The 57,216-nt window shown below is 70.8% G+C and carries 48 protein-coding genes (2 of these 48 running past the window's edge); 25 read left to right on the top strand and 23 right to left on the bottom strand.

Annotated features, from left to right (window positions below):
• From ACIRC0_RS14215 to ACIRC0_RS14230, 4 genes are all read right to left on the bottom strand, one after another.
• Window positions 1-855 carry the 5' portion of a glycoside hydrolase family 13 protein gene (locus tag ACIRC0_RS14215; RefSeq protein ID WP_403615662.1) on the bottom strand. 822 nt of this gene lie to the left of the window's left edge, so 855 of the gene's 1,677 nt are visible here — the first part of the coding sequence; it begins with the start codon at window positions 853-855; its stop codon lies beyond the left edge, outside the window.
• 156 nt (window positions 856-1,011) lie between these two features.
• The gene (locus ACIRC0_RS14220; protein WP_403615665.1) at window positions 1,012-1,932 is read right to left on the bottom strand and encodes a sugar ABC transporter permease; all 921 of its coding nucleotides are present in this window, start codon (window positions 1,930-1,932) and stop codon (window positions 1,012-1,014) included.
• Between the two features lie 13 nt (window positions 1,933-1,945).
• The gene (locus ACIRC0_RS14225) at window positions 1,946-2,950 is read right to left on the bottom strand and encodes a carbohydrate ABC transporter permease (RefSeq protein WP_403615668.1); all 1,005 of its coding nucleotides are present in this window, start codon (window positions 2,948-2,950) and stop codon (window positions 1,946-1,948) included.
• A gap of 163 nt (window positions 2,951-3,113) precedes the next feature.
• Window positions 3,114-4,388 carry an extracellular solute-binding protein gene (locus ACIRC0_RS14230; protein WP_403615671.1) on the bottom strand — a complete coding sequence of 425 codons (1,275 nt, stop codon included), beginning with the start codon at window positions 4,386-4,388 and terminating at the stop codon, window positions 3,114-3,116.
• A 426-nt stretch (window positions 4,389-4,814) separates the two neighbouring features.
• Between ACIRC0_RS14230 and ACIRC0_RS14235 the strand changes: the two genes are divergently transcribed.
• Both ACIRC0_RS14235 and ACIRC0_RS14240 read left to right on the top strand, forming a co-directional pair.
• Window positions 4,815-5,849, top strand: coding sequence for a LacI family DNA-binding transcriptional regulator (locus tag ACIRC0_RS14235; RefSeq protein ID WP_103843642.1), 1,035 nt, complete (start codon window positions 4,815-4,817; stop codon window positions 5,847-5,849).
• A 108-nt stretch (window positions 5,850-5,957) separates the two neighbouring features.
• On the top strand, window positions 5,958-6,827 hold the full coding sequence (locus tag ACIRC0_RS14240; protein WP_403615675.1) for a phosphatase PAP2 family protein: 870 nt from the start codon (window positions 5,958-5,960) through the stop codon (window positions 6,825-6,827).
• Between the two features lie 18 nt (window positions 6,828-6,845).
• Here ACIRC0_RS14240 and ACIRC0_RS14245 read toward each other — a convergent pair whose 3' ends face one another.
• From ACIRC0_RS14245 to ACIRC0_RS14260, 4 genes are all read right to left on the bottom strand, one after another.
• Window positions 6,846-9,845, bottom strand: coding sequence for a bifunctional [glutamine synthetase] adenylyltransferase/[glutamine synthetase]-adenylyl-L-tyrosine phosphorylase (locus tag ACIRC0_RS14245; protein ID WP_403615678.1), 3,000 nt, complete (start codon window positions 9,843-9,845; stop codon window positions 6,846-6,848).
• 415 nt (window positions 9,846-10,260) lie between these two features.
• Complete coding sequence (locus ACIRC0_RS14250) at window positions 10,261-11,196, bottom strand: DUF72 domain-containing protein (RefSeq protein WP_403615680.1); 936 nt, start codon at window positions 11,194-11,196, stop codon at window positions 10,261-10,263.
• A gap of 78 nt (window positions 11,197-11,274) precedes the next feature.
• On the bottom strand, window positions 11,275-11,730 hold the full coding sequence (locus ACIRC0_RS14255) for a nucleoside deaminase (protein ID WP_403615682.1): 456 nt from the start codon (window positions 11,728-11,730) through the stop codon (window positions 11,275-11,277).
• A 58-nt stretch (window positions 11,731-11,788) separates the two neighbouring features.
• Window positions 11,789-12,268: a hypothetical protein gene (locus ACIRC0_RS14260; protein WP_403615684.1), complete on the bottom strand. Its 480-nt coding sequence runs from the start codon at window positions 12,266-12,268 to the stop codon at window positions 11,789-11,791.
• 310 nt (window positions 12,269-12,578) lie between these two features.
• On the opposite strand from ACIRC0_RS14260, the gene ACIRC0_RS14265 reads away from it, so the two are divergent.
• The 3 genes from ACIRC0_RS14265 to ACIRC0_RS14275 are packed head-to-tail and all read left to right on the top strand — an operon-like array spanning window position 12,579 to window position 15,812.
• Window positions 12,579-13,466, top strand: coding sequence for an alkaline phosphatase family protein (locus tag ACIRC0_RS14265; protein ID WP_403615687.1), 888 nt, complete (start codon window positions 12,579-12,581; stop codon window positions 13,464-13,466).
• Between the two features lies 1 nt (window position 13,467).
• The gene (locus tag ACIRC0_RS14270; RefSeq protein ID WP_403615690.1) at window positions 13,468-14,778 is read left to right on the top strand and encodes an MFS transporter; all 1,311 of its coding nucleotides are present in this window, start codon (window positions 13,468-13,470) and stop codon (window positions 14,776-14,778) included.
• On the top strand, window positions 14,775-15,812 hold the full coding sequence (locus tag ACIRC0_RS14275) for a TolB family protein (protein WP_403615693.1): 1,038 nt from the start codon (window positions 14,775-14,777) through the stop codon (window positions 15,810-15,812). The genes ACIRC0_RS14270 and ACIRC0_RS14275 overlap by 4 nt, the downstream gene beginning before the upstream one ends.
• 3 nt (window positions 15,813-15,815) lie before the next feature.
• On the opposite strand, the gene ACIRC0_RS14280 is transcribed toward ACIRC0_RS14275, so the two are convergent.
• Both ACIRC0_RS14280 and glnA read right to left on the bottom strand, forming a co-directional pair.
• Window positions 15,816-16,532: a DUF899 family protein gene (locus ACIRC0_RS14280; RefSeq protein WP_403615696.1), complete on the bottom strand. Its 717-nt coding sequence runs from the start codon at window positions 16,530-16,532 to the stop codon at window positions 15,816-15,818.
• 98 nt (window positions 16,533-16,630) lie between these two features.
• On the bottom strand, window positions 16,631-17,992 hold the full coding sequence (gene glnA, locus ACIRC0_RS14285) for a type I glutamate--ammonia ligase (RefSeq protein WP_403615699.1): 1,362 nt from the start codon (window positions 17,990-17,992) through the stop codon (window positions 16,631-16,633).
• 317 nt (window positions 17,993-18,309) lie between these two features.
• Between glnA and ACIRC0_RS14290 the strand changes: the two genes are divergently transcribed.
• Window positions 18,310-19,491, top strand: coding sequence for a globin domain-containing protein (locus ACIRC0_RS14290; RefSeq protein ID WP_403615702.1), 1,182 nt, complete (start codon window positions 18,310-18,312; stop codon window positions 19,489-19,491).
• A 131-nt stretch (window positions 19,492-19,622) separates the two neighbouring features.
• Window positions 19,623-20,192 carry a DUF4232 domain-containing protein gene (locus ACIRC0_RS14295; protein WP_403615704.1) on the top strand — a complete coding sequence of 190 codons (570 nt, stop codon included), beginning with the start codon at window positions 19,623-19,625 and terminating at the stop codon, window positions 20,190-20,192.
• A 349-nt stretch (window positions 20,193-20,541) separates the two neighbouring features.
• Here the strand turns inward: ACIRC0_RS14295 and ACIRC0_RS14300 are convergent, their stop codons facing one another.
• On the bottom strand, window positions 20,542-20,976 hold the full coding sequence (locus ACIRC0_RS14300; protein ID WP_403615707.1) for an RrF2 family transcriptional regulator: 435 nt from the start codon (window positions 20,974-20,976) through the stop codon (window positions 20,542-20,544).
• A gap of 155 nt (window positions 20,977-21,131) precedes the next feature.
• Between ACIRC0_RS14300 and ACIRC0_RS14305 the strand changes: the two genes are divergently transcribed.
• From ACIRC0_RS14305 to ACIRC0_RS14320, 4 genes are all read left to right on the top strand, one after another.
• Window positions 21,132-21,860: a DUF3105 domain-containing protein gene (locus ACIRC0_RS14305; RefSeq protein WP_403615709.1), complete on the top strand. Its 729-nt coding sequence runs from the start codon at window positions 21,132-21,134 to the stop codon at window positions 21,858-21,860.
• The gene (locus ACIRC0_RS14310; RefSeq protein WP_403615711.1) at window positions 21,857-22,486 is read left to right on the top strand and encodes a DUF305 domain-containing protein; all 630 of its coding nucleotides are present in this window, start codon (window positions 21,857-21,859) and stop codon (window positions 22,484-22,486) included. Before ACIRC0_RS14305 ends, ACIRC0_RS14310 begins: the two co-directional genes overlap by 4 nt.
• 299 nt (window positions 22,487-22,785) lie before the next feature.
• Window positions 22,786-24,726, top strand: coding sequence for a protease pro-enzyme activation domain-containing protein (locus ACIRC0_RS14315; protein ID WP_403615714.1), 1,941 nt, complete (start codon window positions 22,786-22,788; stop codon window positions 24,724-24,726).
• A gap of 125 nt (window positions 24,727-24,851) precedes the next feature.
• Window positions 24,852-26,900, top strand: a complete 2,049-nt coding sequence (locus ACIRC0_RS14320; protein WP_403615717.1) for an NAD(+) synthase — start codon at window positions 24,852-24,854, stop codon at window positions 26,898-26,900.
• Between the two features lie 24 nt (window positions 26,901-26,924).
• On the opposite strand, the gene ACIRC0_RS14325 is transcribed toward ACIRC0_RS14320, so the two are convergent.
• A complete protein-coding gene (locus ACIRC0_RS14325; protein WP_403615720.1) occupies window positions 26,925-27,203 on the bottom strand; it encodes a DUF397 domain-containing protein in 279 nt (92 codons plus the stop codon).
• The gene (locus ACIRC0_RS14330; protein WP_403615723.1) at window positions 27,175-28,062 is read right to left on the bottom strand and encodes a Scr1 family TA system antitoxin-like transcriptional regulator; all 888 of its coding nucleotides are present in this window, start codon (window positions 28,060-28,062) and stop codon (window positions 27,175-27,177) included. The genes ACIRC0_RS14325 and ACIRC0_RS14330 overlap by 29 nt, the downstream gene beginning before the upstream one ends.
• A gap of 109 nt (window positions 28,063-28,171) precedes the next feature.
• On the opposite strand from ACIRC0_RS14330, the gene ACIRC0_RS14335 reads away from it, so the two are divergent.
• Together ACIRC0_RS14335 and ACIRC0_RS14340 are read left to right on the top strand one after the other, a co-directional pair.
• The gene (locus ACIRC0_RS14335) at window positions 28,172-28,396 is read left to right on the top strand and encodes a hypothetical protein (protein ID WP_403615726.1); all 225 of its coding nucleotides are present in this window, start codon (window positions 28,172-28,174) and stop codon (window positions 28,394-28,396) included.
• Window positions 28,393-28,806, top strand: a complete 414-nt coding sequence (locus ACIRC0_RS14340; protein WP_403615728.1) for an ATP-binding protein — start codon at window positions 28,393-28,395, stop codon at window positions 28,804-28,806. Before ACIRC0_RS14335 ends, ACIRC0_RS14340 begins: the two co-directional genes overlap by 4 nt.
• Here ACIRC0_RS14340 and ACIRC0_RS14345 read toward each other — a convergent pair.
• Window positions 28,757-29,194: a glutaredoxin domain-containing protein gene (locus ACIRC0_RS14345; protein WP_403616489.1), complete on the bottom strand. Its 438-nt coding sequence runs from the start codon at window positions 29,192-29,194 to the stop codon at window positions 28,757-28,759. The genes ACIRC0_RS14340 and ACIRC0_RS14345 overlap by 50 nt on opposite strands.
• 466 nt (window positions 29,195-29,660) lie before the next feature.
• Between ACIRC0_RS14345 and ACIRC0_RS14350 the strand changes: the two genes are divergently transcribed.
• Together ACIRC0_RS14350 and ACIRC0_RS14355 are read left to right on the top strand one after the other, a co-directional pair.
• On the top strand, window positions 29,661-34,658 hold the full coding sequence (locus ACIRC0_RS14350; protein ID WP_403615731.1) for an RICIN domain-containing protein: 4,998 nt from the start codon (window positions 29,661-29,663) through the stop codon (window positions 34,656-34,658).
• Between the two features lie 111 nt (window positions 34,659-34,769).
• Complete coding sequence (locus ACIRC0_RS14355; RefSeq protein WP_403615734.1) at window positions 34,770-36,104, top strand: hypothetical protein; 1,335 nt, start codon at window positions 34,770-34,772, stop codon at window positions 36,102-36,104.
• Between the two features lie 488 nt (window positions 36,105-36,592).
• On the opposite strand, the gene ACIRC0_RS14360 is transcribed toward ACIRC0_RS14355, so the two are convergent.
• The 4 genes from ACIRC0_RS14360 to ACIRC0_RS14375 form a co-directional block, all read right to left on the bottom strand.
• The gene (locus ACIRC0_RS14360) at window positions 36,593-37,810 is read right to left on the bottom strand and encodes an MFS transporter (RefSeq protein ID WP_403615737.1); all 1,218 of its coding nucleotides are present in this window, start codon (window positions 37,808-37,810) and stop codon (window positions 36,593-36,595) included.
• Window positions 37,811-37,908: 98 nt separating this feature from the next.
• Entirely contained in the window at window positions 37,909-38,943 is a 1,035-nt protein-coding gene (locus tag ACIRC0_RS14365; protein ID WP_403615740.1) for an endonuclease/exonuclease/phosphatase family protein, read from the bottom strand.
• A 205-nt stretch (window positions 38,944-39,148) separates the two neighbouring features.
• Window positions 39,149-39,778, bottom strand: a complete 630-nt coding sequence (locus tag ACIRC0_RS14370; RefSeq protein WP_403615743.1) for a TetR/AcrR family transcriptional regulator — start codon at window positions 39,776-39,778, stop codon at window positions 39,149-39,151.
• A 92-nt stretch (window positions 39,779-39,870) separates the two neighbouring features.
• Window positions 39,871-41,460, bottom strand: a complete 1,590-nt coding sequence (locus tag ACIRC0_RS14375; protein ID WP_403615746.1) for an MFS transporter — start codon at window positions 41,458-41,460, stop codon at window positions 39,871-39,873.
• Window positions 41,461-41,723: 263 nt separating this feature from the next.
• On the opposite strand from ACIRC0_RS14375, the gene panB reads away from it, so the two are divergent.
• From panB to ACIRC0_RS14390, 3 genes are all read left to right on the top strand, one after another.
• A complete protein-coding gene (panB, locus tag ACIRC0_RS14380) occupies window positions 41,724-42,611 on the top strand; it encodes a 3-methyl-2-oxobutanoate hydroxymethyltransferase (RefSeq protein WP_366029862.1) in 888 nt (295 codons plus the stop codon).
• Window positions 42,612-42,959: 348 nt separating this feature from the next.
• Window positions 42,960-43,985, top strand: coding sequence for an ATP-binding cassette domain-containing protein (locus ACIRC0_RS14385; protein ID WP_403615749.1), 1,026 nt, complete (start codon window positions 42,960-42,962; stop codon window positions 43,983-43,985).
• A complete protein-coding gene (locus ACIRC0_RS14390; protein ID WP_403615752.1) occupies window positions 43,982-44,842 on the top strand; it encodes an ABC transporter permease in 861 nt (286 codons plus the stop codon). Before ACIRC0_RS14385 ends, ACIRC0_RS14390 begins: the two co-directional genes overlap by 4 nt.
• A 28-nt stretch (window positions 44,843-44,870) precedes the next feature.
• On the opposite strand, the gene ACIRC0_RS14395 is transcribed toward ACIRC0_RS14390, so the two are convergent.
• Complete coding sequence (locus ACIRC0_RS14395; protein WP_403615755.1) at window positions 44,871-48,155, bottom strand: BTAD domain-containing putative transcriptional regulator; 3,285 nt, start codon at window positions 48,153-48,155, stop codon at window positions 44,871-44,873.
• Window positions 48,156-48,300: 145 nt separating this feature from the next.
• Between ACIRC0_RS14395 and ACIRC0_RS14400 the strand changes: the two genes are divergently transcribed.
• A complete protein-coding gene (locus ACIRC0_RS14400; RefSeq protein WP_403615758.1) occupies window positions 48,301-49,101 on the top strand; it encodes a site-2 protease family protein in 801 nt (266 codons plus the stop codon).
• On the opposite strand, the gene ACIRC0_RS14405 is transcribed toward ACIRC0_RS14400, so the two are convergent.
• Window positions 49,091-49,285: a hypothetical protein gene (locus ACIRC0_RS14405; RefSeq protein WP_403615762.1), complete on the bottom strand. Its 195-nt coding sequence runs from the start codon at window positions 49,283-49,285 to the stop codon at window positions 49,091-49,093. The genes ACIRC0_RS14400 and ACIRC0_RS14405 overlap by 11 nt on opposite strands.
• 84 nt (window positions 49,286-49,369) lie before the next feature.
• Window positions 49,370-50,074, bottom strand: a complete 705-nt coding sequence (gene npdG / locus ACIRC0_RS14410; RefSeq protein ID WP_403615765.1) for an NADPH-dependent F420 reductase — start codon at window positions 50,072-50,074, stop codon at window positions 49,370-49,372.
• A 202-nt stretch (window positions 50,075-50,276) separates the two neighbouring features.
• Between npdG and ACIRC0_RS14415 the strand changes: the two genes are divergently transcribed.
• Window positions 50,277-50,879 carry a hypothetical protein gene (locus tag ACIRC0_RS14415; RefSeq protein ID WP_403615768.1) on the top strand — a complete coding sequence of 201 codons (603 nt, stop codon included), beginning with the start codon at window positions 50,277-50,279 and terminating at the stop codon, window positions 50,877-50,879.
• A gap of 99 nt (window positions 50,880-50,978) precedes the next feature.
• A complete protein-coding gene (locus ACIRC0_RS14420) occupies window positions 50,979-52,307 on the top strand; it encodes an MFS transporter (RefSeq protein WP_403615771.1) in 1,329 nt (442 codons plus the stop codon).
• 240 nt (window positions 52,308-52,547) lie between these two features.
• Here the strand turns inward: ACIRC0_RS14420 and ACIRC0_RS14425 are convergent, their stop codons facing one another.
• On the bottom strand, window positions 52,548-52,778 hold the full coding sequence (locus tag ACIRC0_RS14425) for a hypothetical protein (protein ID WP_200417093.1): 231 nt from the start codon (window positions 52,776-52,778) through the stop codon (window positions 52,548-52,550).
• Between the two features lie 60 nt (window positions 52,779-52,838).
• Between ACIRC0_RS14425 and map the strand changes: the two genes are divergently transcribed.
• Entirely contained in the window at window positions 52,839-53,696 is an 858-nt protein-coding gene (gene map, locus ACIRC0_RS14430) for a type I methionyl aminopeptidase (protein WP_403615773.1), read from the top strand.
• A 116-nt stretch (window positions 53,697-53,812) separates the two neighbouring features.
• Window positions 53,813-54,481, top strand: coding sequence for a heme oxygenase (biliverdin-producing) (locus ACIRC0_RS14435; RefSeq protein WP_403615776.1), 669 nt, complete (start codon window positions 53,813-53,815; stop codon window positions 54,479-54,481).
• A gap of 7 nt (window positions 54,482-54,488) precedes the next feature.
• On the opposite strand, the gene ACIRC0_RS14440 is transcribed toward ACIRC0_RS14435, so the two are convergent.
• Entirely contained in the window at window positions 54,489-55,178 is a 690-nt protein-coding gene (locus ACIRC0_RS14440) for a PhzF family phenazine biosynthesis protein (protein ID WP_403615778.1), read from the bottom strand.
• 145 nt (window positions 55,179-55,323) lie between these two features.
• Between ACIRC0_RS14440 and efeO the strand changes: the two genes are divergently transcribed.
• Both efeO and efeB read left to right on the top strand, forming a co-directional pair.
• Window positions 55,324-56,466, top strand: a complete 1,143-nt coding sequence (efeO, locus tag ACIRC0_RS14445; RefSeq protein WP_403615781.1) for an iron uptake system protein EfeO — start codon at window positions 55,324-55,326, stop codon at window positions 56,464-56,466.
• Window positions 56,467-56,482: 16 nt separating this feature from the next.
• Window positions 56,483-57,216 carry the 5' portion of an iron uptake transporter deferrochelatase/peroxidase subunit gene (gene efeB, locus ACIRC0_RS14450; protein ID WP_403615784.1) on the top strand. 517 nt of this gene lie beyond the right edge of the window, so the window shows 734 of its 1,251 coding nt (coding positions 1-734); it begins with the start codon at window positions 56,483-56,485; its stop codon lies beyond the right edge, outside the window.

Genomic DNA, 57,216 nt, shown 5'->3' on the forward strand with positions numbered 1-57,216 from the left:
CCAGGCCTCGGCGACGAAAATGCGGTCGCCCGTGTATTCGTCGAGGATCGTGCGCCACTCGCGGTAGATCTCGTGCACGCCGTCCTGGTCGAAGAACGGCATGACATCGTTGCCCAGCAGCTTGAGCTGGTCGTGGGTGCCGAGGTCGGGCAGGCCGTCGGCCTTCACCAGACCGTGGGCGACGTCGATGCGGAAGCCGTCGACGCCCATGTCCAGCCAGAAGCGGAGGATCGAGCGGAACTCGTCGCCGACGGCCGGGTGGTTCCAGTTGAAGTCGGGCTGTTCGGGGGCGAAGAGGTGCAGGTACCACTCGCCGTCCGGGACCCTGGTCCAGGCCGGGCCGCCGAAGATGGACTCCCAGTCGTTGGGCGGGAGTTCGCCGTTCTCCCCCTTGCCGGGGCGGAAGTGGTAGCGGTCCCGCAGCGGCGAGCCGGGGCCCTCGGCGACCGCCCGCTTGAACCACTCGTGCTGGTCGGAGGAGTGGTTGGGGACCAGGTCGACGATGACGCGCAGGCCCAGTTCGTGGGCGTCGCGGATCAGCGCGTCCGCGTCCAGCAGGTTGCCGAACATGGGGTCGACGGCACGGTAGTCCGCCACGTCGTAGCCGGCGTCGGCCTGCGGCGAGGCGTAGAAGGGGCTGAGCCACACGGCGTCCACGCCGAGGTCGCGCAGGTACGGAAGTCGGGAACGTACGCCCTCCAGGTCACCCATGCCGTCGCCGTTGCTGTCGGCGAAGCTGCGCGGATAGACCTGGTAGATCACCGCGTCCCGCCACCAGTCGCGGCGCTTGGCGACGGTGGCGACGGCCGCTGCGGAGGTGGGGGTCGGGGCCGGGTCGGCGGAGTGCTGGCTCATGGCGTCCTTGGTACGTAACGGAGTGCTTCGGGTCATGGGCATGGGTACGGCGGAGGGGCTGACGAGGCGGCCGCGGTGCCGGCGGGGTCGGATAGGCACCGCGGCCGCCACCCGCGCGGACAGGCGCGCGGGAGCCGTTGTTCCAGAAAGTGGGACTCAGCCCTTCGTGCCGCCCGCGGTGAGGCCGGTCACCAGGTTCTTCTGCACCAGGTAGAAGAACGCCGACACGGGTATCGCGATCAGCACCGCGGTGGCGGCCATCAGGTTGCGCTGGGCGTCGTGCTCGCTGACGAAGCTCTGGAGGCCGACGGCGAAGGTGTACTTGGTGTCGTCCAGCATGAACGTCGAGGCGAACGCCACTTCGCCGAAGGCGGTGATGAAGTTGTAGAAGGCGGCGACCGCCAGGCCCGGCTTGGCCAGCGGCAGGATCAGGCGCGTGAAGGTGCCGAACGGCGTCAGGCCGTCGACGCGCCCCGCCTCGTCGATCTCGAACGGGATCGTGTCGAAGTAGCCCTTGAGGAGCCAGGCGCTGTACGGCACCGCGGTCGAGCAGTAGACGAGGATCAGGCCGAGGTAGCTGTCGATGAGCCCGAGGTCCGAAAGGATCTGGTACATCGGCACGATGAGCACCGCGATCGGGAACATCTGAGTGACCAGCAGCACCCACATCAGCTTCCTGTAGCCCGGGAAGCGCATGCGGGAGACGGCGTAGCCGGTGGTCGCCGCGACGAGGACACCGATCACGGTGGTGCCGAGCGAGACGATCAGCGAGCTTTTCAGCCAGTCGAAGAAGTTCGTGTGCTGCAGGACGAACGAGTAGTTGTCGAACGTCATCTTGTGCCAGATCTGCCCCGGATGCAGATAGTCGTCCTTGTCCGGGCCGAGGGACAGGAAGACCAGCCAGGCCACCGGGAACAGCGCGATCAGGCTCGCGACGATCAGGATGCCGTGGGAGGCGAGGGAACCGGCGAGGCTGCGCTCACCGCGGCGGCGGGCGGGGCCACGCGACAGGGAAGCCAGAGCCTGCGGGGTCACCGGGCGGTCGCCCTTGAGCGGAGCGGGTGTGGTCGTGCTCATGGGAACTCCTGCCTCAGATCGCGAGCTGCTGCTCGTTGCGGTTCAGCCAGCGGCGGTAGAACGAGGTGAAGACGATCAGGATGGCCAGCAGCAGGATGCCGTAGGCCGCCGACTGCGCGAAGTCACGCGGCTGCTGTCCGAAGCCCAGGTAGTACGCCCAGGTGACGAGGATCTGGGCGTCGGGGGCGGTGTTGCCGAACAGCAGGAAGATGACGGCGAACTGGTTGAAGGTCCAGATGATGCCGAGCAGGACGACGGTGGAGCTGACGGACTTCAGACCCGGAAGGGTGACGTACCGGAACCGCTGCCATGCGTTCGCGCCGTCCATCTCGGCGGCCTCGTACAGGGAGGCGTCGATGGACTGCAGGCCGCCGAGCAGCGAGACCATCATGAACGGCACACCACACCAGGTGTTGACCATGATCGCGGCGAACCGTTGCCAGAAGGTGTCCTCGAGCCAGGACGGCGTCGGCAGGTGCAGGGCGTGCAGTGCCGAGTTGATGATGCCGCCGTCCGCGAGCATGAAGCGCCAGCCGAAGACGGTGACGAAGGTGGGCACGGCCCACGGCAGGATCAGGATCAGCCGGTAGAAGGTCTGCCCCCGAAGCTTCTGGTTGAGCAGCAGGGCCAGTCCGAGCCCGATCGTGTAGTGGAGTGCCACGCACAGCGCGGTCCACACGATGGTCCAGATGAAGTGCGACCAGAAGCGGTCGTAGGAGGTCGGGCCGAACAGGATGTCCTTGTAGTTGTCGAGCCCGATGAACTTGTATGTGGCGTCGATGTGGTTGACGCCGATCGTGCGGGCGGTGTTGAGGCTGTTGGCGTCGGTGAGCGTCAGGTAGAGGCCGTACACCAGGGGGTACAGCACGAGGACGCCGAGCACGACCGCCACCGGTGCGATCATCGCGTAGGCGTACCAGTGTTTCTGGTAGCCGTGTCTGATGCGCCGGCCCAGGCCGGGTCGCGGTCCCGGCTCACCGCGCCGCTTGCCGGTCGCTCGGTCGATGGCGACTGTCATGGTTCGACAACCTTCTCGGAGGTCTGCGGATCGAGGGGGGCCCAAGGTCTTTCGTTTGGATCAGGCCGGATCAGCCAGCCCGGCATGATCCGAACGAGAGGCCCTGGCACAGGCCGGAGGCCGCCGGATCCCTCCCCCAGGGGGATCCGGCGGCCACGGCGGCTCACTTGCTGAAGTCGGGGACCAGCTTGGCGATCGCGAGTTCCACGTTGCTCAGGCCCTTGTCCAGCGGTTCCTTACCGCCCGCGATCTTGGGCAGCTCGGTGTCGAGCGGGCCCCACAGCGAGCTGTACTCGGGCAGCGCCGGGCGCGGCTGGGCGGCGGACAGGACCGACTGGTAGCCGGCGATGCCGGGGTCGGCCTTGACCTGCGCGGTGTAGGCGTCGTCGCGCGTGGGCAGCGTGGAGTTCTTCAGGGCGATGGTCTCCTGGGACTTCGCCGAGGTCATGAAGCCCAGGAACTTCAGCGCCGCTTCCTGGTGGGCCTTGTCGGAGCCGGCGTAGACGGAGAGGTTGTGGCCGCCGGTCGGGGCGCCCGCCTTGCCGGTGGAGCCGGCCGGGACGGTGGCGATGCCGAGGTTGGACTTGTCGCCGAAGGCGGAGCCCTTGTAGAAGTTCGTGATCTCCCAGGGGCCCTGGATGATCGCGGCGACCTTGCCGCTGACGAACGCGTCCTGGATGTGGGCGTAGGCGTCGGCGGTGGTGTCGGCCTTGTGCAGGCCCTTGCCGGAGAACGTGCTCAGCCAGGTGCCGTACGCCTTCTTCGCGGCGGCCGAGTTCACGGTGATCTTCTTGGCGCCGGCGTCGACGGTGTCGGTGCCCTCGCCGTAGAGGAAGGTCTGGGCGTAGTAGGCCTGGGTGGAGCCCCAGTAGCCGTCGGCGCCGGTCTTGTCCTTGACCTTCGCGGCGTCGGACTTCAGCTCGTCCCAGGTCTTGGGGGCCTCGGTGATGCCGGCCTTCTTGAACAGGGCCTTGTTGTACACCAGGGCGAGGGTGTCGGTGACCAGCGGCACGCCGTAGGTCTTGCCGTCGTACTGGGCCTGCTTGATCAGGCTGGGCTGGAACTTGCTCTGGTCGGCGAGGGCCGCGGTGCCGTCCAGCGGCAGGAAGTAGCCCTTCTTGGCGAAGGCGGGGGTCCAGCCGACCTCGGAGCGCAGCACATCGGGGGCGCCCTTGGAGCCTGCGGCGGTGTCGAACTTGTTCTGCGCCTGGTCGAAGGGGACGTTGACGTACTTGACCTTGATGGTCGGGTTGGCCTTCTCGAAGTCCTTGACCAGCGCCTGGTACGTGGGCGCCTCATTGGTGGCGTTGGAGGTGTCCCACCAGGTGATGGTGACCGGGCCGTCGGACTTGCCGCTGCCGCCGTCACTTCCGCCGCAGGCCGTCGCCGCGAGGGCGACGGACGCCACCAGCGCGGTGGCCGCTATGCCACGCCGCATGAGTTCTCCTTGAGGGTGAAAGCCCGAGTGCTACAGGTGGCGGCCCCGTCTGCCGCCCCTGCCGACTGCCGACTGCTTCCTTGCGGCCGCCGGGCGACGGTGAACGTAACAGCGATGCAATCGCCGCGAAAGACCTTGCAGCAAAAAAGTGAAAGAGGCGACAATGGTTACCCCGCCGTGACCTCGCCGTGAGGGCCTGTAGACCTGCATTTGCAGCCGATCTGCGGGATCACGAACAGTTGTGCAAGACTCTGCAAGCTCTTGCCATACGTCACCGGCGCGGGAATCATCCCGTTGCGGACCGGACGCCGAAACAGAACACGAGGGAGCGCGATGACGCAGCAACCCGCAGCGGGGCGTTCAACCGCCCGGGCCCGGCGTCCCTTTGGTGGGCAAGCGGAGACGCGGCCGGTACAGTCCAGTGCCGTGACCACACGGCTTGCCGACATCGCGGCGCAGGCGGGGGTCAGCGAGGCGACCGTGAGCCGTGTCCTGAACGGAAAGCCGGGCGTCGCGGCGACCACCCGCCAGTCCGTGCTGGCCGCTCTCGACGTGCTCGGCTACGAGCGCCCGGTCCGGCTGCGGCAGCGCAGCGAGGGGCTGGTGGGCCTGATCACCCCGGAGCTGGAGAACCCGATATTCCCCGCCCTGGCCCAGGTCATCGGCCAGGCCCTGACCCGGCAGGGGTACACACCGGTGCTGGCGACGCAGACGCCGGGCGGCTCCACCGAGGACGAGCTGACGGAGATGCTCGTGGACCGCGGGGTCGCCGGCATCATCTACGTCTCCGGGCTGCACGCGGACACCACCGCAGACATGCAGCGCTACGAGCGGCTGCGCGCCCAGGGCGTGCCGTACGTCCTGGTGGACGGCTTCTCCCCGAAGGTGCAGGCGCCGTTCATCTCCCCCGACGACCGGGCCGCGATGGCCCTCGCGGTGACGCACCTGGTGTCCCTCGGGCACACCCGGATCGGACTCGCGCTCGGTCCCAAGCGGTTCGTGCCGGTGCAGCGCAAGATCGAGGGTTTCGTGCGCACCATGCAGGAGCAGCTCGGGCTGACCGTCGAGGACATCGAGTCGCGGCTGATCCAGCACTCGCTGTACACCCTGGAGGGTGGTCAGGCGGCGGCGTCCGCGCTGATCGACCGGGACTGCACGGCGGTGGTGTGCGCGAGCGACATGATGGCGCTCGGGGCGATACGGGCGGCGCGGCAGCGGGGCCTGGAAGTCCCCACGGACATCTCGGTGGTGGGCTTCGACGACTCGCCGCTCATCGCGTTCACGGACCCGCCGCTGACGACGATCCGCAAGCCGGTCCCGGCGATGGGGCAGGCGGCGGTGCGTACGTTGCTGGAGGAGATCGGTGGGACGCCCGCACCCCACAGTGAATTCGTGTTCATGCCGGAGCTGGTGGTGCGCGGGTCGACTGCTTCGGCGCCCGGTGACCGGAGTCGTCCCTAGGCAGTAGTTCCGGCGCTGCGTACCAGTACGCCGGTTGGAGAACGGGTGGCCGGAACCCTGCCCGGGGATGATCGGTGGGGGAACCCTTTTCTGGCAGACTCTGTACCTATGGGTGAAACGACCGTGCCGGCGGTGGGGGGCCAGGAGCAGGCCGCTCCCCGGCCCGTCACGGACGACACGCGGGACGGCGCGATCGACGGCGCCCTGCGCCGGATCCGCACTCCCCGCCGCCCGCGCTTCTGGTTCGAAATCCTGCTGATCGCGCTGAGTTACTGGACCTACTCGCTGGTCCGCAACGCCGTGCCGGAGCAGAAGGCCGAGGCGCTGAGCAACGCGGACTGGGTGTGGCGGCTGGAGAACCACCTGGGGATCGCCGTCGAGGACTCGGTCAACCACGCCGTGAACTCGGTGACATGGCTGATCATCGGGATGAACTACTACTACGCCACCCTGCACTTCGTGGTGACGCTGGGTGTCCTGGTGTGGCTGTACCGCAGCCATCCGGGCCGGTACGCGGCCACCCGCCTCGCCCTGTTCGCCACGACCGGCGTGGCGCTGCTCGGCTACTACTTCTTCCCGCTGGCGCCGCCGCGCCTGATGAACGGCGGGCACTTCGTCGACACGGTGGTGGTGCACCACACGTGGGGTTCGATGGCGTCGGGCGACCTGAAGGACATGTCGAACCAGTACGCGGCGATGCCGTCGATGCACATCGGCTGGTCGCTGTGGTGCGGTCTGACCATCTTCGCCCTGTCGACGGTGCCGTGGGCGCGGGTCCTGGCCCTGCTGTACCCGGCGACGACACTGGTCGTGATCGTCGCCACCGCCAACCACTTCTGGCTGGACGCGGTGGGCGGCACGCTCTGCCTGGCGTTCGGCTTCACGATGGCGCGGGTCTGGTACGGCGCGCTGCCGTACGCACTGCCGCGACGGGTGGCGACGGCGGGCGAGCCGACGCTGGTGCCGGTGCGGGCGTGATCCACCGGCGCCGGCGCGTCACGACCCGTAGAACAGCTTCTCCACCACGCCGCGTGCCCTGCGTGTCGTACGCCGGTAGTCGTCCAGCATGTCCCCGACGTGGCCCGGGCCGTACCCGAGGTAGCGGCCCACGGCGGCCAGCTCGCGGGTCTCGGAGGGGAACGTGTCGCCCGCGCGGCCCCGGACCAGCATCACCGCGTTGCGCACCCGGGTGGCGAGGACCCAGGCCTCGTCCAGGATCGCGGCGTCCTCGTCGCTGATCAGGCCCGCGGCGCAGGCGGCGGCGAGGGCGGCGCGGGTGCGGGTGGTGCGCAGGCCCGGCTCCGACCGGCCGTGCTGGAGCTGCAGCAGCTGGACCGTCCACTCCACGTCCGACAGGCCGCCGCGGCCCAGCTTGGTGTGCAGGGTCTTGTCGGCGCCCCGCGGCAGCCGCTCGGACTCCATACGGGCCTTCAGGCGCCGGATCTCGCGCACGGCGTCGTCGCCGAGCCCCTGCGCGGGGTAGCGCAGGGGGTCGACCAGTTCGATGAAACGGCGGCCCAGGTCCTCGTCCCCGGCGACCGGCTCGGCCCGCAGCAGCGCGTGCGACTCCCACATCAGCGACCAGCGGCGGTAGTAGGCCGCGTACGAGGTCAGGGTGCGCACGAGCGGTCCCGACTTGCCCTCGGGGCGCAGGTCGGCGTCGATCAGCAGGGGCGGGTCGGTGCTCGGGATCTGCAGCAGCCGCCGCATCTCCGACACGACCTTGTTCGCGGCCTCGGCGGCCTCCCGCTCGTCCACGCCGTCCTGCGGCTCGTGCACGAAGATCACGTCCGCGTCGGAGCCGTAGCCCAGCTCGTGCCCGCCGAAGCGGCCCATGCCGATGACGGCGAACCGGGTGGGCAGGGTGTCGCCCCAGCCGTCACGGACCACCGCGCGCAGGGTGCCCGCGAGGGTCGCCGCCGTCAGGTCCGAGACCGCGCCGCCGACCAGGTCCACCAGGGCACCCTGGTCCGGGCGGGCGGGGATCTCCTCGGTGCCGTAGGAGCCGACGATGTCCGTGGCGGCCGTACGGAACAGCTCCCGCCGCCGTACACCGCGCGCCACCGTGACCGCCTGTTCGGCGTTCTCGGCGCGGCCGACGGCGGCGAGGATCTCCTGTTCCAGGTGGACGCGGGAGCGGGGTTCGAGTCCGCCGCCGTCCCCGTCGCCGAGCAGGGCCACCGCCTCGGGGGCGCGCATCAGCAGGTCGGGGGCGAGCCGGCCGGCGGACAGCACGCGGGCGAGGTTCTCGGCGGCGGCGCCCTCGTCCCGCAGCAGCCGCAGGTACCAGGGGGTCTTGCCGAGCGCGTCGGAGACCTTGCGGAAGTTGAGCAGGCCCGCGTCCGGGTCGGCGGAGTCGGCGAACCAGCCGAGCAGCACGGGCAGCAGGGTGCGCTGGATGGCGGCCTTGCGGGTGACGCCGGACGCCAGCGCCTCCAGGTGGCGCAGGGCGGCGGCCGGGTCCGCGTAGCCGAGCGCGACGAGCCGTTCCCGGGCCGCGTCGGGGCTCAGCCGGGCCTCGCCGGGGGCGAGTTGGGCGACGGCGTCGAGCAGCGGGCGGTAGAAGAGCTTCTCGTGCAGCCGGCGTACGACGCCGGTGTGCCGCTTCCACTCACGCCGGAGCGCGGCGACGGGATCGGTGCGCAGGCCGAGGGAGCGGCCGAGGCGGCGCAGGTCGGCCTCGTCCTCGGGGACGAGGTGGGTGCGGCGCAGCCGGTAGAGCTGGATGCGGTGCTCCATGGAGCGCAGGAAGCGGTAGGCGTCGTCGAGCTGCGCGGCGTCGGCGCGGCCGACGTAGCCGCCGGAGGCGAGGGCCTTGAGCGCGTCCAGGGTGGTGCCGCTGCGCAGCGAGGAGTCGGACCGCCCGTGCACCAGCTGCAGCAGCTGGACGGCGAACTCCACGTCCCGCAGGCCGCCCGGACCGAGCTTCAGCTCCCGCTCGACCTCCCCCGCGGGGATGTTCTCGACGACCCGGCGGCGCATCTTCTGCACGTCGGCGACGAAGTTCTCCCGCTCGGCCGCCTGCCAGACCAGCGGGGCGAGGGTGGCGACGTACTCCTCGCCGAGGTCGAGGTCGCCGGCCACCGGGCGCGCCTTGAGCAGGGCCTGGAACTCCCAGGTCTTGGCCCAGCGCTGGTAGTAGGCGAGGTGGCTGGCCAGGGTGCGCACCAGCGGACCGTTTCTGCCCTCGGGGCGCAGATTGGCGTCCACCGGCCAGATGCTGCCCTCGACGGTCGTCTCGGAGCAGATCCGCATCATGTGCGAGGCGAGCCGGGTGGCGGCCTGGAGGGCCTTGCGCTCGTCGGCGCCGCTCACGGCCTCGCCGACGAAGATGACGTCGACGTCGGAGACGTAGTTGAGCTCGTGGCCGCCGCACTTGCCCATGCCGATCACCGCGAGCCGGCACAGCGCCGCGTCGTCGGGGGCGGCGGCGCGGGCGATGCCGAGGGCGGCACGCAGGGTGGCGGTGGCCAGGTCGGCCAGTTCGGCGGCGGCCTGGGCGACGTCGGTGGTGCCGCAGACGTCGCGGGCGGCGATGGACAGCAGGCAGCGGCGGTAGGCGACGCGCAGCGAGACGGGGTCCGTGGCCTCGGCGAGCTGCCGCTCGAACTCCGCCACGCCGGGGTGCAGGTCGTGCGGCTCGTAGTTGACGAGGGCCTGCCAGTCGCCGGGGTGGCGGGCGAGGTGGTCGGCGAGCGCCGCGGAGGCGCCGAGGACACCGAGCAGCCGGTCGCGCAGGGGCTTGGCCGAGATCAACGTGTCGAGCAGCTCGCGGCGGGCGGTGGGCGCGGGCTGCGCCTCCAGCAGCCGGACGAGGCCGCCGAGCGCGAGATCGGGGTCGGCGGTGGCGCCCAGGGCGTCGAGCAGGACGGGGTCGGACCTGACCGGCGCCAGCTCGACGCTCTCCAGCAGCCGCTCGGCGGCGGAGGGGTCGGTGAAACCGTGTCGCAGCAGCCGCGTGAAGGTGCTGCTTCTGCGCCCCTGGGGCACGGTCATCCCTCGGCCTCCCGAGCATCGAGATCAAGGTCCTGCGGCTTTGAGCGTAACCGGAGACGGGGACGGGAGCGCCGGGGCGGTCCCCTACGGGGCGCAGGCCCTCGGGTACGGGGCCGTGCGGGTGCGGTAGGAGCGGGGTCGCATGCGGACGCTACGGGTGCGGGTCGGCGCCCTGCGAGCGCGAGTGGCGGTGGCTGCGGGCGCCGTGGCGCGGTGGCGGTGGCTGCGGACGCGCGGCACGAGTGCGGTGACTGCGGGCGCGCGGGGCTCGTATGGCGGTGGTTGCCGCCCGCGGGGCGCGACCGACGGTGGTTGCGCGCACGCGGGGCGCGACCGACGGTGCCCTGCGGGCACGCAGGCCGCGAGTGACGGTGCCCTGCGAGCGCGTCGGCCACGGATGGCCGTGCCACGGGTGTCAGTCCCCCGGCCACAGCCCCGGCAGTGGCGTGAAGGCGTGGCGCTGCTGGTGCGGCACCTGCTCCCCCAGCAGGCGACGCATCGTCTCCGCCGCGCGGACCGCCGCGTCGGCGCAGCAGTTGTTGAACAGGACGTGCACCTGTTCCGTCCGCTCGGCCAGGCCCCGCACGCGCGGCACCCACTCCGCCAGCTCCCTCTCGGTGTACGCGTGGCGGTAGGCGTCCTCCTTGGACCCGGTGCCCCAGTGCGGGCTGCGCCCGTGGAAGCGGACGACGGCCAGCCGCCGTGTCGTGACCGGTGAGACGGGCGGCATCGAGGTCGGCAGGTCCCGCGCCGTGTCCACGGCGACCGCGGTGGCGTCCAGATCCGCGAGCAGTGCCGCGGTGGCCGTCTCCCACTCGCCCCGCCACCAGTCCGGGTGCCGGAACTCGACGGCGAACGGCCAGCCGCGGGCCCGCTCACGGCAGGCGCGTACGAACGCCTCCGACCGTGGGCCGGGAGTGAGAGAGGGAGGGAACTGGAACAGCACCGTCCCGAGCCGTCCGGCCTGCCGCAGCGGCGCCAGCGCTTCGGTGAAGCGCGCCCATAACTCGTCGAGCAGGCCCGCGTCGCCGCCGCCCGGATCCGGGGCGCGCCGTCGGGTCAGGGCCGGCCGCAGGTCGGCGGGCAGCGCGTCCGGCCGCGTCGGATGTCCCGTCAGCAGTGAGAAGGCCTTGACGTCGAAGACGAAGGCGTCCGGTGTCCGCTCCACCCACAGGCGACTGGTGCGTTCGCTGGGCAGCGCGTAGTACGAGGAGTCCGCCTCGACCACGGGAAACCGCTCGGCGTAGAACCTCAGCCGCCCCTCCGCGTCGCGCCGCCCCCGCGGATACCAGCCACTCGCCACCAGCGCCCGGTCCGTCCACGAACACGTCCCCACCAGGATGTCGCCCATGAGGGCCGTGTTACCCGCGGACGCCCTGCCATGTCCGGCCGGGCGTGGGCGGCCCGTGCCGGGTCCCGGCCGATCGGCCTACGGCGCTTCCCCGATGTCCTCCGCCCAGATGCCCGGGAATCTGGTCTGGAATTCCTTCATGAGATCCTTGCACCGGGAATCGTCGAGGAGTACGACGTCCACGCCGCGTGCCTTCAGAGCCGCCAAGTCACCCACGAAGGTGGTCGCTTCACCGACAACGAGCCGCTTGATGCCGAACAAAAGGATCGCGCCGGTGCACATTTCACACGGAGACAAGGTCGTGTACAACGTGGCGCCCGCATACGACCGCAACCGGCCGGCATTGCGGAGACACGCCATCTCACCGTGTGCGATGGGGTCGTTGTGCTGCACTCGCTCGTTGCGCCCGACGGCGATCAGGCGGTCGTCGAGTCGTAGCGCCGCACCGATGGGAACTCCCCCTTCCTGCAGGCCCTCTCGGGCCTCATTCAGCGCAGCGTCGAAGCATTCCTTGTCCACCGTTGTGAGAGTCACGACCGGCAGCATACGTCAGCACACGTAACGGGTCGATACCGCCTGCGGGGGCCCGCCGTCAGGAAAGTCGCCTTTCGAGAAGGACCCCGAGCAGGAGCAGGATCGCCGCCAACTGCGCGACAACCCACGATATTCGATAACTCAATGTCCTCCTGTTGCGCACCCGCAGCAGCTCGAGGAAGAGGTCGTCGGAGTTCTCCAGATCTCCGGTGTCCGTCCAGCGAACCCACACCACGCTGAGGCAGAGAGCGGATGAAAGTCCACTCGCGGCGAGGGACGAGAACGCCAGTACGCTTCCGGCGGTGATATCGCGGGAGAAAAGCGAAAGAGTGATGGAGCTGGCCGCCATCAGGATTCCGTCGTACGAGAGCAGGGCTTGCGCTTTACTGTCCAGAACACTGAGACACGAGTAGAGGTAGTCGTGCTCGAAGGCATCGTCCTGATGGGGTTGGAGCGACCTGACCGCCGCCAGGTGCCGAATCCCGTCCTCGTTTTTTCGATAAATGCCTTCGAACAGCCACGAATAAGCCTTGTTCAAGGCAGGCACAATCCCCCCGCTTCGCTCCCCCTGGGCCGGCGGTCAGCCGGTGCCGGTGAGCAGCATAGAGCCGCGGCGCTTTGATCGGTAGACAGTGAAATGACACGTGGTGCGCAGGTAAAACGAACAGACAAGTGATGCGTGACGCGAGCCGGGAGCCGTCTCACCGATCGTCACCACCGGCCGGTGACCCAGCAGTTCACCGGCTCTTCATCCGCCGGGTCGTGTGACGTGGGGCGAGGGCACCTTGGCGTGAGCATGCTCTGGCAGCGCTGCCCCCCGTAGCCCCTCCCCTCACCGGAGGTTGATTGTGTCCGGCAGTTCCCTGTACCGCCGCACCCGTACCACCGTGGCGTCCGTGGCGGCCTTCGCCGCAGCAGCGATCGGGCTGTGGACCGGTCTCGGCGGTGAGTCCGCGCACGCCGCGGGCTCCGTCCCCAGCCCGGACCACGTGGTCGTCGTGGTCATGGAGAATCACGCGTACAGCCAGATCATCGGCTCCTCCAGCGCCCCGTACATCAACTCGCTGAAGTCCGGCGGCGCCAACCTCACCCAGTCCTACGCCATCACCCACCCCAGCCAGCCCAACTACCTCGCGCTGTTCTCCGGATCCACCCAGGGCATCACGGACGACAGCTGCTACACACCCGGCTTCTCCTCCGCCCGCAACCTGGCCTCCGAGCAGCTCGCCGCGGGCCGCACGTGGGCCAGCTACAACGAGTCGCTGCCCAGCCAGGGCTCGACCACGTGCAGCAGCGGCAACTACGCCCGCAAGCACAACCCGTGGTTCGCCTTCGGCAACGTGCCGACGTCCAGCGCCAAGACCTTCGCGCAGTTCCCCACCGACTACACCACGCTGCCCCAGCTGTCCTTCGTCGTCCCCAACCTGTGCAGCGACATGCACGACTGCTCGATCTCGACCGGGGACACCTGGCTGAAGAACAACCTGGGCGCCTACGCCACCTGGGCCAAGACCCACAACAGCCTCCTCGTCGTCACCTTCGACGAGGACAACAGGCTCAGCGGCAACCGCATCCCGACGGTGCTGTACGGCCAGCCGGTGATCCCAGGGTCCAGCACCTCCACCACCTACAACCACTACGACCTGCTGCGCACCCTGGAGGACACCCAGGGCCTGACGACGCACGCGGGCAACGCCGCCTCCGCCACGGACATCACCGGCATCTGGGCGTCGTGACATGTACGTAGCGGACAGCCGCGCCGGCTCCCCCAAGCTCTCGGCTTCGCTCGAGCAGGGGGGACCCCCATCGGCGCCGGCGTCCGCGGACGGCGCCGCCCGGCCCCGTGCCGGGCGGCGCCTCACCGCGGTCGCCCCGACCGTGCTCGCGCTCGGCGCGGTCAGCCTGATCACCGACGTCTCCTCCGAGATGGTCACGGCGGTGCTCCCGCTGTACCTCGTCACGGGCCTCGGCCTGTCCCCGCTGGGCTTCGGCCTGCTGGACGGCGTCTACAACGGCTTCTCCGCGCTCGTACGGCTCGCCGGAGGCCATCTCGCCGACCGGGGCGGAGGCCGTCACAAGTGGGTGGCGGGCCTCGGCTACGGCATCTCGGCCCTGTGCAAACCCCTTCTGCTGGTGGCCCACACCCTCACCCCCGTCGGCCTGGTCCTGGCCGCCGACCGCACCGGCAAGGGCCTGCGCACCGCTCCCCGGGACGCGCTGATCTCCCTGTCCAGCACCCCGGAGACCCGTGGCCGCGCCTTCGGTGTGCACCGTGCGATGGACACGGCGGGCGCGCTGCTCGGCCCGCTCGTGGCGTTCCTGATCCTGCGGGCGACGGTGGACGGCTACGACGCGGTGTTCACGGTGAGCTTCTGCGTGGCCGTGACGGGCGTCCTCGTCCTGGTGCTGTTCGTGCCGGGCGGCCGCGCGCACTCCCCGGCGGCCGGTGACGGCCCCCGGCCGACCCTCCGCGCCGCCCTCGCCCTGCTGCACCGCCGCGACCTGCGCCGTCTCACGGTCTGCGCGCTGCTGCTCGGCCTCGCCACGGTCAGCGACTCCTTCGTCTACCTGCTGCTGCAACGGCGCCTCGGTGTCCCCGACCGCTGGTTCGCGCTGCTGCCGCTGGGCACGGCGGCCGCGTTCCTGCTGCTGGCGATGCCGCTCGGGCGGCTCGCGGACAAGGTGGGCCGCTGGCGGATCTTCCTGGCGGGCCACGCGGCGCTGCTCCTGGCCTACGCCCTGCTGCTCACGTCCTGGCATGCGGCGGCCCTGCCGTACGCCGTGCTCGCCCTGCACGGCGGCTTCTACGCGGCCACCGACGGCGTGCTGATGGCGGCGGCCTCCGACAGCGTCCCCGAGGAACTGCGCTCCTCCGGGCTCGCCCTGGTGCAGACGGGGCAGGCGCTCGCCCGGTTCGCCTGCTCGCTGGGGTTCGGGGCGGCCTGGACGGTGTGGGGCGACCGTACGGCCCTGACGGCCTCCGCGGTGGCGCTCGCGGTGTGCGCGGCCTTCTCCCTGACGACGCTCCGCCCGAAAGGCACGGCATGACGGTACGCACCCGCATCCTGGTCCTGCTCTCGGCCCTCCTGGTCCTGGCGGGGGTCGGCACGGCCTCGGTCCTGCACGCGTCGGCGCGGGCGGAGCGCAGGGACCAGGCCCAGGCCGGCGGCCCTCGGATCACCTCGGGCAAGGTCACGCTCACCGAGCCCGGCCGCATGGTGTTCCGCAACATGGCGTGGGGCCCGCACCGCGACGAACTCACGACGGTCCCGGCGTCGGACCCCTCCGGCCCGCGGACCGCGTCGGGCGTGAAGTGCCTGCGCTTCTACGCCGCCGCGGGCACCGGAGTCTGCCTCCAGGCCGTGCACGGGCCGGTCTCGGACACCTACCGCGCGCTAATCCTCGACGCGTCCCTGCACATCAGGGCGCACTACGACGTCCCCGGCATCCCGTCCCGCGCCCGGGTCTCCCCCAGCGGCCACTACGCGGCGTGGACGGCGTTCGTGGGCGGCGACTCGTACGCGGGAACGAACTTCTCGACCCGTGCGGCGATCGTGGACACCCGCACGGGCGCGCTGACCCCGTCCCTGGAGGCGTACCGCATCGTCAAGGACGGCAGGACGTACCACGCGTCGGACGTGAACTTCTGGGGCGTGACGTTCGCGTCCGACGACCGCACGTTCTACGCGACCCTGGCGACGAAGGGCACGACGTACCTGGTGCGGGGCGACCTGCGCGCCCGCACGGTCACCACCCTCCACCCGAACGTCGAGTGCCCGTCCCTGTCCCCCGACGGCACGCGGATCGCGTACAAGAAACGGGTGAAGGGCCTGCCCAAGGACGCCCCCTGGCACCTGTACGTGCTGGACCTGCGCACGATGCGCGAAACCCCGCTCGCGGAGACCCGCAGCGTGGACGACCAGGCGGTCTGGCGGGACGAACACACGGTGGTATACGCGCTGCCGGGCGACTTCGGAGCGGACCTGTACCAGGTCCCGGCGGACGGCACGGGCGCCCCGCGCCGGATCGACGGCGCGGCGGTGTCCCCGGCGTTCGTCGGCGGGACGGGGCCGGCGTCCTGATCGTCAGTAGTCCAGTCCCGCGAACCAGTCGCCGCGACCGCCCGGGGTCAGGTCGAGGAGGTGCCAGACGGGGTTGAGCAGATCGATGCCGCGCTGGTCGATGTCCTCGGCCATGCGCGGGTGCGCGGAGTAGAAGTGGCGGACCGCGCCGTCGCCGTCCCGGGTGAAGACGGAGACGGTGGAGTCCTGCGCGCCGTCCTCGTCCTCGCTGCCGAGGTCGTACTTGAAGGTGCTGTCGCCGCAGCTCAGCAGGCGCAGCCGGGACCAGCCGCGGTCGCGGGCGTGCTGCCGCAGGGTGGGCGGGTCGGCTGCGGCGGCGACGGCGAAGTCGGCGTTCTGGGCGATGTGGTGGGCGACGCCGTTGAAGCCGTCGATCCACAGGGTGCACATCGGGCAGGGGTCGGTCTGAAGCTTGCCGTACATGAAGTGGTAGACGATCAGCGGCCGGTCCGGGGCGGTGAACAGCCCGCTGAGGGTGACCTCGCGGACGGGGGTGTCGCCCTCGTCGAGGTCCGCCGGGCCTTCGAGGAAGACGTAGTCGTCGACGACGGGGCCCTGAGGGAGCGCCCGGCGCCGGGCCGCGACCTTCTCGCGGTGGCGCATGAGCTCGATCTCGGCGAGCCGGAGTTCTTCGCGGGCGGCGAGGTAGTCCGCGGACTCGCCGGGCAGTCGGGTGTGCCGCACCATCACGACCTCCTGGGTGGGGAGCCCCGAGATCATTCGAGTCTAGGACGACACGCCCGAGGGCGCCGGGACGCGGCGGGGGCCGACGGTCCGCGACCGTCGGCCCCCGCCCAGCAGACCCCTGGGACCTGCGCCTACAGCACCGGCAGGTTCTTCCGCAGCTCGAACGCCGTGACCTCCGAGCGGTACTCCTCCCACTCCTGCTTCTTGTTGCGCAGGAAGAAGTCGAACACGTGCTCGCCGAGCGTCTCGGCGATCAGGTCGCTGCGCTGCATCAGCGTGAGCGCCTCGCCCAGGTTCTGCGGCAGCGGCTCGATGCCCATCGCGCGGCGCTCGGAGTCCGTCAGGGCCCACACGTCGTCCTCGGCGCCCGGAGGCAGCTCGTAGCCCTCCTCGATGCCCTTCAGGCCGGCGGCCAGCAGGACCGCGTAGGCCAGGTACGGGTTCGCGCCGGTGTCCAGCGAGCGGACCTCGACACGGGCGGACCCGGTCTTGCCCGGCTTGTACATCGGGACCCGGACCAGGGCCGAGCGGTTGTTGTGTCCCCAGCAGATGTACGACGGCGCCTCGCCGCCGGCGCCCGCGGTGCGCTCGGTGCCGCCCCAGATGCGCTTGTAGGAGTTCACCCACTGGTTGGTGATCGCCGAGGTCTCCCCGGCGTGCCGCAGCAGGCCGGCGATGAAGGAGCGGCCCACCTTGGACAGCTGGTACTCCGCGCCGGACTCGTAGAACGCGTTCCGGTCACCCTCGAACAGGGACAGGTGCGTGTGCATACCGGAGCCGGGGTGCTCGGAGAACGGCTTCGGCATGAAGGTGGCCTGCACGCCCTGCTCCAGCGCCACCTGCTTCATGACCAGGCGGAACGTCATGATGTTGTCGGCGGTGGACAGCGCGTCGGCGTACCGCAGGTCGATCTCCTGCTGGCCCGGGGCGCCCTCGTGGTGGGAGAACTCGACCGAGATGCCCATCGACTCCAGCATGGTGATCGCCTGGCGGCGGAAGTCCATGCCGACGTTCTGCGGGGTGTGGTCGAAGTAGCCGGAGTTGTCGGCCGGCGTCGGGCGGCTGCCGTCCAGCGGCCGGTCCTTCAGCAGGAAGAACTCGATCTCGGGGTGGGTGTAGAAGGTGAAGCCGAGGTCGGAGGCGCGGGCCAGGGCGCGCTTGAGGACGTACCGGGGGTCCGCAAAGGACGGCGAACCGTCCGGCATGAGGATGTCGCAGAACATACGGGCCGTGCCGGGGGCCTCCGCGCGCCAGGGCAGGATCTGGAAGGTCGACGGGTCCGGCTTGGCGATCATGTCGGACTCGTAGACGCGGGCGAAGCCCTCGATGGCGGAGCCGTCGAAGCCGATGCCCTCGTCGAACGCCTGCTCAAGCTCGGCAGGGGCCACGGCCACGGACTTGAGGAAGCCCAGCACGTCCGTGAACCACAGGCGTACGAACCGGATGTCGCGCTCCTCCAAGGTCCGGAGCACGAACTCCTGCTGCTTGTCCATCTTCCGCTTCCCCATCCTTGCTGGTCAGGCCGCCTGTCTCCCGCACCACGGGAGGCGGTCGGGCACCTGAGCATCCCACCACAACAGCATTTCATGCGCGTTGCGGACCTTGATCGGCCGCCCGACCCCGGGCTGAACGCCTCGCATACGGCAGGTGTCCTGCTCTGACGCCCATCTTGCCTGTTCGGCGGCCCATGCGTAATGGCCGATCTCGCCCGTCTCGCGCCTCGCTAATTTGCATCCAAGATGCAAGTTTTATTACGGTGCCGATGGCCGAGCGGGCCGAAGCCCACCCTTCCTTCACAAAAGGAGTCCCGATGCTCTCCGAGCAGTCCGCCGCCACCGTGCGCGCGACACTCCCCGCCGTCGGCGCCTCACTGGCCGAGATCACCGAGCGCTTCTACGACGGGCTGTTCGCCGCCCACCCGGAGCTGCTGCGGGACCTGTTCAACCGCGGCAACCAGGCGGCAGGCACCCAGCGCCAGGCGCTGGCGGGCTCGATCGCCGCCTTCGCCACCCACCTGCTGGAGCACCCGGACCAGCGCCCCGACGTGATGCTGGGCCGTATCGCCCACAAGCACGCCTCGCTGGGCGTCACGCCCGAGCAGTACAAGGTCGTCCATCAGCACCTCTTCGCGGCCATCGCCGAGGTCCTCGGCGACGCGGTCACCCCCGAGGTCGCCGCCGCCTGGGACGAGGTCTACTGGCTGATGGCGAACGCGCTGGTCGCGATCGAGAAGCGGCTGTACGAGGCGAGCGGACAGTCCGGCTGGCGGCGGTGGCGGGTCGTAGGGCGCGTCGAGGAGACGGCGGACGTCGCCACCTTCCAGCTCCGCCCGGCCGACGACGGCCCGGTGCCCGACTTCCGCCCCGGCCAGTACGTCTCCGTCCGCGTGGAACTCCCGGACGGCGCCCGGCAGATCCGCCAGTACAGCCTGTCCGCCGCGCCGGGCTCCCCGGTGCGCCAGATCGGCGTCAAGCGCGTCCACGGCGGCGACACGCCGGACGGCGAGGTCTCCGGTCACCTCCACGCGCGCGTGCGCGAGGGCGACACCCTGGAGCTGTCCGCCCCGTACGGCGACCTGGTCCTGGACGCCACCGACGCGCCCCTGCTGCTCGCCTCCGCCGGCATCGGCGTGACCCCGATGATCGCCATGCTCGAGCAGCTCGCCCGCACCGGCCACCGCGCCCCGGTCACCGTGGTGCACGCCGACCGCTCCCCCGCCACGCACGCCCTGCGCACCGACCACGAGGGCTTCGCGGCCAAGCTGCCGGACGCCGCCGTGCACTTCTGGTACGAACAGGACGCCCCCGAGGGCGCGCACACGGGCCTCGCGGACCTGAGCGGCGTGCCGGTCGCGTCGGGCACGCGCGCGTACCTGTGCGGTCCGCTGCCCTTCATGCGCGCGGTGCGCGCCCAGCTGATCGAGAAGGGTGTGGCCCCCGCCGACATCCACTACGAGGTGTTCGGGCCGGACCTCTGGCTCGCTCAGGACTGATCCCGCTGCGGCTGCCCGGCTGGCCGGTGAGGGGTCTTGATGCGACCGTGGACTGTGAGGCCGGTGAGGCAGGCGAGACCTTCGAGGGTGGGAGGTCGAGCCACCACCCTTCGACGCGGAGGACAGCGCTCATGGCAGGCACGACGAGGAAACCCCTGGGGATGATCTTGTCCGCGGCCGCGGCCGGAGCGGCTGTCGCGGCAGGCCTGTCGGCCGCAGACCCTGCCGCAGCCTCTGCCGCTGCGATGGCGGACGGGGCCACGTCGCCACAGGTGACGGTCGCCCCGTGCACGAGTGCGCAGCTCGTCGCGAGCAGCGCACAGCGCCTGGCGTCGGGCCAGGTGGTGGTGACGGTCGTCAACCACGGCTCTCGACCGTGCGTGCTCAAGGGTTATCCCACCGTCGCCCTCGCCGGCATGGGCTCGCCCGAGAGGAACAAACCTCTCCAGGTCGTCCGCCAGGGCGCCTCGAAACCGGTGACGCTGGCAGTCGGCGGCCGGGCCTCGACGCAGCTCACCTTCACGCCCGTCCTCGGCGAGGCGAGCGGGTACTGCGCGTCCGGCGCCGCGCCCTTTGTCGCGCCCTCGATCGTGGTGGGCGTCGCGGGCGGGGGCCGGCAACTGGCCCCGGACGACGGCGGCGACTTCGCACTCTGCGGGACCAGTGTGCGCGCCACCGCTTTCCGCGCCACGGGCGCCTGAGCCGCGCCGCGGGCGCCTGAGCCGGGCCCCGGGCGCCTGAGCCGGGCGGACGCGCAACCGCCTCCCGCGCGCCGTCCGAACTCACCGGCCAGGCAGTACACGGTGCAGGTGTCCCCGTTGCGCCACGAGACGGCCACGTTCTGCAGTGCCCTGCGACAGCCGGAGCCGTGACCGTGGCGATGCGAGACGATCTCGCCCGGGGCGTCGGCGCACAAGGGGAAGCCTGCACTGCCGGGAGCACGGTGGGGGCAGGAGAGCGACCGTACCGCTCAGAAGCGGTCCGCCGACGCTTGCATCGTATGCAGCAGCCCACAGGCACGGGACGAGGTCGAGACCCCGCCGTTCGCCGTCACAGCACTGAGGGGATACCGAGAAGCAGCGGCCCCGTCGGCGCCGCCACCACGTCCTCGACCGTCACCGGGTCCAGCGACGCGAAGAACGCCTCCTGGGCCCGGCGCAGCGCGCCCCGCAGCCGGCAGCCGGTGTGCAGGGGACAGGGCGTGGCGCCCTCGCAGTCGACGACGTCGCCCTCCCCCTCGAAGCGGCGCACGACCGCGCCGACCGACGCGGTGCGCCCCGCCTCGGTGAGCGTGAGCCCGCCGCCCCGGCCGCGGCGGGCATCGAGGAGTCCCATGTGCGTCAGTTCGGCCACGACCTTCGCGGCGTGCGTGTACGGCACGTCCATGGCCCCCGCGACCTCGCGGGTCGTGGGGCTGGAGTCGCCGGCGACGGCGAGCCTCATCAGGACCCGCAGCGCCAGGTCGGTGGAGCGCAACAGCCGCATGCCGTCAGCGTAGATAATGCGCATCCTCGCTTCAAATTATTCGGCGGGAAGGCCGCCCCCCCTCCGCCATTCGGGTGGTCCGGCCTAGGTCCAGGGACTTTCGCCCCACTACGATCAGCGGTCCCGAAGGTCCCTTTTCCCCCGAAGGACGCGCCATGGGCTCCGCCCCCACCCCCGGTTCCGCCGAGCGCAAGGCCCGCATGGAGCAGATGCGCCGTGCGGAACGCGCACGTGAGCGCCGCAACCGCATCCTGACGATCGCGGCGAGCGTGGTCGTCGTCGCCGGTCTCGTCGTCGGCGGGGTGGTCCTCATCGACTCGCAGTCCGGGAGCAAGGCCGCCGCGGCGAGCGGCTCGAAGGACTCGGCCGGCGGCTCCAAGGGCACGACGAGCGGCTCCAAGGGCCCTGCGAAGAGCGCGAAGGACACCGGCCACTTCGTCACCGGCAAGGACGGGGTGCGGATCTGGACGGGCAGGCTGTCACGCAACCACGTCACCACGAACGTGCCCTACCCGATGCACCCGCCCGTCGGCGGCGACCACAACCCGGTGTGGCTGAACTGCAACGGCGACGTCTACACCGAGCCGGTCAGGGACGAGAACGCCGTGCACTCGCTGGAGCACGGCGCGGTGTGGGTGACGTACTCCAGCAAGGCGTCGAAGGCCGACGTCGCCGCGCTCGCGGCGAAGGTCAGGAAAACCCCGTACACGCTGATGAGCCCCTACGAGAACCAGGCGAGCCCGATCATGCTCACGGCCTGGGGCCACCAGCTCTCCGTGCGGAGCGCCGGCGACCCGGGCGTCGACCGGTTCCTCGCGACCTACGTCCAGGGCGAGCAGACGCCGGAGCCGGGCGCCTCGTGCACCGGCGGGACGATGCGGTGAGCCGGCACATCGGCTGGATCACCGGGGCCGTGGCGGCGGCGCTCGTCGCGACGGGCGCGATCACGTACGCGGTCGCCGAGGACGGCGGGTCGGGGAGCGTCCGCGTGCCCGCCGCGGACTCGGCCGACGCCGGCTTCGCGCGGGACATGGCGGTCCACCACCAGCAGGCCGTCGAGATGTCGTACATCGTGCGCGACCGCACCGGGAACGAGGAGGTGCGCCGCCTCGCGTACGACATCGCGCAGACGCAGGCCAACCAGCGCGGCATGCTGCTGGGCTGGCTCGACCTGTGGGGGCTGCCGAAGGTGTCCTCCGAGCCGCCGATGACGTGGATGGGCATGGGCGGCATGGCCTCCGGCAAGGACGGTGCGCTGATGCCGGGCATGGCGACCAACACGGAGCTCAAGAAGCTGGGCGAACTCAGCGGCAAGCAGGCGGAGATCCTCTACCTGCAACTGATGACCGACCACCACAAGGGCGGCATCCACATGGCCGAGGGCTGTGTCGCCAAGTGCACGGTGGGCGTGGAGAAGAGGCTCGCGCAGGGCATGGTCGACGCACAGCGGTCGGAGATCGACCTGATGACGACGATGCTCGAGGAACGCGGCGCCGAGCCGCGCACCTGACGCCACCGGTCTGCATACAAGTCGACAAAGCGGCATCGAACGGAGTTCGCCGCAAGGGCATCCCGGGAATCGCAACCTTTCCGCAACACACGGGGAACGCCCAAACCCACCCAAACCCCAAGTGGCCGCGACCACTTGGGGTTTCCTTGGCCTTTTCATTCCCCTGGCATGAATCGTTCATCGACAGAGTGACCCCCATCGTGTGATCCATACGGTCGGCCGAACCGCCGCGGGCCGGCACGCGGACTGCATGACGTATCGACCACTACATGCATGCGAACCGCATCGCAGGGGGTTCTATGAGATCCAACCGCGCCAAGATGCGCGCTGTGAGCATGGCAGCGACACTGCCCATGATCGCCGGCGCGCTGGCGCTGGGCATACCCGCGGCGCACGCCGCGGACAGCCCCGCTCGTGACGTACTGCAGGGCACCAAGCCCGCGTGGGCGACGGCCACGGCGGACAAGGGCGCGACCTCCGACAGCGCCCAGGTCTCCGCCCGGGTCTACCTCGCCGGACGTGACGCGCGCGGCCTGGCCGCCTACGCGAAGGCCGTCTCCGACCCGCACTCGCCGTTGTACGGCAAGTACCTGAGCGCCAAGCAGACGCAGGCGCGCTTCGGCGCGACCAAGCAGCAGGTCGCCGCGGTCACGTCGTGGCTGAAGGCGTCGGGCCTGAAGGTCACCGCCGTCACGCAGCACTACGTCGCCGTGACCGGTGACGTGGCCGCCGCCGAGAAGGCGTTCGGCACGCAGCTGCACAACTACGCCAAGGGCGGCAAGACCTACCGCGCCCCGTCGAAGGCGGCCACCGCGCCCGAGAGCCTGAAGGGTGCCGTCCTGACCGTCACCGGCCTGGACAACGCCCCGCACAAGGCGAACCACGACGACCAGCTGCCGCCGCCGGAGACCGTCTTCCGCAACTCCGGGCCGTTCTCCTCCTACTACGGCTCGAACACCGCGACGACGCTGCCGGAGGCGTACGGCCACGAGATCCCGTACGCCGTCAAGGGCTACACGGGCAAGCAGTTGCGGGCCGCGTACGGTGCGGGCACCCGCACGGGCAAGGGGGTGCGTATCGCCATCACCGACGCCTACGCCTCCCCGACCATCGCCTTCGACGCGGCCACCTACGCGAAGAAGCACGGCGACGCGGCCTGGACCACCGGCCAGCTGCGCCAGGTGCTGCCCAACCAGTACACCAAGACCAAGGAGTGCTCGGCCGCGGGCTGGTACGGCGAGGAGACGCTCGACGTCGAGGCCGTGCACGCGGTCGCCCCCGCCGCGAACGTCACCTACGTCGGCGCCGCCTCCTGCTACGACGACGACCTGCTCGACTCGCTCAGCAAGGTCGTCGACAACCACCTGGCCGACATCGTCTCCAACTCCTGGGGCGACATCGAGGCCAACCAGACCCCGGACCTCGCGGCCGCCTACGACCAGGTCTTCCAGTTCGGCGCGGTCGAGGGCATCGGCTTCTACTTCTCCTCCGGCGACAACGGCGACGAGGTCGCCAACACCGGTACGAAGCAGGTCGACACCCCGGCCAACTCCGCCTGGGTGACGGCGGTCGGCGGCACCTCGCTGGCGGTCGGCAAGAACGACACGTACCAGTGGGAGACCGGCTGGGGCACCGAGAAGGCTCTGCTGTCGAGTGACGGCAAGAGCTGGGTCGGCTTCCCCGGCGCGTTCACCTCGGGCGCGGGCGGCGGCACCAGCAAGACCGTGGCGGAGCCCTACTACCAGAAGGGCGTCGTCCCGGACGCGCTGGCGAACGCCAACAACGCGACCGGCAACCGCGTCGTCCCGGACATCGCGGCGATCGCCGACCCCAACACCGGTTTCCTGGTCGGCCAGACGCAGACCCTGCCCGACGGCAAGACGCAGGCGTACGACGAGTACCGCATCGGCGGCACCTCGCTCGCCGCGCCGGTGATCGCCGCCGTCCAGGCGCTGGCCCAGGAGGCCCGCGGCGGCCAGCCGATCGGCTTCGCCAACCCGGAGATCTACGCCAGGTACGGCTCGAAGGCGTACCACGACGTCACGGACAACCCCACGGGCTCCGGACTCGCCGTGGCGCGCGTCGACTTCGTCAACGGCTACGACGCCACGGGCGGCATCGCCACCTCGGTCCGCAGCCTCGGCAAGGACAGCTCGCTGAGCGCGGTGAAGGGCTACGACGACGTGACCGGTGTGGGCTCGCCCGCTCCCGGCTACGTCGAGTCGTACAGGCGCCGCTGAGGCACCGCTGGCAACGGCATCTTGAGGGGCGCGGGGTGGGTCCACCCCGCGCCCCTTCGCCGTGCGTGAGGTGGCACACACCCCGCACCACCCATCGTGTCGCTCTGACGATTACACTGGGTGCCGTGCCTCCGTTGAACTTCTGGTCGATCTATCAGCATGGCTTCGCACGCGTCGCCGCGTGCACGGGTCACACCGTCATCGCGGACCCGCACGCCAACGCCGAAGCGGTCCTGCGCCACGCGCGCCGGTGCGCCGGGGAGGGGGTCGCCGTCGCCGTCTTCCCGGAGATGGTGCTGTGCGGCTACTCGATCGAGGACCTGCTGCTTCAGGACGCGCTGCTCGACCAGGTCGAGGAGGCGCTGACGGAGGTGGTTGCCGGATCGGCCGAGCTGCTGCCGGTCCTGGTCGTCGGTGCCCCGCTGCGCCACCGCAACCGGGTCTACAACTGCGCGGTCGTCGTGCACCGCGGCCGCGTCCTCGGTGTCGTGCCCAAGTCGTACCCGCCGAACTACCGGGAGTTCTACGAGCGCCGGCAGATCGGCGACGGCGCCGACGAGCGCGGCGGGTCGATCCGCGTCGGCGGCGAGGCCGTGCCGTTCGGCGTGGATCTGCTGTTCGCGGCCGAGGACGTCCCCGGTCTGGTGCTGCACGCGGAGATCTGCGAGGACATGTGGGTGCCGGTGCCGCCGAGCGCCGAGGCGGCCCTCGCCGGTGCGACCGTCCTCGTCAACCTCTCGGGCAGCCCCATCACGGTCGGGCGGGCCGAGGACCGCAAGCTGCTGTGCCGCTCGGCGTCCTCCCGCTGCCTCGCGGCGTACGTCTACGCGGCGGCCGGCCTCGGCGAGTCGACCACCGACCTGTCCTGGGACGGCCAGACCATGATCTACGAGAACGGCGTGCTGCTGGCCGAGACCGAGCGGTTCCCGCTCGGCGACAGTTACGCGGTGGCCGACGTGGACCTCGACCTGCTGCGGCAGGAGCGGCAGCGGATGGGCACGTTCGACGACAACCGCCGTACCCACCGGGCGCGCACGGGCGACTTCCGGACGGTCGCGTTCGAGCTCGATCCGCCGCTCACCGACCTGGGGCTGCGCCGTCGTCTGGAGCGCTTCCCGTTCGTGCCCGCCGACCCCGACCGCCTCGCCCTGGACTGCTACGAGGCGTACAACATCCAGGTCGAGGGCCTCCAGCAGCGCCTCGCGGCGATCGGCGGCCCGAAGGTGGTCATCGGGGTGTCCGGCGGCCTCGACTCCACGCACGCGCTGATCGTCGCCGCCCGCGCCATGGACCGCGCGGGCCGCCCGCGCAGCGACATCCTGGCCTTCACGCTGCCCGGCTTCGCCACCAGCGACCACACCAAGGACAACGCCCACAAGCTGATGAACTCGCTCGGCGTGACCGCGGCCGAGCTGGACATCACGCCCACCGCGCGGCTGATGCTGAAGGAGATGGGCCACCCGTTCGCCTCCGGCGAGCCGGTGTACGACGTCACCTTCGAGAACGTGCAGGCCGGGCTGCGCACCGACTACCTGTTCCGGCTCGCGAACCAGCGCGGCGGTATCGTGCTCGGCACCGGTGACCTGTCGGAGCTGGCGCTCGGCTGGTCCACGTACGGCGTGGGCGACCAGATGAGCCACTACAACGTCAACTCGGGCGTGCCGAAGACGCTGATCCAGCATCTGATCCGCTGGGTCATCAGCAGCGGCCAGTTCGACGAGGAGACCGGCAGGACGCTCGCCGCGATCCTCGACACCGAGATCAGCCCGGAGCTCGTACCGGGCGAGGAGATGCAGTCCACCGAGTCGAAGATCGGCCCGTACGCGCTGCACGACTTCACGCTCTTCCACGTGCTGCGGTACGGCTTCAGGCCGTCGAAGATCGCCTTCCTGGCCTGGCACGCCTGGCACGACCCGGAGGCGGGTGCCTGGCCGCCGAACTTCCCCGAGGCCAAGCGGGTGGCGTACGGCCTGCCGGAGATCCGGCACTGGCTGGAGGTCTTCTGCCGCCGCTTCTTCGCGTTCGCGCAGTTCAAGCGGTCGGCCATGCCGAACGGGCCGAAGGTCTCGGCCGGCGGTTCGCTCTCCCCGCGCGGCGACTGGCGCGCACCGTCCGACAGCAACGCGCGGGCGTGGCTGCGGGACCTGGAACGGTTCGACATCCCGGAGGCGTGAGGGTGACGGTCCCTGGGCCCCGGTTCACCTCTTGAGCGAGGCGACGAAGGGAGCCCAGGCGGCGGCGGTGAGGATGAGGACGGGTCCGTCGGGGACCTTGGAGTCACGGACGGGGACTAGGCCGGGGAGGTTGTGGGCGACTTCTATGCAGTCGCCGCCGTCACCGTTGCTGTAGCTGGACTTGCGCCAGAGGGCGGCGCCGGGGAAGTCGCTGGCGACTTCCACGCATTCTCCGCCGTCACCGTTGCTGTGGCTGCTCTTGAACCAGAGCGCATCACTCAAGTCGATCCGGTTGCTTGCCATTTGAGAAATCCTCTGCCGCTGCCCTGATCATGGCGAGGGACGTGTCTGGTGACAGCGCGACGGCCCTGAGCCGATCGTATGCCTTGCGATACTGCTTCACGAGGGCCGGATCGTCGATGGTGTCCCCGCTGTAGGACGCCTCGGTGTAGATCAGCGGCGGAGCGTCTGGGAACGTCATGACCATGATGGAGGCGGCCATCAGGGGATACACGCCGCACTTCCGCGGAACAATCTGCGGAGTGATCCGCCGCCGCTCGGCCAACTCCACGATCCGGGCGAGCTGTTCGGCCGCCTCCGGCGGCGAGAGGATCGGGTCCGCGATCAACGACTCGTGCAGGATCGCCCAGTACTCCGGGATGGAGTGATCGTCCTCAAAGAGACCGGCACGGGCGAGTCGAGCCGTCACCTTCTCCTCGACCCACTCGTCGGAAGCCGCGGGGTGGGCCGACCGGACCAGCGCCCGAGCGTACGGGGCGGTCTGGAGCAGCCCGGGGAAGATGATGGGGGACCACAGCTCGATGGACTCCGCGTACTTCTCCGCCTCCAGGGCCTTCTCGAAGTACGCGGCATGCGGTCCCCTCCGCGCCTTCCGCACATCCTCGCAATGCCGCTCGAAGAACCCGTCGGTCTTCAGCACCCGGTCCGCATGCCGGGCCAAATCCAACGGCATCCGCCGCTCCCCGCGCTCGATGTCGCTGAGGTAGGTCTTGCCGTAGAAGCTGCCTTCGAGGAACGCTTCGAGCGACAGGCCCGCCGCCTCCCGCTTCCACCGCAACTCCTTTCCGTAGAAGTCGGGAACGCTGATCGAACCGTCGATGTCCTTGCGCCGGACCACGTGCTCACCGCCGTAACTCGCCATGCCGTTTCCGCTGTTCGCCTCGCGGACGCGAACCCACTTCCACGCTAGCGAGCCGGGCGACACTCTGTGAGGCGTTCGTCACACACCGCACAGAAGGCTGTCATCCCCTATGCCCGACCCCTCCCCCACGGCCCACGACGTCACCCTCTGCGTCGAGGACCTCCGCGCCGCCCTCGCCCTGCACGGCATCACGCTGCCCTCCCTGCGCGTCGACCTCCCGAGCCTCGCGAGCACGTACGCACCGCCCGCCCACCTCGTCGCGCTCGGGAACTGCAACACGGACACGGCCCAGGCGCTCGCCACCGCCCTCAGGAAGACGGCGGCCGAGCGATGACCTTCGAACTCGACCTGCTCGCCACCCCCAAGGCCGTACCCGAACTGCGCCACCACCTTCGCGCGCTCCACTACGAAGTCCGCCTGTGCGTCACGGAGTTACTGACCAACGTCATCGACCACCTCGGCGAGGGAACCCCGGTGACCATCCGTGTCACCAGCACACCCCACGGCCACACCCGCGTCGAGGTCACCGATCCGGACCCACGCGCACTGCCGACCCTGCTGTCCGCCACCGAAACAGCCGAGTCCGGCCGCGGTCTGACCCTGGTGGACCAGCTCGCCCAGCGTTGGGGCGTGGATCAGGGAGCGGACCGCAAGACGGTCTGGTGCGAGCTGGCCGAACCGGAGCAGTGGTCTGTCACCGGGAACGGGAGATCTGTTCGCGCACCCATGCAGGATCGGGGTTGACGTGCGGCCGGCCGGCCAGGACGACGGTCGGTACGGTCTCGTTGCCGTCGTTGGCCGCCCTCACCGCCGCGGCTCCCGCCGGGTCACGCCAGATGTCGACCCAGTACGCCCGCCGGGCGCGACGGCCCAACCGGATACGCAGGCGCAGACAGTACGTGCAGCCCGGCCGCCAGAAGACGACAGGCCGGCCATCGACCGCGCTCAGGCGCTGCGCCTCCGCCGCACCGATCGACCTCGGGAAGGCGAGAGGCGAGTTCAGGCCCGCGAGCAACACGAACAGCAGAAGGAGCGCTACGGCAGCGCCAGGGCTCCCTTTCAAGGCCGGCCCGGCCGCAACGACGGAGCCGCACAGCACGAACAGCATCGGGAAGAGCCAGGCACGCATCACGAAGACGAAGACTATCGCCGCATCGGGATCGAAAATCGGCCATCTGTGATCACCTATCGCATCCTGGCAGCCCTTTACGCACAGGAGTCTCACAGAAAGGACACAGGCACCCTGCAAGTGAGCACCCCTTCCAGCGGGCGCCGACCGTACGAAAGATTCACGCCATCGCGCTCGTCGCCAGGAAAGTGAACACCTGTACGAGTTCACCTGTGTGTGCCTAGAGTGTCGCCGTGCACCGGCGGAGCCTGACCACTCCGCACGCGCACATCAGTCAGCGACCGGGGGAACGCCGTCGCTCACGGGGAGGGGTCGCATCGTCATGCCGTCGTGCCTGGCGTCCGTATACATGAAGCCAGCCGGTGGCATGTCCTCCTGACTCACCTTCAGGAAGGCATGCCACTGCTCCCTGCTCTTCGGCCGCCCTCATGGCCCGCATCCCCCTGTGAAAGAAGAAAGGGATGGCGCTTTGCAGCCCAGACCATGGCCTCGCCTGCCCGGAACACGAAGATCACGAAAGTTCACGTCCGCCGTCACCTCGGTCGCCACGCTGGCGGTCCTCGCGGGTCTCGCGGTGCAGCCCGGCTCCGTCCGGCTGAACGCCGAACCGGTAAGCGATTCCTACCCCTGGTACCAGGACACGAGTGCCGAGCAGTTGCGCGAGGACCAGTGCCTGATGGCCGACGTCCTGCGGCTGGGCGGCCCGTCGATGGCCGCGACCGCGCAGGACGGCCTGAACCAGTCCGCCGACAAGCTGCGCGTGCTGGCCAACCGGGAGCACTGGGAACAGACGCCGCTCTCCGTCGCGTACCAGAAGGACCGGGACGCGGCGAGCAAGGAGATGGATGATCTGTCCGCTCAACGGGAGCAGTGGGGGAAGCCCCTCGACGGCCTGGTGACGCCCGGGGGATTCAGTGAAACCGGGTTCCATTGGCCGCCCGACGGCGAGCAGAGCTTCTACAACCAGACCGGCCTGAGTAAGTGGGTGGCGGACCGGTTCTGGAGGAGCGACGGCGACTTCTACGAGGACGCCACTCCGAAGGCGGACGAGGCGACGCTCAAGGCCGTGGACGCCATAGGCGACCCGCTGTACGGCAAGGACCCCGTCTTCACCCCCGGCACCCCGCAGGCCGAGTGGGACCGCATGCTCGCCGAGCACCAGGCCTTCCAGTGGATGCACGGCGGTCCGGGCACGAACGCGGGTGCCGACGACGCCCGCATCTTCCTCTCCTCCGGCGGCTTCCCGCGCACCGCGCCGCAGCCGGGCACGCCGGAGTACCGCATCGCGGTGGAGGACGTGAAGTCCCGCTTCGCCGCATGCGGCTGGCGTGACCCGCTGGACCCGGACAACGTGCTGGGCGACATCACCACCACCGCCGCCGACGAGTGGCAGCAGGAGATCGCCTCCCAGGCCGCCCAGCGCAACCGGATCATCGACGCCAACAAGACGGCCGTCGGCGCTCTTTCGAAGGGGGCCAAGGCCCTCAGCGACATGTTGGGGCACTCCTGGGTCGCCGACCACCTCACGCGCTGGCAGGACTACTGGAGTGCCGGTGGCATCGGCTGGATCGGTGACGGTCAGCTGGAGATCCAGGTTCCCGGCGCCACGGGCAAGTGCCTCGATGTCCAGGGCGGCGGCAAGACCAACGGCACCCCGGTCCAGGTCTACACCTGTAACGACAGCAGCGCACAGAGGTGGCAGCTGTATGGCTCCTACGACGGCGGCTACTCCCTGCGCAACGTCAACTCGGGCAAGTGCCTGGAGGTGGCGAACGGCGCCGACGCCAACGGCACGAAGATTCAGATCCAGACCTGCGGCGACGGCAAGGCGCAGCAGTGGAGGTTCGACGTCCGCGCCACCGGTGAGCTGCGCAATGCCGCAACGAACAAGTGCCTGAACCTGGCCGCGTTCGACAACGGCAAGGACGCGACGTCGTCGACGTGCAACGGCTCCACCGCGCAGAAGCTGCGGGTCGTGCCGAAGGGCCACAACGGCGACGACAAACTGGGCTACCCGACCAAGGCGCAGTTCGACAAGGCGAAGGCGGGCATCGCCGCCGCGCAGGCGGGTGCGAAGAAGCAGCTCACCGCGCTGCAGGCGCAGCTCGCGACTGCGCAGAAAGCCGCCGCTGCCTCGGACGCGGCCGTCCAGGCCGCCTACGGCATCGCGGACGCCAACGGTGCTCCGCGGGGCCGGGGTCTGCTGGTGGGTCAGCAGAAGGACCAGGTCACCCAGGGTTCGGTGGCCGCTCTGCAGGCGATGGAGAAGGCCGGTGAGACGGCCGAGGCCGCGACCCGTGCCTCCGCCGGGGACAGCGCGACCATCGCCCAGCGGGCTTTGGCGCAGGCTGCCCAGTCCAAGGCGGAGTTCCGCAAGGAGGCCGCCAAGACAGCCGAGTGGCAGGCGAAGGCCGCCGCGGACGCGGCGAAGATTCACCGGGACAACGCCAAGAAGGACAAGGAGACCGCCGAGGCCAAGCTCGCCGACGCGCTGAAGGCCGAGGGCGACGCGAAGGCGGCCGCCGCCGACGCCCACGCCAAGCGGCTGGCTGCGGAGGCCGAGGAGAAGACGGCCAAGGCGGAGAAGGAGAACGCGGCGGCCAAGCAGGCCGAAGCGGAGCAGCACAGGCAGAACGCGGAGACTCAGGCATCCCGGGCCAAGGACGCCAAGGGCAAGGCGGAAGCGGCGGAGAAGACCGCCGAAGGCAAGCGCGACGACGCGGTCAAGGCGAAGGACCATGCCAAGGCCATGCGCGACGACGCCTGGGACGCCGAGCAGAAGGCGGACGCGGCACGCGCGAAGGCCGACGCCAAGCAGGCCTACGCCGACTCCCTCGACGCCGGGGATGCAGCCGACGCGGCCCGCGCCGCCGCCAACGACGCCGACAAGGCCGCCGACGCCGCCGAAGCCGCGGCGGAAAAGGCCCGCTCCGAGGCCGATGCAGCCACCCAGGCGGCCGCAGACGCCGACGCCGCCGCCACCCGTGCCGAAGCGGCGGCGAAGCGGGCCCGCTCCGACGCGGACGCCGCCCAGGCCGACAAGCTCAAGGCCGACGCGGCCGTCAAGACCGCCACCAGCGCCGCCGCCGACGCCATCAATGCCTCCAAGAACGCCGCCGCCGAGGCCAGGACAGCGGTCAAGCTCGCCGATGAGGCCGAGCAGCACGCCAAGGACGCCAAGGCCCAGGCCGATGCGGCAAACGCGGAGGCAGGCAAGGCATTGGCGGCCTCGGCCAAGGCGGCCGGGTTCGCCCACGTCACCGCCCAGGCTGCCGTGGACGCCGGAGAGGCTGCCAAGCAGGTCGCCCAGCCGGCCAACGACGCCATCCAGCTCGGCTCCCCCTACGTCGACACCGACTCGGCCGCCGGCCTGGTGGTGCTGACCGGGCAGGGGTCGAAGACCATCGCCGAGCAGCAGCAGGCGGTCGCCGACGCGCACGCGAAGAACGCGGCAGCCGAGGCCCAGGCGGCGAAGAACCTCGCCGACCAGGCCAAGGGCGACGCCAAGGAGGCCTACCAGCACGCGGCGAACGCCGCCCAGTACGCGGCCGATGCCCGCACCTACTCGAAGGAGGCCCTGGGCTACGCGGCCGACGCGGCCAAGGCCGCATCGGCAGCCGCCGCGTCCCTGGCCCGCACCGTCGACTACGACAGGCAGGCCGCCGAGGACGCCGCAGCCGCCGACAAGGCCGCCGGCCATGCCGAGGGCTACGCCAAGGACGCCCGCGACTCCGCCGACGCCGCCGCACTCGACGCCGAAGCCGCCCGCGCCGCAGCCGCCCAGGCCGAACGGGACGCCAAGGACGCCCGCGCCGCCGCCGACCGCGCCGACGCGGCAGCCACCGAGGCCGAACAGGCCGCCAAGGACGCCGCCAAGTACGCGAAGGAAGCACAAGACGCAGCCGACAGGGCCGAAAAGGCGGAGAAGGCCAAGCAGATCGACACCGGAACGATCCCCGACGGCGACGGTGGCTCCCTCGGCAAGATGTTCTACGTCGTAGACCACATCGAGAAGGTCGGCGATCCGGAAGTCGTGAAGAAGTCGGAGAGCTGCGACGACTGGATCGACAAGCTCTTCTACAAGGGCGACTGCACGATCACCGAGAAGATCCGGTACAGGGCCGTCCTCGACCTGTACATGTGCACCGCCGAAGACCTGGACCCGCAAAAGTACAAGTGTCCCTCCGAGGCGACGTTGTACCTGGGCGAGACCCGGACCAAGGAACTGTCCCAGACGGTCACGCACACCATCACGATGGAGGAGTACCAGAGGGACATCGACCCGGTCGACATCATCTTCGGCAACTGGATCAAGTGCGCCGAGAAGCTGACGCCCGGCGGTGAGGGCGGAAGCTGGGGTGGATGCGTCTGGGCGTCCCTGGACGTCGCGAGTCTCTTCGCCGGCAAGATCCTCAAGCCCATCGCGGAGGCGCTGCGCGCGGTGGACGCCGCGTTCGCCACCGGCGTCGGCATCCGAGACGCGTTCAACGCTCTGAAGGCCTTGGACCTCGACCCGGCGGCCCTCAATCGCATCGAGAAGACGGCCAGCCTCTACGAGGACATCGCCACCTCCTGCCGGGTCAACAGCTTCCCCGGAAGCACACGGGTACTGATGGCGGACGGCAGTCTCAAGGCGATCAGTGCAGTGCGGCCCGGCGACCTGGTGCTTGCTGCGGATCCGGAAAGCGGCGCACAGCGTCCGCAGACGGTTCAAGACACCTACGCGCACGCCACGAACCGCCTGGTGGAGATAGACCTGGCTGGCGGCAGCACCATCGCCAGCACCACCGGACACCGGGTCTACGTCGTCGGGCTCGGCTGGACCCACGTGTCCGAGCTGCGGACGGGCGACCGGCTGCGATCGCCGGACGGAGCAACGCATGCCGTCACGGCCCTGCGGAAGCTGAGGGATGCGGCACCGCGCCGTGTCTACGACCTGACCGTCCAGGGCCTGCACACGTTCTACGTGCGTTCCGAGGGGCGGCACGCGGTGGACCTGCTGGTCCACAACTGCGTGAATCTGAGCGATGAGACCGTCTACCCGGAGTCAGGCGCGCATACGCTCTCCAAGCACGTCAACCGCACTGCCCAGCAGGCCGTCGAGGACGCTCAGGAAAACCTGCGCAAGGGCCTAGCCCCGATCAGTACTGTTTGGACCAACGCCGACATCGCCCAGCAGGCCGTCGACCGGGTCGTATCCCAGTACTTCTTCCCCAACGGCGTACGAAGGAAGGCCAGTTTCGAGGCTCTGGACAACTTCCTGAACAAGCGCGGACAGTGGCGGAACAAGGCCGAGTTCCCGATCACCGGCAAGTGGGATAAGTACTCTTCGCTGGGCACCGTGTACAAGGCGAGCGGCCCCCCGGAGGCCGCTGGCAACGAAGTCCGGGTGGTCCTCAAGAGGCTGCCGGGCAAGAAGGGCCACGAGGGGTTCATCGTGTTCACGTCGTATCCCCTGCCCAAGTGACCGGTGCCTCGACAGGCGCCTGAACGACTGACATCCATCCCCGGGGTGGGCCCCGTCCCGGCACAGGGACGGGCCCACCCGACGACGTCCTCCGGAGGCAGGGCACCCGTCATGGCGAGACAGCGTGAGCAGTACGGCAGGTTCTATGAGGGCGACTTCGGCCTCAGCGCACTCGCGGGCAAACTGTCCACGACGTCCGGGGCCCCGGACGAGGCGCGGTCACTGCGCCTCGCGTCCGAAGTGGCCGCCGTCTGCGAGGGCGAGGGCGCGGTGGAGTTGGGCGTGGACGTGCGCTGTCTACTGGACTCGGCCCTGCCGGACGGGGTCATCCGCGCGGTGTGGCTCGCGGCCACGCAGGGGCGCTTCGACCCTGCGGAGTGCGAGTCAGGCGTCCGAGGCTGGCTGCGTCGACTCGCGGAGGGTCGGCCCGAACGCAGGAGTGAGCCCGCCGCCGGGCACTGGCTCGCCCGGCCGAGCATGCCAGAGGAGGAACTGCGCGAGGCCGTCGTCGCGGAGATCCGCGCATCGGCAGGCACGCTCGAACGCGCTCTCGTCGAGAACGACCGCGCCGTCCTGCCACCCGGCGCGGTTGCCGGGTCGCTGGAAGCGGTCGCACGAGAAGGCGACGGCGACCTCGCGCTCCGGCTCTTCCTGCGTGTGCTCAAGGTGTACGGCGTACCGGTCGGCAAAGAGCAGTACGACCGTCTCATGGCGTTGGACGCCGCACTCGGCTGGCCCGGGCCAGTGGTATACGACGGCCTCAACGTGCTGTGGCCCCCCATCGACACAGCACGCCGCGACGCCTCCGGCGACTTCGGTTTTTCGGCGCTGACGTCATGGTTCGAAGGGGGCTGGCAGGAGAGCACCGCACGCGAACGTGTCCGGCAGGCCGCGGCCGCCGACGACAGCGCGCAAACCCCGGGCTCCGCGGCAGCAGTGCTGCTCGCGGACGCACGCCGCCTGCTCGACTCCCCTCTGCCCGCCGAGACGATCACTGTCCTGTGGCTGTCCGCCTCGGGACGTGGCTACAACATCGACCACCTTGGTATCGACGGAAGGGACTGGCTCCGGGTGATCGAAGACGTCTGCGAGAAGCACCTGAGGGATGTCGCCCCCCACTACCGCCATGCCCAGCCGCCGGTACGGACCGATCTGCGGGACGCCGTGCTGCGGGCGGTGAGGGAGGCGGCTCCGCTTCTGACGGATGCGGGCATCGGCCCCCGCTGGGACGTCATTCCCGGCGAGAGCGCCATCGGCGCCGTGGGCGAGGTCGTCACCGTTGTCGACCCGGATCTCGGGTTCCGGCTGTTGCTGCGGTTGCTGAACGTGGTGTCCCCGCCTCTCACCGAGGAGCAGTACTGCCACTACCAGGCACTGGGCAGGCGGTTCGGCTACGGCGAGCACCACGTCACCGAGGGATTGGAACATCTCGTACGGCACGGCTGACAGCAAGGCGGACAGTCGCTCCGTGACCCACGCCCACCGACACACGTTCACACGCCGTTGGCGATGGACTGTGGTCCCACCGGGCTCCTCGAGGCCCCTGAGCGCCCACCGGCACAGGCCGGAAGGCGACCGCCTCCGTCGTCCTCATCGAGACAGGCAGCTCGACCACTGCTGCCCGGCACTCAAACTGCCACACGGTGCCGATGTCAAGTGACGACGACGCGCCGTTTCGGCGGGTGCCAGGCGGGGCGGTTCATCGGCGAGTGTCGCTGTGGTCGGCAAGGTGCCGGTGGTTCAGCTGATCTCGGCAGATCGTGGTGTGCCCAGCGTGGCCGAACCGAAGCCAGGACAGGCCCGCGGGCCAAAGGGGCAGGGCCCCGTAGTAGCCCCGGGACGCCGCCCGCTGGGCCGATGGGGCGCAGCTGCCAAGGACTGGAGAGGTTGGGGCCGGCGGGGGCGAGAACCGCCCGCCCCCGCCGGCCGCCGCCTCAGCGGTGCAGCGCCTCCGCCTCCTGCGGCACGTGGGTGGCCACCACGCGCTCCCGCCCCCCGGCAGGGACCCGGCGACAGTCGACCGCGTAGGCCACAGCGGCCACCGCGAGGCCGAGCGCCGCCAGCGCCGCGCCCACGACGGCGGGGGACGTGGTGCCGAAGCCCGCCGCCAGGGCCAGGCCGCCGATCCAGGCGCCGCCGGCGTTCGCCAGGTTGAAGGCGGCCTGGTTGGCGGAGGAGGCCAGGGAGGGAGCCGCAGCGGCCTTCTCCATGACCATGAGCTGCAGCGGCGACCCGGTGACGAACGCCGCCATGCCCAGCAGTGTCACCGCCAGAGCTGCGCTCCACTGCCCCCGCATGAGGACCGGGAACAGCAGCAGTACCGCGGCCAGGGAGGTCAGGCCGCCGAACAGCGTGCCCCGCAGCGAGTGGTCCGCCAGCCGGCCGCCCACCAGGTTGCCGACCGTAGCGCCGACGCCGAACAGCGCGAGCAGGAGCGTCACGCTGGACTCGGCGAACCCGGCGGAGTCCGTCAGCATCGGCGTGACATAGCTGTACGCCGAGAACAGCGCGCCGAAGCCCGCCACCGTCGTCCCCAGCGCCAGCCACACGGGCAGCGAGCGCAGGGCGGCCAGTTCGCCGCGCAGGCCGCCGGCCGGGGCGTGGGTGTGGTCGTGCGGGATCAGCAGGTAGAGGGAGGCGATCGCGGCCAGGCCGATCGCGCTCACGCCCAGGAACGTGGCGCGCCACCCCAGGTGCTGGCCCATCAGCGTGGCCACCGGCACACCCGCGATGTTCGCGACCGTCAGGCCCAGGAACATCAGCGAGACCGAGCGGGCCTTGCGCTCGGGCGCCACCAGGTTGGTGGCGACGACCGCGCCGACGCCGAAGAACGCCCCGTGCGGCAGCCCGCTCAGGAAGCGGGCTGCCAGCAGCCAGTCGTAGCCGGGCGCCAGCGCCGAGAGGGCGTTGCCCAGCACGAACAGGGCCATCAGGCCGATCAGTACCGTGCGCCTGGACATGCGCGCCGTGACCGCGGCGAGCAGCGGCGCGCCGATCACCACGCCCAGGGCGTACGCCGAGACCAGGTGCCCGGCTGTGGGGATGGATATGTGCAGGTCGTCCGCGACATTGGGCAGGAGGCCCATCATCACGAACTCGGTTGTTCCGATGCCGAAGGCGCCCACGGCGAGGGCGAGCAGGGCCAGGGGCATGAAGTGCCTGTGCCTTTCCAGAACGAGGTTCCGTACGTCGTCGGGTTTCGTATGTTCACGTACGGAACAAAGTCTGGCAGGCCCAGTATTCCGCGAGGTTAAGGGGTGGTGACGTTCACACGTGCCGCCACCGGCAGATGGTCGCTCCCCGTGCGCGGCAGCGTCCACGAACTCACCGGCTCGATCCCCTTGACCATGATCTGGTCGATCCGCGCCATCGGGAACGACGCCGGCCAGCTGAACCCGAAGCCGCTGCCGGCCGCGCCCTGCGTCGAACGCATCTGGGAGGTGACGGCGTTGAGCGCCCGGTCGTTCATGGTGCCGTTCAGGTCGCCGAGCAGGATCACCTTGCTCAGCTTCTCCTCGGCGATGGCCTCCCCGAGCGCGTCCGCGCTGGTGTCCCGCTGCCGCGCCGTGAACCCGGCCGCCAGCTTCACCCGCACGGAGGGCATGTGGGCGACGTAGACGGCGACCTCGCCCTCCGGCGTGTTCACGGTGGCCCGCATCGCCCGCGTCCAGCCCAGTTTGATGTCCACGGGCTCGACCCCGCTCAGCGGGTACTTGCTCCACAGCCCGACCGTGCCCTGCACCGAGTGGTACCGGTACGTCGACGCCAGCGCCCGCTCGTACACCGGCACCGCGGACGTCTTCAGCTCCTCCAGCGCCAGCACGTCCGCCCCGGACGCGGCCACGTCCCGGGCGGTGCCGGACGGGTCGGGGTTGTCGGCGTTCACGTTGTGCGTGGCGACGGTCAGGTCGCCGCCGGTGCCGCTCTTGTCGCCGAGCAGCCCGCCGAAGAGGTTCAGCCAGACCGTCACGGGCACCAGCACCGCGATCAGCGCCGTCGCCGACTTCCGCACCAGCGCGAGGATCAGCAGCAGCGGCACGCCGACGATCCCGAGCCACGGCAGGAACGTCTCCGTCAGGGAGCCGAGGTTTCCGACCCTGTTGGGGATCCGCGCGTGCAGCAGCATCACCAGCGCGAGGACCACCGCGAGCGCGGCCAGGACGATGCCGCGGCGCCAGATGCCGCGGTCACCGCGCAGAGCGTCGTACAGGCGCCGGAGCCGGGATCCTCTGCGGCCCGGCCCCGTGCCGCCGCCACCCGTCTCCGTCATGTACGCCTGCGCCATACCGTCGCCTCACACCTTGCCGTGCACACCGTCATCCCCCCGCGGTAACGACCCTAGGGGATGATCGGCTCCGTCCCTGCCGCCCCATGACGGCCGTACGCGCACGAGGACGAACAAGGCGGCGTCCGAAGTTCCGAACGGGGGTTCCTGAGGAGCCTTCTGTGACGAAACGCGCACATACGCGCGGGAAACCGGCACGTGGGCGTTACGATCTGACGGGTCGTAGGCCTTCCAGGGTCGTGTCGACGATCCGCTCGCTCAGGCCCTCCTCGAGCGGCGCCTCGGGGCGCAGCAGGGAGCGTACGAGCATGGGGCCGAGCAGCATGTCGTTCATCAGATCGATGTCCACGTCCGTGCGCAGCTCGCCGTTCCGCTGTCCGCGGCGCAGGATGTCGAGGCTGAGCCGGCGCCGGGGTGCTATGACGGTCGCGTGATAGGCGGCCCAGATCTTGGGGCTGGACTTCATCTGCGCCTGCACGTTGCGAAGGATCGCCGAGGAGCGGCTGGCGAGGGCGCGCTGCCGCAGCCACTCCAGCAGCATGACCAGGTCGTCGCGCATCGAGGTGCCCGGCAGTTCGGGGTCCTCGGGGTCGGCGGCGCGCAGGACGTCGACGAAGAGGTCCTCCTTGTTGTTCCACCGCCGGTAGATGGTGGCCTTGCCGACGCCCGCGGTGCGGGCGATGCGCTCTATGGACAGGTCGGCGAGGGACACGCCGTCCTCCATGAGCTTCATCACCCCTTCGATGATGGCCCGTTCGACGGCCTCGCTGCGCGGACGTCCGCGCACGGGCCACTCCTGCTGCTGGGTCCGGGGCCTGCTCTCGGCGAGGCTCACGTTCGACTCCGTCCTTGGCCGGCGGTGGATGTTCCCCCGCTGTCTGTCGTCAACGGGCACCCGGCCGTCCGAGTGCCCGATTTGACGCACCGTCACTGATCGGCCGCGACCAGCTCCGGCTCCTCGGTGCCGGTCCGCGCGGCCGCCTTCCCGGGCAGGAACAGCGCGACCACCACGGCGCCGACCACCGCCACGCCCGCGCCCCACAGCGCGGTGACGTGCATGGCGTGCAGGAACGCGTCGTTGGCCGGGGAGACGAGCGCCCTGCCCTTCGGGCCGAGCTTGGAGGCGACACCGAGGGTCGCCTCGATGGACTCGCCCGCGGTGTGCCGTACGCCTGCCGGCAGGAACGTCAGCTTGTCCTCGATGCCGTCGCGGTACGACGTCGACAGGACCGAGCCGAGCACCGCGATGCCGAGCGCGCCGCCGACCTGACGGAAGGTGTTGCTGAGCGCGGACGCGGAGCCGGCCTTCTCGCGCGGAAGCGCCTGCATTATGACGACGCTGGTCGGGGTCATGATGTGCGCCATCCCGGTGCCCATCAGGAAGAACAGGACCTCGAGGATCCAGATGGGCGTGTCCGCCGTCAGGGCGGCGAACGCGGCGAGCATCGCGGCGATGATGAGCATGCCCGCGGTGGTGGTGGCCTTGTTGCCGAACCGGTCGACCAGCAGCCGGGCGCGCGGGGCGAAGATCAGCTGTGCGGCGGCCAGCGGCAGCAACAGCAGACCCGCCTGCAGCGGCGAGTAGCCGCGCACGCTCTGGGTGTAGAAGACGGAGAAGAAGGTCACGCCCATCAGCGCGAAGAAGACCAGGGAGATCGCGGTGATGGCCGAGGAGAAGGCCTTGTTCTTGAAGTAGCCGACGTCGATGGACGGGTGGTCGCTGCGCTTCTCGAACACGACGAAGAGCGCGAGGACGGCGAGACCGGCCAGTATGGTCCCGATCACCTTGGTGTCGGTGAAGTCGGCGAGCTGGCCGCCCTTGATGATGCCGTAGACGAGCAGGACCAGGCCGACGACGGACAGCACGACGCCGATGGGGTCGAGGCGTCCGGGGTTGGGGTCGCGGGAGTCGGGGACCAGCCAGATCATCAGGGCGAGCGCCAGGATCACGATCGGCACGTTGATCAGGAAGACGGAGCCCCACCAGAAGTGGTCGAGCAGCACCCCGCCGGTGATCGGCCCTATGGCGATGGCGAGGCCGACGCCGCCGGCCCAGATGCCGATGGCCTTGGGCTGCTCGTCGCGCTCGAAGACGTTCATGAGGACGGCGAGCGTGGCCGGCATCACGAAGGCCGCGCCGAGGGCCATGAGGGCGCGGAAAGCAATCAGCTGATCGGGTGAACCCGACTCCGCGGCGAGCGCCGACCCCGCGCCGAACACCACGAGACCGGCCAGCAGCGCCTTCTTCCGGCCCAGACGGTCGCCCAGCAGCCCCGCGGTGAACAGCAGCCCGGCGAAGACGAGCGTGTAGGCGTTGATGGCCCACTCCAGCTCGCTCTGGGTGGCGCCGAGGCCGATCGGCGCGGGGGTGGAGATCGTCTTGATGGCGACGTTCAGGATGGAGTTGTCGAGCACCACGATCAGCAGGCTGAGCATCAACGTGCCGAGGATGGCCCACCGGCGCCGGTGCACGGCATCGGGCACCCGCCGTTCGACAGGGGCAGCAGGGGTAGTCATATGAGCGAGCCTAGGCGACTTCCGATACGGAACCGTCTCGTATCGGAAGTCTTTACGGACTCCTTAAGAAGAGACCTGGGTCACGTGTCAAACGGCCCAATCCGGGAGACGCGGGCTCTGCCCCCGCGGTTGAGCGGCCGCCTGTCCCCGGCCCGGGCCGGGGCCCGCCCCCTCCCCTAGCCGCGCGTGGCACGAGGTGCCACCATGGGGGTGGTCCGGGGACGCCGTCAGGGCGCCTCGAGATGACAGAAGGAGCCGTTGCGATGACGCAGCTTCCGGCTGCCCAGGGGCAGCACGCTCAGGGCACGCTCAGGTCCTCCGACAGCAGCAAGGCGCTGTACGGGGGGAAGAGCACCCGCCGTATCACCGTCCGCGACATCACCGCCGCCAAGGAGCGCGGTGAGAAGTGGCCCATGCTCACCGCCTACGACGCGATGACCGCGTCCGTGTTCGACGAGGCCGGCATCCCGGTGATGCTCGTCGGCGACTCGGCGGGCAACTGCCACCTGGGGTACGAGACGACCGTGCCCGTCACCCTCGACGAGATGACCATGCTCTCCGCCGCCGTCGTGCGGGGCACCAGGCGCGCCCTGATCGTCGGCGACCTGCCCTTCGGCTCGTACCAGGAGGGCCCGGTGCAGGCGCTGCGCTCGGCCACCCGGCTGGTGAAGGAGGCCGGGGTCGGCGCGGTGAAGCTGGAGGGCGGCGAGCGCTCGCACCGCCAGATCGAGCTGCTGGTGGAGTCCGGCATCCCGGTCATGGCGCACATCGGCCTCACCCCGCAGTCCGTGAACGCCATGGGGTACCGCGTGCAGGGCCGCGGCGAGGAGGCGGCCGCGCAGCTGCTGCGGGACGCCAAGGCGGTGCAGGACGCGGGCGCGTTCGCGGTGGTCCTGGAGCTGGTCCCGGCGGAGCTGGCGGCCGAGGTGACGCGGGTGCTGCACATTCCGACCGTCGGCATCGGCGCCGGTCCGGACACCGACGCGCAGGTGCTCGTGTGGACGGACATGCTCGGGCTGACCGGGGGCCGGGTACCGAAGTTCGTGAAGAAGTACGCGGATCTGCGACAGGTGATGGGCGACGCGGCGAGGGCGTTCGCCGAGGACGTGGTGGGCGGGACCTTCCCGCTCGAGGAGCACTCGGTCCACTGACCTTCGCTGAGCCTCCACGCGGCGAAGCCCCACAATGCCACCGCCCCGCGCCCCTTCAGGTGGCGCGCGACAGCCCGCCGATCATCCCCCGTCGGCGGGCTGTCGCCATTGTGCGCCTAAGCCGGCGCCGCTCTCGCGGACCTGGTTGCTCGACCCCGTTTTGCGCCTAAACCGGCGCCGCTCTCGCGGACCTGGTTGCTCGCCGTCGTGGTTCCTCAATTGATGGTTGCGGTGTTCGTCGGAGAGTTTTCGGTGCTGTCGGCGGCCAGGGGTGAGCTGTCAGCAGTCCGTCGGTGGCTGTAGGTGCGCTGTCGGTCGTTTGTCGGTGGGGCCTGACACCTTCGTGGCATGACGCGAATCGACAACACCCCGAACGACGCCGCATCGGACGCGGCCGTCACCGTGCGGGGGCTGGTCAAGCACTACGGTGAGACCAAGGCGCTGGACGGCGTCGACCTCGATGTGCGCGAGGGCACCGTCCTCGGCGTGCTGGGGCCGAACGGTGCCGGCAAGACCACCCTCGTGCGCTGCCTGTCCACCCTGATCACCCCGGACGCCGGCCACGCCGTCGTCGCCGGCTACGACGTCGTACGGCAGCCGCGGCAGACGCGCCGCGTGATAGGCCTCACCGGCCAGTACGCCTCCGTGGACGAGAAGCTGTCCGGTTTCGAGAACCTGTACATGATCGGCCGGCTCCTCGACCTGCCCCGCAAGGAGGCCCGCGCCCGGGCCGACGGCCTGCTGGAGCGGTTCTCGCTCACCGAGGCCGCGAAGCGCCCGGCGTCCACGTACTCCGGCGGTATGCGCCGGCGCCTGGACCTGGCCGCCTCGATGATCGGGCACCCGGCGGTGCTCTACCTGGACGAGCCGACCACCGGCCTCGACCCGCGCACCCGGAACGAGGTGTGGACCGAGGTCAAGCGGATGGTCGCCGAGGGCGCGACCGTGCTGCTCACCACCCAGTACATGGAGGAGGCCGAACAGCTCGCCTCGGAGCTGACCGTCATCGACCGCGGCAAGGTCATCGCGGGCGGCCGCATCGACGAACTGAAGGCCAAGGTCGGCGGCCGTACGCTGCGCGTCCGCCCGGCCGACCCGGCGGAGCTGCGCCCGACGGCCACGGCACTCGACGAGTTCGGCCTCACCGGTCCCGGCAACGCGACCGTGGACACCGAGACCGGCACCGTCCTCGTGCCGATCCTCAGCGACGAGCAGCTGACCGCGGTGGTCGGCGCGCTCACCGCCCGCGGCATCACGCTCGCCGGCATCTCCACCGAACTGCCCAGCCTGGACGAGGTGTTCCTGTCCCTCACCGGCCACAAGGCCGGTGCCCCGCAGGACGCGTCCCCCGCCCGTGAGGAGGTCGCCGCATGAGCGCCCACCCGTCACCCACCACCACCCTGAACGAGGCGCTGCGCGCCGCCCCTTCCAACACCATCAGTTCTCCGGTCTCCGAAGGCCGTATCGGACTCCGCGCGAACCTGCGCCACATCGGTGCCCTGGTCCGCCGCAACCTGCTGTGGATCCGGCAGGACCCGGAGTCGATGTTCGACGCGATCCTGTTCCCGATCATCTTCTGCCTGCTGTTCGTGTTCGTCTTCGGCGGCGCGATCGCGGGCACCCACAACCGGCACGCGTACGTCAACTACGTGGTCCCCGGGCTGATGGCGATGATGGGTATGAACATCGCGCAGGGCGTCGGCACCGGATTCAACGAGGACTTCCACAAGGGCGTGATGGACCGCTTCCGGTCCCTGCCGATCAGTCGCGCCTCCGTCCTGGTCGCGAAGATCACGGTGGAGCTCGGGCGGATGCTGTTCGCCACTGCGGTTCTGCTCGCGGTGGGCTTCATGCTCGGGCTGTCGGTGTCGAACGTCCCGGGCCTCTTCGCGGCGATCGGCCTGTCGGTCCTCTTCGGGTTCGGGGTCATGTGGATCTTCCTGACCCTGGGCGTGGTGCTCAAGAGCGCCCAGGCCGTCCAAGGGATGGGGTTTCTCGTGCTGATGCCGCTGCAGTTCGGTTCGTCGATCTTCGCCCCGACCAACACCATGCCGGGCTGGCTGCAGGCGTTCACCGACTACAACCCGCTGTCGACGCTCGCGGACGCCGCCCGGGGTCTGATGAACGGGGGTCCGGTCGCCCACAGCGTACTGATGACCCTCGCCTGGTCGGCCGTCCTCACGCTGGTCATGGCGCCGATCGCCATCCGCAAGTTCAACAACAAGAGCTGACGCCCGGCCCGAGCACAGCCGGTCCGCGTCATACGAGGGCGGCGGCCTCCTCCAGGGTGAGGCCGGCGCCCTCCGCGTACGCGGCCTCGTAGGCCGGGTCGCCCAGCGCGGCCCGGGCGGCCGCCTCCGCCCTGGCCCGTGCCTCGAGCTCGGCGGGTGCCTGGACGTGGCCGGGCGGCAGCAGCCCGTCGGCGGCGGCCACGCACCGGGCCGCGTCCCCGGCGCGACGCCCGCCGTCCACGCCGGCGAGCGCGATCGCCGCGGTCACCAGATGCACGGAGGCCATGTGCGGCGCGATCATCCGGCTCATCCGGTCCCCGGCCCGCGCGAGCCCCGTGCGCACCTTGACGAGCGCCTCCTCGTACCGCTCCTCGACCGTGTCCAGCCAGGCGTCGATGCCGATCACCAGCCCCTCGAAGACCGGAAAGGTGATGGCCTGGAACTCCTCCCGCACCGCCCGCAGTTGCTCGCGCGCCTCGGCCACGCGGTCGGTACGGCCGAGCCATATCGCCAGGAACAGCCGCGCGGCCGGCAGCGCGTCGTGCACCACGCCCCGGCGGTCCTCGAGCACCTCGCGCAGCAGCCGTTCACCCCGCTCGGCGTCCCCCGCGTCCAGCAGCACGCTGCCGAGGCGGGCGCCGAGCACGGCCATCTGGGAGCGGGCGCCGAGCTGTTCTGCGTAACGCCGCGCGGCCTCGTAGTCGGCTGCGGCGAGCAGGTAGTCACCGCGGCGTTCGTTGGCCTCGCCACGGGCGGACAGGGCCTCGGCCGCGCCCCAGGCGTCGCCGAGGCGGACGAAGATCTCCAGCGCCTCGTCCGCGTCCTGGGTCGCGTCGCCCGTCCAGTCGGGGCGGTTGGAGAGGAGGTTGGCGCGCACCTGCAGGGTCTGGGCCAGCTCCCAGGGGTGGCCGAGGGCGCGGCAGGTGCGCACGGCCTCGTCCATGACCACGCGGACGCGGTCCATGTCGGCGGTGAGCAGGATGGCGAAGAACCACAGGAAACCGGGCACCCGGCAGGTCTGCGGCTGCCCGGGGCGGTAGGTCTCGCTGATGACGCGCAGCTTCGCCTTGGCCTCGGGTGTCTCCCACGCCTGGATGTCCATGTCCATGCAGGCGAGGTGGACGAGATGCGCGTCGCGGCGGGCCTCGTCGAGGACTTCGGGGCGCATCGGCGGTGGGCTGTCGATGGGCCTGTCGAGCAGGTCGGGCACCGGACGCGCGGGCGAGGTGAACGGGTCGGGGCCGAGCGCCATGACGGCGGTCGACCAGGTGCGGGCCTCGGTGCGCAGGTCCCGCATCTGCCAGTACCAGCACAACGAGAGCAGCAGGCACAGCGCCTCCTGCTCGTCGCGGGCGGCGACGGCGCGGCGCAGGGCGGTGCGCAGGTTCTCGTACTCCAGCTGGAGCCGCGCGACCGCCGCAGGTTGCCGCGAGGAGCGCAGCAACGGGTCGGTGGTGCGGGCCAGTTCGCGGTAGTACGTGAGGTGGGCGCGCTCGGTGCCGGGGCGTTCGCCGGACTCCTCGAGCCGTTCCGCTGCGTACTCGGCGACCGTCTCGAGAAGCCGGTAGCGCATCGCGCCGTCGCCCGACGGGGCGGCCACGACGAGGGACTTGTCGACGAGCGAGCCGAGTGCCTCCAGGGCGGCGGGCCCGCACACGGCCTCCGCGGCGGTCAGGTCGCAGCCGCCGGAGAAGACGGACAGCCGGCGCAGCACCGCGCGTTCGTCCTCCTCGAGGAGGTCCCAGGACCAGTCGACGACGGCCCGCAGCGTCTGCTGGCGGGGTAGCACGGTGCGGCTGCCGGAGGTCAGCAGCCGGAAGCGGTCGTCGAGCCGGTCGGCGATCTGGCGCGGGGTGAGCATGCGGAGGCGGGCGGCCGCCAGTTCGATGGCGAGGGGCAGCCCGTCGAGGCGGCGGCAGATCTCTGCGGCGGCCTCGGGGTCGTCCTCGACGCGGAAGCCGGGCCGGGCGGCGGCGCCGCGGTCGGCGAGCAGTTCCAGCGCGTACGGCTGCGGCAGCGGCTCGACGGGGCGCAGCACCTCTCCGGGGACGCCGAGAGGTTCCCGGCTGGTGGCGAGGACCGTCAGGCCGGGGCAGCGTTCGAGCAGGTGCGCGACGAGGTGGGCGGCGGCGTCGACGACGTGCTCGCAGTTGTCGAGGATGAGCAGCATGCGGCGCCGGGCGCAGTGCTCGGCAAGCCGGACGAGGGGGTCGTCGTGCCGGTCGGCGACGGCACGCATCTCCTCGGCACCGGCGCCGCGCAGCACGGTCTCGCGCGCGCCGACGGCGGTGAGCACGGCCTCGGGCACGGCCTCGGGGTCGTCGACGGGCGCGAGTTCGGCCAGCCACACGCCGTCCCGCAGTTCGTGCGCCACCGTCTCGGCGGCCTCCTGGGACAGCCGCGTCTTTCCGGCGCCACCGGGCCCGAGCAGGGTGACGAGCCGGGCGTGGGCGAGATCACCGCGAAGGGCGTCGATGTCGGCGTCGCGCCCGACGAAGGAGGTGAGCCGGGCGCGGAGGTTGCCGGGAGGTGGGGGTGCGGCGCGGGTGTCCGCGTGCGACGGGACCGTGGTGGGCTCGGTGCCGGGGGCACGCAGCAACTCCTCGTGGAGCGCGCGCAGTTCCGGTCCCGGGTCGGAGCCCAGCCGGTCCGCGAGCAGTTGCCGTACGTCCTCGTAGGCGGCCAGGGCCTGAGCCGGGCGGCCCGCGTCGCGCAGGGCGCGCAGGCGCAGCGCCTGCAGGGGCTCGTCCAGGGGGTGGAGGTCGCACAGGGCGGTCAGCTCGGGCAGGTGCTGCTCGCCGTGGCCGAGGGCGAGCCCGGCGGTGAGGCGGGCGCGGCGCGCGTCGAGGCGGCGGGTCTCCCAGCGGGCGGCCTCGGCGGTGCGGTCGGGCATGTCGGCGAGGGCGGGGCCGCGCCACAGGGCGAGGGCGTCGTCCAGCACGACCGCCGCCTTCGCGGGGTCGCCGTCGGCCAGCGCGCGCAGGCCCTCCCCGGCGAGCCGCTCGAACCGGTGCAGGTCGACGTCGTCCGGCGCGGCGGCCAGCCGGTAGCCGCCGTCCACGGACTCCACGGCGTCCGCACCGAGCGCCCGGCGCAGCCGCCCGACCAGCGCCTGCAGGGCGCCGGGGGCGTCGGCGGGCGGGTCGCCGCCCCACACCTCGTCGACGAGCAGGGCGGCCGGCACGGCCCGGCCTGCCCGCAGCGCGAGCACGGTCAGCAGGGCACGCAGCCGCGCCCCGCCGAGGGGCAGGGGCGTGCCGTCGGGGCGGAGTGCCTGGGTGGTACCGAGAAGGCGATAGCGCACGGGGTTCATTCTCTCCGCCACCGTCACCGGGGGTCACGGGGTTTCCGCGTGGCGCGGCGCCGGCACCGGAACTCGGCCCCTGCGGCGAGACGTTTTCCCGCTGCGCCCGGTACGGTCGGGCCGTCGCCGTATGTGTACGAGTTCAGGGAGACCCATGACCACCGCCGCCGCCCGGCGCAGTGACCGCAGGATCAGTCCCGTGTTCGTCGGGATTCTGGCCGTGACGGCGGTCACCGGCTGGGCCACCTGGAGCGGGTTCGCCGAGCAGCCCGGCGTCGCCGTGTTCCTGTTCGTGACGGCCGCCTGGGTGGTCTCCCTGTGCCTGCACGAGTACGCGCACGCCCGCACCGCCCTGCACAGCGGCGACATCTCGGTCGGCGCGAAGGGCTACCTCACGCTGAACCCGCTGAAGTACACGCACGCCCTGCTGAGCATCGTGCTGCCGGTGGTCTTCGTGATCATGGGCGGGATCGGTCTGCCGGGCGGCGCGGTGTTCATCGAGCGGGGCCGTATCCGGGGCCGCTGGCGGCACAGCCTGATCTCGGCGGCGGGCCCGCTGACGAACGTGGTGTTCGCGGCGGTGTGCACGGCCCCGTTCTGGCTGCACGCGCTGGACGGGGTGCCCCGCGACTTCCGGTTCGCCCTCGCCTTCCTCGCGCTGCTGCAGGTGACGGCCGCGATCCTGAACTTCCTGCCGGTGCCCGGCCTGGACGGCTACGGCGTGATCGAGCCCTGGCTGCCGTACAGCGTCCGGCGCCAGGTGGAGCCGTTCGCGCCGTTCGGCCTGCTGTTCGTGTTCGCGCTGCTGTGGGTGCCGTCGGTCAACAGCGCGTTCTTCGACGTGATCGACACCATCCTGAACGGCCTGGGCATCGGCGACTTCGACCGGTACTGCGGTCAGGAGCTGTACCGCTTCTGGCAGGGCACCAACGAGTTCTGCTCGGTCAGCCCGTGACGGACTTGGTCCCGTCCGACCGGACCGCGCGGCCGCGCTTGAAGTAGTACCAGGTCATGTTGGACGACACTCCCGCGAGCAGGATCCACACGATGCCGAGCCAACTGCCCTGGACGAAGGAGACGACGGCCGCGGCCACGGAGAGGACGCAGACGGCGAGGGCGTAGAGGGCGAGGCGGGGCATGGGTTCGGCTCTCCTGTCGGGGGACACTGCTCGGAATGCTCGCAATGCTCGGAACTGCTTCGCCGACCAGTGTCCCCCATCGGGTCATACGTCCGTGACCCGCAGACCGGCGTGTGCCTTGTACCGCCGGTTGACGGAGATCAGGTTCGCCACCAGCGCCTCCACCTGGTGGGCGCCTCGCAGCCGACCCGCGAAGATGCCGCGCATGCCGGGGATGCGTCCGGCCAGCGCCTGCACGATCTCCACGTCGGCCCGCTCCTCGCCGAGGACCATGACGTCCGTGTCGATCTGCTCGACCTCGGGGTCCTCCAGGAGGACGGCGGACAGGTGGTGGAAGGCGGCGGTGACCCGCGACTCGGGCAGCAGGGCGGCGGCCTGCTCGGCGGCGCTGCCCTCCTCCGGCTTCAGCGCGTAGGCGCCCTTCTTGTCGAAGCCGAGCGGGTTGACGCAGTCGACGACGAGCTTGCCGGCGAGCTCCTCGCGCAGCGACTGAAGCAGCGGGCCGTGCCCCTCCCACGGCACGGCGACGATCACGATGTCGCTGCGCCGCGCGGTCTCGGCGTTGTCGGCTCCCTCGATGCCGTGGCCGATCTCCTGGGCGGCGTTCTGCGCGCGCTCCGCGGCACGGGAGCCGATGATCACCTTCTGGCCGGCCCGGGCGAGCCGGTAGGCGAGTCCCTTGCCCTGCGGCCCGGTACCGCCGAGCACGCCGACGACGTAGCCGGAGACGTCGGGGAGGTCCCAGGGGTCCTTGGCGGGGGCCTTGGGTGCACTGTCGGAAGAGGTCATGGGCCGACTCTACGTGCGCCCCGGCCGGCCGCGCCGCTCAGGTGAGGGCCGTCCCGGGATCCGGTGGAAGGCGCCCTGCGGAGGGCCGGTGGCGGTGGGCGGTGGTGCTTCTGTGGCCGGTGGTCCCGATCCGTCCCCGGGTCGGGGGAATTCTGGGGGAACTCCCGCTCCCCAGGGGCCCTTTGCGGCAGGATGCCTGGGTATGGACGCCGTACGGGTCGCCTTGCTGCGGGAAGTGCTCGCCGGGACCGAGTGGCCGGTCGCCACCCGGCGGTTCGCGGGGACGCTGCGCGGGTCCGTGGTGTCGCACGGGGGCGGGCTGCTGCTCGTCGGCACCCAGGAGTACGAGCCGTGGCACCTGGCGGCGCACCTGGTCGACGAGGCGGCCTGGTCCGGGACGCCGGAGCTGTCCCCGACGCTGGTGCGGCACGCGGCGCGGGCTTCGGATCCGGCGCACCTGGCGGTGGGGCTGGGACGGCTGTCGGCGGCGCGGCGCGGGGAGACCCTGCTGGTGGTGTCGCCCGCCGCGCCGGGGGCGGGACTGCTGGAGCGGGTCCACGACGCGCGGCGGGCCGGGGCGACGGTGCTGGCGCTGGACGCCGGGGACCGGGACCTGACGGCTCTGGCACACGAGTCGCTGACGGTCCCCGAGGAGACGGATCTGGACCTGGACACGGTGCAGCACCTGGTGAGCGCGGCGGCCGGGGAGAACCGGCTGCCGGCTCCCCGGGGCCGCCGCCGCTTCCGGGACCGTCTGTCCCGGCTGGCGGACCAGCTGACGGAGCCGCCGCCGGCACGGTGGTAGCCGCCGAAACGGCGCGGTGGCAGCCGCCGAAACGGCGCGGTGGCAGCCGCCGGGAAAACCAGTTGCCCGGGGCACGCTGCCGGTCGAGCATGGCCCGTCGTGACCGACGACGCCTCCGTTTCCGCTCGGGCCCTGCCCGCCGACGCCGAACCCGCCTCCCGGTTACGCGCGCTGCTGCCCGACCTGGCACCCTGGCGGGCGTCGGCGGACTTCCGACGGCTGTGGCTGGCAGGGCTGATCAGCAACTTCGGCACCTTCCTCAGCTTCGTCGCGCTGCCGGTCCAGCTGAAGGAGCTCACCGGCTCGGCGGCGGCCGTGGGCGCGATCGGTGTGGTGGAGCTCGTACCGCTGATCGTGTTCGGGCTGTACGGAGGGGCGCTCGCCGACGCGTACGACAAGCGGAAGCTGATCCTCTCCACTGAGGCCGGCCAGGGACTGCTGTCCGCCTTCCTGCTGCTGAACGCGCTGCTGCCCCAGCCCGCGGTCTGGCCCCTGTACCTGGTGGCGGCCCTGTCCTCCGCCCTCACCTCGCTCCAGCGCCCCGCCCTCGACTCCCTCCTGCCGCGCATCGTGGCGCATGAGCACCTCCCGGCGGCCGCCTCGCTGAACTCGCTGCGCTGGACGGTCGGCGGCGTCGCAGGTCCCGCGCTGGCGGGCGTGGTCGTCGCCTACGCGGGGCTCGGCGCGGCGTACGGCGCGGATCTGGTGACGTTCGTGGTGTCGGTGGTGCTGTGCCTGGCGCTGGCCGCGTCGCCCGCCTCCCACGAGGCGGTGAAGCCGTCGCTGAGGTCGATCGTCGCGGGCGCACGGTACGCGTGGAGCCGCAAGGAGCTGCTGGGAACGTACGTGGTCGACCTCGCCGCGATGTTCTTCGCGATGCCGCTGGCGCTGCTGCCGTTCCTCGCGGAAGACATGCACGCCGAGTGGTCGCTGGGGCTGATGTACGCGACGGTTCCGGCGGGATCGCTGATCGTGTCGCTGACCAGCGGCTGGACGTCGCGGATCCACCGGCACGGGCTGATGGTCGTCCTCGCGGCGGCCGGGTGGGGCCTGGCGATCGCGGCTGCGGGAGTCGCGCGGAACCTCTGGCTGGTGCTGCTGTGCCTGACGCTGGGCGGCTGCTTCGACATGGTGAGCGGGATCTTCCGCGCGGCGGTGTGGAACCAGACCATCCCGGACGAGCTGCGGGGCCGACTGGCCGGGATCGAACTGCTGTCGTACTCGATGGGGCCGCAGCTGGGGCAGGTCCGTTCGGGCGGCATGGCGGCTTGGACGAGCGTGCGGACATCGGTGTGGTCGGGGGGACTGCTCTGCATGGGGGCGGTGGGGCTGTTGGCACTGTGCCTGCCGGCCTTGATGCGCTACGACGCGCGGACGAACGAGCACGCGGTCCGGCTGAGGGCACAGAGGCAGGGTGCGGGGACGTGAGCAGCAGGGTTGCCCCCGCGATGGCCACCCATCCACCCGCCCGAACGGGCGGGTGGATGGGTGGGGAATCTTCGCCGCCCAGCGGCGAAGGCGGTGCGTGAGCCCGGCTCAGTCCTCCACTCGCTCCGCGCGAGCCCCGGCTCAGTCCCCCTGCCGCTCCGCGCGAGCCCCGGCTCAGTCCCCCTGCCACTCCGCGAGCCCCGGCTCAGTCCCCCTGCCGCTCCGCGAGCCCTCCCCCGCTCAGTCCCCCTCCCGTTCCGCCGGAGGCGCGTCGTGCCAGCGCGGGTCCGTCTCCCACTCGACGTTCCGCTCCCGTGCCGTCTCCATCGCGTGTTCCGCCTCCTGGCGGGACGCGTACGGGCCGAAACGGTCCTTCGCCGGGCAATCCGGACCCTCCTCGACCTTCTGGTGCACCAGGCAGTAGTACCACTCGCCCGGCTTGCCGACCGTACGCTTCCTGAACAGCGCCATCGCAGGAGCTCCTTTCACCACGGCCATGGTCCCGCACGGCCGCTGGATAGACTCGCTGGCATGTCTGGCCAGTCGCTGCTCGTACCAGGAGAGCTGTCTCCCACCCGTTCCGTGCCCGGAAACATCCGCCGCCCCGAATACGTCGGCAAACCGGCGCCGACCCCGTACACCGGGCCGGAGGTGCAGACCCCCGAGACCGTCGAGGCGATGCGCGTCGCCGGGCGGATCGCGGCGCGGGCGATGGCCGAGGCGGCGAAGATCGTCGCCCCGGGCGTCACCACGGACGAGCTGGACCGCGTCGCGCACGAGTACATGTGCGACCACGGCGCCTACCCCTCCACCCTGGGCTACCGCGGGTTCCCCAAGTCGTTGTGCACCTCGATCAACGAGGTCATCTGCCACGGCATCCCGGACTCCACGGTCCTGCGCGACGGCGACATCATCAACCTCGACGTGACGGCGTACATCGGCGGCGTCCACGGCGACACCAACGCCACCTACCTGGTCGGCGACGTCGACGAGGAGTCCCGGCTGCTCGTGGAGCGCACCCGCGAGTCCCTCGACCGTGCCGTCAAGGCCGTCAGGCCCGGCCGCCAGATCAATGTCATCGGCCGCGTCATCGAGTCGTACGCGAAGCGTTTCGGGTACGGGGTCGTGCGGGACTTCACCGGTCACGGGATCAACTCGTCGTTCCACTCCGGGCTGATCATCCCGCACTACGACAGCCCGCACGCGACCACGGTGATGCAGCCCGGCATGACCTTCACCATCGAGCCCATGCTCACCCTCGGCACGCACGAGTACGACATGTGGGACGACGGGTGGACGGTCGTCACGAAGGACCGCAAGCGGACCGCGCAGTTCGAGCACACGCTGGTCGTCACGGAGACCGGCGCGGAGATCCTCACGCTGCCGTAGCCACGCCGCACCCCCTGGAGCCCGTTCTGTCCACAGAGCGGGCTCTTTCGCGTGGGCCGGGAGCGGAACGCGGGTAGGATTTTGCCGACAGGATGTCGGCAAACGGCGGAGGCCCCATGAACACCCCGGAGACGGCCGGCACGGCCTTCTCGGCGCTCATCCGCGTCGCGTCACAGGACGAGCACCGGGAGGCGAACACCTCCGGGTTCATCACGGGCCTGCTCGGCGGCAGGCTCGGCGTGGACGCGTACACGCGGTACACGGAGCAGCTGTGGTTCGTGTACGAGGCCCTGGAGTCCGCCGCCGCCCGGCTGGCGGGCGACCCGGTGGCCGGGCCGTTCGTGCGGCCGGAGCTGTTCCGGCTGACCGCGCTGGAGCGGGACCTGGCGCATCTGCGCGGACCCGAGTGGCGGGCGCACCTGACGGCGCTGCCCGCGACGCGGACGTACGCGAAGCGGGTGCGGGAGTGCGCCGAGCAGTGGCCCGGCGGATACGTCGCCCATCACTACACCCGCTACATGGGCGACCTCGCCGGCGGCCAGATCATCCGCGACATGGCGGAGAGGACATGGGGCTTCACCCGGAAGGGCGACGGGGTCCGGTTCTATGTGTTCGACGGGATCCCCAACCCGGCGGCGTTCAAGAGGACGTACCGGACACTCCTGGACGGCATCCGGGTCGACGACCTGGAGAAGCTGCGGGTCGTCGCCGAGTGCCGGCGGGCGTACACCCTCAACACGGCGGTCTTCCGGGCTCTGGGCGAGGAGTTCCCACTGAGCGCCTAGCGCTGGGTCAGCGTTCCAGAAACACCCTGCCCCCGACCTCCACCCACCCCTCCGGCTGCGGCGCCGTGAGGATCTGTGAGCCCGCTCCCTGGCGGATGTTGAGCGCGCGGCCGAGTCGGGCCGTGAGCAGGAGCGCCGCCGCGCCCGTGGCCTCGTCCTCCTCGATCCCCCCGGTGCAAGCACCGGCTCCACCGGAGCGGCTGACGCCGCACTCATCGATTCGGCCGGGGAAGGCCCGGGCGCGGATCCGGCCCGCCGACTCGTCCTCCCACGCCCAGGCGTAGATCCACTCCCCCGACGGCGGGACGGGCAGGCCGTCCACCTCGGCGGCCGTCGCGTACTGCCGCAGCGTGCGCGGCGGCGCCCACTCCGGGCGGGCCTCGATCCAGCTGAACTCGCCGTCCTGCCGCGCCCCCACCACACCGGCCGGAGTGACGAGTTCCGGCAGATCGAGCAGCCAGGCCGTGCCCACGCAGGGGTGCCCGGCGAACGGCAGCCGCAGCGTGGGCGTGTAGATGTCGATGATCCCGCGCTCGGGGTCGTCGACGAACACGGTCTCGCTGAAGCCGAGTTTGGCGGCGAACGCCTGCCGCTCGTCCCGCCCGGGCATCAGCGAACCGTCCCGGACGACGCCGAGTTCGTTGCCGTAGCCGCCGCTCGGCCCGCAGAAGACGCGCAGCACGTCGTAGTCAGTCACCGGCGCATTCAAACATCACCCGGGCACGAGGGGCGGAGCCCCGAAGACCCCAGTGAGACCTGAATCACGGTCCGGGTGGGTATGGGGCAGGTAATGCTCAGTTAAATTAGGCAAGCCTCACCGAACCGTCCTCTCTGGAGCCTGCATGCGAGCCGTTCGACTCTCCGTCGTCACCGCCGCCGCCACCGCGGCGGCTCTGACCGCTCTCACCGGATGCACGGAGAAGAGCACCGCTGAGGGATCCGACCGCGCGATCCGGGTGACCGCCACCGACTCGAAGTGCGAGGTGTCCAAGAAGGAGTTCCCGGCCGGGCACGTCGAGGTGGCGGTCGAGAACAAGGGCTCCAAGGTGACCGAGGTCTACCTGCTCTTCCCGGACGACCGGATCGTCGCCGAGCGCGAGAACATCGGCCCCGGCACCAAGCAGACGGTCACCGCCGAGATGAAGGCCGGCGACTACCAGATCGCCTGCAAGCCCGGCATGAAGGGCAAGGGCATACGCCAGAACGTCACGGCCACCGGCAGCGGCGGCGCCGCCAAGCGCGACCCGCGCCTGGACCAGGCCGTGGCCGCCTACCGCTCGTACGCGCAAGAGCAGGCCGACGAGACGCTGCCCAAGGTCAAGGTGTTCACCGACGCCGTCAAGGCCGGAGACCTCGAGGCGGCGAAGAAGGCGTACGCGGTCTCCCGCCTCGGCTGGGAGCGCACCGAGCCGGTCGCCGAGTCCTTCGGTGACATCGACCCGAAGGTCGACGTCCGCGAGGACGGCCTGGAGGGCGGCCAGAAGTGGACCGGCTGGCACCGCCTGGAGAAGGCCCTCTGGCAGGACAAGAAGATCGACGCCGAGGCGAAGGCCCTCGCCGACCAGCTGGTGACCGACCTGAAGGACTGGCAGGAGCGCGTCGGCAAGGCCGAGATCACCCCGACCTCCATGGCCAACGGCGCCAAGGAACTCCTCGACGAGGTCGCCACCGGCAAGGTCACCGGTGAGGAGGAGCGCTACTCCCACACCGACCTGGTCGACTTCAAGGCCAACGTGGAGGGCGCGCAGAAGGCGTACGAGCTGCTGAAGCCGGTCGCGTCGAAGAACGACCCGTCCCTGACCAAGGAGCTGGAGAAGCAGTTCATCGCGCTGAACGCCCTGCTGGACAAGTACCGCTCGGACAAGGCCTCGTACGAGTTCGTCTCCTACGACAAGGTCACGGAGGACCAGCAGAAGGAGCTCTCGGACGCGGTGAACGCCCTCGCCGAGCCGCTCTCCAAGCTCGCCGCCGCGGTCGTGAAGTAAGTAAGGGGGTAAGGCGATGACCGACATCCAGGGGAGCAGTCCGTCGCGCCGGGCGCTGATCGGCTGGACAGGCGCCGGGCTCGCGCTCGGTGCCGCCGTGGCCGGTGGCGCGGTGACGGCGGCGGGCGCGGGCAACGACGTGGATCCGGCCGCGGCGGAGGCCGGTGGCGCGGTGGAGTTCCACGGCGCCCACCAGGCGGGCGTCGCCACGCCCGTGCAGGACCGGCTGCACTTCGCCGCGTTCGACGTGAAGACCGACGACCGCGCCGAGTTCGTGCAGATGCTCAAGGACTGGACGGCCGCGGCCCGGCGGATGACGGCCGGGCAGGCCATCGGTGAGGGCGCGTACGGCGGGCTCGCCGAGGCGCCGCCGGACGACACCGGGGAGGCGCTGGGTCTCAAGCCCTCGCGGCTGACCCTGACGATCGGCTTCGGGCCGTCGCTCTTCGACAAGTTCGGGCTGCGGGACAAGCGGCCCGAGGCGCTGGTCGACCTGCCGAAGTTCCCCGGCGACAACCTGGACCGGTCCCGCACGGGCGGCGATCTGTGCATCCAGGCCTGCGCGGACGACCCGCAGGTCGCCGTGCACGCGATCCGCAACCTGGCCCGCATCGGCTTCGGCAAGGTCGCCATCCGCTGGTCCCAGCTCGGCTTCGGCAAGACCTCCTCGACGACCCCCGACGCGCAGACCCCGCGCAACCTCTTCGGGTTCAAGGACGGCACCCGCAACATCGCCGGGACGGAAGAGGA

Origin of the sequence: Streptomyces sp. NPDC093984 (assembly GCF_044764595.1) — a bacterium.
Taxonomy (GTDB): Bacteria; Actinomycetota; Actinomycetes; order Streptomycetales; family Streptomycetaceae; genus Streptomyces; species Streptomyces cynarae.

Bases quoted from the DNA above. Each gene is read 5' to 3' on its own strand.
- ACIRC0_RS14220 (WP_403615665.1), bottom strand. From the start codon at position 1,932: ATGAGCACGACCACACCCGCTCCGCTCAAGGGCGACCGCCCGGTGACC.
- ACIRC0_RS14225 (WP_403615668.1), bottom strand. From the start codon at position 2,950: ATGACAGTCGCCATCGACCGAGCGACCGGCAAGCGGCGCGGTGAGCCG.
- ACIRC0_RS14230 (WP_403615671.1), bottom strand. From the start codon at position 4,388: ATGCGGCGTGGCATAGCGGCCACCGCGCTGGTGGCGTCCGTCGCCCTC.
- ACIRC0_RS14240 (WP_403615675.1), top strand. From the start codon at position 5,958: ATGGGTGAAACGACCGTGCCGGCGGTGGGGGGCCAGGAGCAGGCCGCT.
- ACIRC0_RS14245 (WP_403615678.1), bottom strand. From the start codon at position 9,845: ATGACCGTGCCCCAGGGGCGCAGAAGCAGCACCTTCACGCGGCTGCTG.
- ACIRC0_RS14250 (WP_403615680.1), bottom strand. From the start codon at position 11,196: ATGGGCGACATCCTGGTGGGGACGTGTTCGTGGACGGACCGGGCGCTG.
- ACIRC0_RS14270 (WP_403615690.1), top strand. From the start codon at position 13,468: ATGTACGTAGCGGACAGCCGCGCCGGCTCCCCCAAGCTCTCGGCTTCG.
- ACIRC0_RS14275 (WP_403615693.1), top strand. From the start codon at position 14,775: ATGACGGTACGCACCCGCATCCTGGTCCTGCTCTCGGCCCTCCTGGTC.
- ACIRC0_RS14280 (WP_403615696.1), bottom strand. From the start codon at position 16,532: ATGATCTCGGGGCTCCCCACCCAGGAGGTCGTGATGGTGCGGCACACC.
- glnA (WP_403615699.1), bottom strand. From the start codon at position 17,992: ATGGACAAGCAGCAGGAGTTCGTGCTCCGGACCTTGGAGGAGCGCGAC.
- ACIRC0_RS14290 (WP_403615702.1), top strand. From the start codon at position 18,310: ATGCTCTCCGAGCAGTCCGCCGCCACCGTGCGCGCGACACTCCCCGCC.
- ACIRC0_RS14295 (WP_403615704.1), top strand. From the start codon at position 19,623: ATGGCAGGCACGACGAGGAAACCCCTGGGGATGATCTTGTCCGCGGCC.
- ACIRC0_RS14300 (WP_403615707.1), bottom strand. From the start codon at position 20,976: ATGCGGCTGTTGCGCTCCACCGACCTGGCGCTGCGGGTCCTGATGAGG.
- ACIRC0_RS14305 (WP_403615709.1), top strand. From the start codon at position 21,132: ATGGGCTCCGCCCCCACCCCCGGTTCCGCCGAGCGCAAGGCCCGCATG.
- ACIRC0_RS14315 (WP_403615714.1), top strand. From the start codon at position 22,786: ATGAGATCCAACCGCGCCAAGATGCGCGCTGTGAGCATGGCAGCGACA.
- ACIRC0_RS14325 (WP_403615720.1), bottom strand. From the start codon at position 27,203: ATGGCAAGCAACCGGATCGACTTGAGTGATGCGCTCTGGTTCAAGAGC.
- ACIRC0_RS14330 (WP_403615723.1), bottom strand. From the start codon at position 28,062: ATGGCGAGTTACGGCGGTGAGCACGTGGTCCGGCGCAAGGACATCGAC.
- ACIRC0_RS14335 (WP_403615726.1), top strand. From the start codon at position 28,172: ATGCCCGACCCCTCCCCCACGGCCCACGACGTCACCCTCTGCGTCGAG.
- ACIRC0_RS14340 (WP_403615728.1), top strand. From the start codon at position 28,393: ATGACCTTCGAACTCGACCTGCTCGCCACCCCCAAGGCCGTACCCGAA.
- ACIRC0_RS14355 (WP_403615734.1), top strand. From the start codon at position 34,770: ATGGCGAGACAGCGTGAGCAGTACGGCAGGTTCTATGAGGGCGACTTC.
- ACIRC0_RS14360 (WP_403615737.1), bottom strand. From the start codon at position 37,810: ATGCCCCTGGCCCTGCTCGCCCTCGCCGTGGGCGCCTTCGGCATCGGA.
- ACIRC0_RS14365 (WP_403615740.1), bottom strand. From the start codon at position 38,943: ATGGCGCAGGCGTACATGACGGAGACGGGTGGCGGCGGCACGGGGCCG.
- ACIRC0_RS14375 (WP_403615746.1), bottom strand. From the start codon at position 41,460: ATGACTACCCCTGCTGCCCCTGTCGAACGGCGGGTGCCCGATGCCGTG.
- panB (WP_366029862.1), top strand. From the start codon at position 41,724: ATGACGCAGCTTCCGGCTGCCCAGGGGCAGCACGCTCAGGGCACGCTC.
- ACIRC0_RS14385 (WP_403615749.1), top strand. From the start codon at position 42,960: ATGACGCGAATCGACAACACCCCGAACGACGCCGCATCGGACGCGGCC.
- ACIRC0_RS14390 (WP_403615752.1), top strand. From the start codon at position 43,982: ATGAGCGCCCACCCGTCACCCACCACCACCCTGAACGAGGCGCTGCGC.
- ACIRC0_RS14395 (WP_403615755.1), bottom strand. From the start codon at position 48,155: ATGAACCCCGTGCGCTATCGCCTTCTCGGTACCACCCAGGCACTCCGC.
- ACIRC0_RS14400 (WP_403615758.1), top strand. From the start codon at position 48,301: ATGACCACCGCCGCCGCCCGGCGCAGTGACCGCAGGATCAGTCCCGTG.
- ACIRC0_RS14405 (WP_403615762.1), bottom strand. From the start codon at position 49,285: ATGCCCCGCCTCGCCCTCTACGCCCTCGCCGTCTGCGTCCTCTCCGTG.
- npdG (WP_403615765.1), bottom strand. From the start codon at position 50,074: ATGACCTCTTCCGACAGTGCACCCAAGGCCCCCGCCAAGGACCCCTGG.
- ACIRC0_RS14415 (WP_403615768.1), top strand. From the start codon at position 50,277: ATGGACGCCGTACGGGTCGCCTTGCTGCGGGAAGTGCTCGCCGGGACC.
- ACIRC0_RS14425 (WP_200417093.1), bottom strand. From the start codon at position 52,778: ATGGCGCTGTTCAGGAAGCGTACGGTCGGCAAGCCGGGCGAGTGGTAC.
- map (WP_403615773.1), top strand. From the start codon at position 52,839: ATGTCTGGCCAGTCGCTGCTCGTACCAGGAGAGCTGTCTCCCACCCGT.
- ACIRC0_RS14435 (WP_403615776.1), top strand. From the start codon at position 53,813: ATGAACACCCCGGAGACGGCCGGCACGGCCTTCTCGGCGCTCATCCGC.
- efeO (WP_403615781.1), top strand. From the start codon at position 55,324: ATGCGAGCCGTTCGACTCTCCGTCGTCACCGCCGCCGCCACCGCGGCG.